The sequence below is a fragment of the Methylocystis rosea genome (genome assembly GCF_003855495.1).
Lineage (GTDB): Bacteria > Pseudomonadota > Alphaproteobacteria > Rhizobiales > Beijerinckiaceae > Methylocystis > Methylocystis rosea_A.
The window spans coordinates 2,319,321-2,375,912 of record NZ_CP034086.1 but is presented as its reverse complement, the minus strand read 5'-3'; the positions used below and the strand labels follow the sequence as shown (position 1 = coordinate 2,375,912).

Genomic DNA, 56,592 nt, shown 5'->3' with positions numbered 1-56,592 from the left:
GACGGTCGAGCCGCTCGCCGCGCGCGCCGCCTATTTCCTCGACCGCGCCGCGGCGCTCCATGGCGTCGTCTCGCTCTGCGCGTTGCTGCGTCTGCTGCCGGAGCGCGATCCGCATGAGGAATTGTTCGAAATGGCCGACGCCATTGCGGCGCAGTTTGGCGACATTCGCGCCGCCGAAGGCGCCGCGACGATGTTGGCGCGATTCGAGCTTGCGCTGCTCGGCGCGCTCGGCTTCGGGCTCGATCTCAACGCCTGCGCGCTGACCGGCGCGAAGGACGATCTCGCCTATGTGTCGCCGAAATCCGGCCGCGCGGTGAGCCGCGTCGCCGGCGCGCCATGGCGCGACAAACTCCTGCTCTATCCGGGCTTTCTTCAGCATGAGAGCATTGTCGCGGAGCAGGCCGATCTCATCGCCGCGTTCCGGTTGACCGGATATTTCCTAACGCGCGACGTGCTCAAGCCGCGCGGCGTCGCGCTGCCGGCGGCGCGCGAACTTTACGTCGGCGCTCTTTTGCGCGTGGCGTAAGGAAAAAAGAGCGGACGCGTCGGCGGATCGCTTAGTGGCGCTTGTCGCCGCAAATATAGCGCGATTCATGGCTGCTGACGCCGTAGCCCTGATCGATGTCGACGAGCACTTCGCGGCAGATCGCCTGCATGTCTTCGTCACCGTCGCGCGCCTGAGGCGCGCGGTCCCGCGCGGCGACCGTCGGACCGGAGACCGTCGATCTATCCAAGGCGAATGAGGCGGAGGTGACAAGCAGCGCCGAGATGAGCGCCAAAAACAGTTTCTTCATGGACGCCATGTTTTGAAAGCCGCGGAAAACCGGCGAAAATTCGACTGCGCCGATCCGCGCCATCGCTTCGCAGCCTTCTAAAGGACGAAACGCGGCGTCTGCAAGACATTATTTGTTACAATGCTGCACAAAACGCAGTCGATGCGTCGACAATGTCCTTTCACAGTTAAAGAGCCGCTGCGAAATCCTTCGCTTGCGCCGACGCCCTCGCGGCCATAGTACCGATCGCAAAGGCAGAATCGGGTTTTTGAAATGGCGCAAAAAGGCGGCGCGGGAACGGGAAAAGGCAAGGGCGCAAGCGATGTTAGCGTGATCGCGCCCGTCGATCTGCGCGAGGCGCTCGAGGAGCGCTATCTGCGTTACGCTCTTTCGACCATCACTGGCCGCGCGCTGCCCGACGCCCGCGACGGGCTCAAGCCCGTGCATCGCCGCATACTCTATGGAATGCATATTCTTCGCCTCGATCCCGGCGCGCCGTTCAAGAAATGCGCAAAGATCGTCGGCGACGTGATGGGCTCGTTCCACCCGCATGGCGATCAGGCGATCTATGACGCGCTGGTGCGCCTCGCGCAGGATTTCTCCTCCCGCTATCCGCTGGTCGACGGGCAGGGCAATTTCGGCAATGTGGACGGCGATTCGGCGGCCGCCTATCGCTACACCGAGGCGCGCATGACGGCGGTCGCGCGCTCTCTTCTGGAAGGCATCGACGAAGACGCGATCGACTTCATCCCCAACTATTCCGGCGAGGAGAAGGAGCCGGTGGTGCTGCCGTCGGCGCTGCCTAATCTGCTCGCCAATGGCGCGCAGGGGATCGCGGTCGGCATGGCGACGTCGATCCCGCCGCATAATCTCGCCGAGCTGTGCGACGCGGCGCTCTATCTCATCTCTCACCGCAAGGCGACCGCCGAACAGCTGCTGACCTTCGTGCAGGGCCCGGATTTTCCGACCGGCGGCATCATCGTCGACAAGCGCGACGAGATCATCGAGACCTATCGCACGGGACGCGGCTCGTTTCGTGTGCGCGCGCGCTGGATCAAAGAGGAGCTGCCGCGCGGCGGATGGGTCGTCGTCGTCACCGAAATTCCCTACGGCGTGCAGAAGTCTCGCCTTATCGAACGGCTCGCCGAACTCATCTCCGAGCGCAAACTGCCGCTCGTCGCCGATGTGCGCGATGAATCGGCGGAAGACGTGCGCATCGTTTTCGAGCCGCGCGCGCGCACCGTCGACCCGGCGCTGATGATGGAGACCCTGTTCAAGCTCTCCGAGCTCGAAACGCGTTTTCCAATGAACATGAATGTGCTCGTCGACGGCGTGACGCCGCGCGTCGTTTCGCTCGACGAGGCCTTAAGGCAATGGCTCGACCATCGCCGGACCGTGCTGCAGCGCCGCTCGCGCCACCGCCTCGCCGCGATCGTTCGGCGCATCGAGCAATTGGAAGGCATGGTCATCGTCTTCCTCAATCTCGATGAGGTGATCCGCATCATCCGCGAAGAGGACGACGCCAAGGGCGAATTGAAAAAGGCGTTCAAGCTGACCGATTTGCAGGTCGAATACATTCTCGACACGCGGCTGCGCGCTCTGCGCCGGCTCGAAGAAATGGAGCTGAAGAAGGAGCTGGGCGAACTTTCGGCCGAGCGCAAGGACATCGAGGCGCTGCTCGCCGATGAGGACAAGCAGTGGAAGACCATCGCCTGGCAGGTGCGCGAACTCAAAAAAATCTATGGTCCGCAGACGCCGAAGGGCAAGCGGCGCACGACATTTGAGGACGCACCCGAGGCGATTGATCTCGACCTCGCCGAGGCGATGATCGAGCGCGAACCGGTGACCATCGTCGTCTCGAAGAAGGGCTGGATTCGCGCGCTGAAGGGTCATGTGCAGGATCTCGCGACGCTGCAGTTCAAGGGCGACGATGAACTCGGCGCGTCCTTCTTCGCGCAGACGACGTCGAAAATCCTGGCGCTCGCGTCGAACGGCAAGGCCTATACGCTAGAGGCCTCGAAACTTCCCGGCGGGCGCGGACATGGCGAGCCGATCCGGCTCTTCGCCGAGATCGAGGAAGGCGCCGACGTCGTCGCCGTTCTGCCGCATGTCGCGGGCGCCGCGCTGCTGCTGGTGACGAATGACGGGCGCGGCTTCGTCGTGAGCGAGGACGATCTCTTGTCCTCGACGCGCAAGGGACGCGCGGCGCTCAACGTCGAGCCACCCTCGAAGTTGCACATCGTGACGCAGGCGGAGGGCGATCATGTCGCCATCATCGGCGAGAACCGCAAGCTGCTGGTGTTTCCCTTGACCGAAGCGCCGCGCATGGCGCGCGGCAAGGGCGTGCGCATGCAGCGCTACAAGGACGGCGGCGTCGCCGACGCGAAAGTTTTCGCGCTGAAGGACGGCCTGACATGGACCGACGCCTCGAACCGCGTCTTCACGATCGACAAGGCTGAACTCAAGGACTGGATCGGCCACCGCGCCGAAGCGGGAAGGTTGCCGCCGAGAGGGTTCCCGAGGAATAATCGGTTTGGGTAAGGCGACGATTCCATTCAATTGCCATTCATTCGGACCGAATTAGTGTTGGCGTCGCGTTCCGTTCTGCAAATCGACTTTTCAAGGCGGCCATGCAAAAAAAGCTTCTCCTAGCTGCGCCGCTCGTGGCGCTGGTTCTTTTTCTTTTCAACGACACAGCCCTCGCCGACCAAATTGAAGTCGCTTCGCGAGTCGAGGCGGTCACGTTGCATCTGGACGCTGCGCTGGTGCGGCGGATTGGAGAATTCTCCGTGCCCGCCGGAGATTCGACGCTCGTGTTGCGGAGCGTGTCGCCGAAACTGCTGCAACAATCGGTGCGCGTTAAAGGCGCCGGCGACAACGAGGCGATTATCGGCGCGGTGACCGTGCGTCCGTCGACCGGCACAGGCGTTGAAAGCGAGGCGGCGAAAAAACTTGCCAAGCTTCTCGACGAAAAGCAGATGCTCACCGACCAGATCGAGGCGTCCGAGACGAAAAAACGAGCGATTCAAAATTTTGCCAAGGCCTCCGCCGACGCCAAGGAGCCGCGGGCCGTGGATCTTCCCGCCGCCTGGGTAGCGGTCACGCCGGGGTTGGACGAAGCGGATGATCGCATCCGCGACCTGCGTCGTCAGCGACGGATGATCGATGGAGATATCGAAAAGGCACGCCAAGCCGTCCAGCTCGACCCACTCTCCACGCCGGGATACGACGTATTTGTCGAGATTACCGCGCATGGTCCGGCAAAGGGTAAGATCGCGCTCGAATATCTCGTCCACAACGCCAAATGGGCGCCCGTCTACGACGCACGTCTCAATTTCGAGATGACCCCAAAAGGGCGACTGACTCTGGTACGCCGCGCCGAAGCCGCTCAACGCGTCGGCGAAGTTTGGGAAAACATTCGACTGACGCTGAAGACAACCGAAGCTGTCGGCGCGGTTGCCGCGCCGCGCCTGTCGACGCTGGAGGCTTCTCCCGGATTCCCAGGAGAGGCGGATATGCCCTCGCGCAAACCCCCCGATGACCTCGTCAGGCTCGAATCGGAGAAGGACAGTTCGATCCGCTTCCAAGAAGCCTCGATGAACCACAGTCGCAGCGCTTTCGACGCCAGCTTCGAAGTGCCTGGTCTCGTCTCACTTCCGGCTAACGGTGCGACGAAGGTTTATCGCCTCGCACAGTTTGAGTCGGATGCGAACGTCTTTGTAAAATCGACGCCGGAGCACGACACCAGCGCCTATTTGCACGCTAAGTTCTCCAATACCGATTCAACCCCCCTGTTTTTTGGTCCCGTGCAACTGTACCGCGACGGTTCCTTCGTCGGCCGGGGGACTCTCAAACATGTACCGTCAAAGGAGACCGCCGAACTGGGTTTCGGCTCCGATGATTCAGTCTCGGTGAGGCGGATTGAGCAGCCGACGAAGTCTTTCACTCCGAAAAAGGAGAAAGCATTGGCCTGGGAGGAGCGACAGAGCGCTACGGAAATTAGAAACGGCCACGCCTTTCCGATACGCGTGAGGATCGAAGATCGGGTGCCGGTCTCGACCGACGCAGCGCTTAAAATCGAACAACAGCCAGACTCAACGCCGCCGACCGAGCGAAACGTCGACGATCGGCAGGGGGTCGTCGCTTGGGATTACAACCTCGCGCCCGGCGAAACACGCCGGATCTCCTTTGGATATCGCGCGACCTGGCCGCGCTGGAAAGGCGAGTTCCAATCCTGGGATCGGCGTTAGCGGGAACGCTTGCTATGCTCGCCCCCCATCCGGCGCTTCGCGGCGCCTTCCCCCGTTTCACGGGAGAAGGGAGAACGGCGCCGTCGCGGCTTACGACGAAGACTCACAAATCTTCACGACCCGCGCAACCTGCTCCCTCTCCCGCGCAAAGCGCGGGGGAGGGTTGGGGAGGGGCTTTTCCTGCAAGCGTTTCGCAGGAACCTCAATCCGTCTTCGAAAAATCCGGAATTTTGAATCCGAGCTTGCCCTGGCGCCAGAGCGTGAAGGCGACGCCGCCGGCCACAACGACGAAAACGCCAAACGCGATGTAGAGATAAATTTCCTCGTCGGTGACGAGGCCGACCGAGAACGGATGCCGGCCTTCAAAACTCTTCGCGCCGTCGTCGCTCGTCAGCTTCGCGTAGAGCACGTATTCGCCCGGCTCCCTAAAATTCTGGTCGAAATTCACCATGCCGTTGCGGAATTTCTGCACCGGCAGGCGGCCGACGATATCGGCTTCGGGGTCGGCGTCGCCGTTCGGCCCCTTGCCGCGCAGGATGCGGATATCCCAATTCATGTCGCGCAATTCATTGTCGGCGGCGTCGAGCACGATGACGCTGGGGCCCACGTCGGGCAGCGCGATGCACTCCCGGTCGACGTTCTTCTTGGGCTGCATGGCGACGAATTTCATCGACTTGCCGCCAGGTTCGTTGCCGCCAAGCTCGATCGGACATTCCGGATCGTAATAATGCCAACCGGCGGCTGTCGCGGCGCGTGGAGACAGCAACGACGCCGCGACAAAAACGAGCGCAAAGCTCAGGAGAATTTTGCTCAAGGTCAACTCCGCCTTCACATGCCGGCGTCGAGATAGGCCAGCATCTGATCCATGGCAAGCGCCGGCTCGGCGCAGCGCGCCTCGCCGACGATCCTGGCCGGCACGCCGGCGACGGTCTTGTTGGCGGGAACCGGGTCGAGCACGACGGAGCCCGCGGCGATCATGGCGCAGCGGCCGATCTCAATATTGCCGAGAACCTTCGCGCCGGCGCCGATCAGCACGCCGCGCCTGACCTTGGGATGGCGGTCGCCGCGCGCCTTGCCGGTGCCCCCTAACGTCACGCCATGCAGCATCGACACTTCGTCTTCGACGACGCTCGTCGCGCCGATGACGACGCCGGTCGCGTGATCGATGAAAACGCTCTTGCCGATGACGGCGGCGGGATGGATGTCGACTTGGAAGGTTTGCGAGGACAGGCTCTGCAGAATGAGGGCGAAGTCGCTGCGGCCGTTCTTCCACAGCCAATGCGCCAGACGATAGGTCTGCAGCGCATGGAAGCCTTTGAAATACAGCGCCGGCTCGATCAGCCTTGTGCAGGCGGGATCGCGCTCGAGCACGGCGAGCAGGTCGGCGCGGAACGCCTCGACCAAGCCCGGCTCGCGCGCGGCGCATTCTTCGAACGCCTGGCGGATGGCGATATAGGGCGCCTCCGGCCGATCGAGGCGCTGCGCCACGCGATGCGCGACGACGCCCAAGACGCCGTTCTGAGACAGGACCGCCGGATGCAGGAAGCCGCCGAGCTCCGGTTCGCGCCGCAGCACGTCCTCCGCCTCCGCGCGCAGCCGCGCGAACAGCGGGTCATTCTGGGCGAAGTCGATGATCTTCGCGCCAAGTTCGCGCGTTTCGGCGCCCATCCGCCCCTCCTTGGTCAGGCAATGATATAGCGGAGCGCCGGGACAATAGCACGGGCGCCCGCCCGCGAGCGTTAAGGCCGCGTATCCAGGAACTCCAGCACCGCCTGCTTATAGATCCTGTCGCCGACGGCCCGGTTGTGGTCGCGGCCGGGAATATCGACCACGCGAGCATTCGGGAAGAACTCGGCCAGCGGGAGCGGGTCGCCGGCGACGTCGTCGCGCGTGCCGACGCAAATCAACACCGGCGCGGTGATGCGCGCGAGCGACGCTGGCTCGACGGACTTGCGGGCGCCGCGCACGCAGGCGGCGAGGGCGGCGAGGTCGCTGCGGGTGGATTCGGCGAAGCCGCGGAAGATCTTGAGCGTCGAATCGTCAATGTCCTCGATGCGCTCGATCTCCATGGCTTCGGCGAGGCCACGCGGCAGTCCGGAGTTCTCGATGAGATTTTCGCCGATGCCGCCGAGGATCAAGGAGCGCACGCGCTCGGGCGCCGTCAGCGCCAGCACCGTGCCGATGCGTCCGCCGAGCGAATAGCCCATGACGTCGGCGCGCGGGATCGACAGATGGTCGAGAAGATGCACGATGTCGGCGGCCATCAGGTCGAGGCTATATTGCGCCGGATCGTGAAGCTTGGCGGAGCGACCATGGCCACGGTTGTCAAAGACAATGACGCGGCGGCCGTCTTCGGTCAGCGTCTTGATCCACTGCGTGAACAGCCAGTTCACGGCATGGGTCGAGGCGAAGCCATGCACGAGGACGATCGGTTCGCCGCGATCTTCCGTTAAAGGCTCGAAATCGACATAGGCTATCTCGACGCCATCCGACAGGAACGTTTCCATTATAAATCCCACTTAGGGCCTTTTATTTAAATGCTTACGCGGTCGACGCAAGGCCGCGGCAAGGCGAAAGTAAATGCGCTATTGCCATTCGCGTCGCTTGCCGGTAAACGAGCCGGCACGTCGCCTTAGCCCGTTTAACGCATCGGGGCTATGGCCAAACAGGCGCCCGTAGCTCAGCTGGATAGAGCACCAGACTACGAATCTGGGGGTCAGAGGTTCGAATCCTTTCGGGCGCGCCATCCTATCAAAGCTCACACGCCAAAAAGGCTGACGAGCTGCTAGCCCTTTCCCCGCGCGGGTCGCCCAAAGTCGCTTCGGATCCTCGTGACGGGATCGATGCACGACACAAACAGAGACGCGCCGCTTTTATGTCGCTCCCTTCCAAGCCTGCATTGAGGGCAAAGGAGGCGCCGGTCTGAGCCAATTTCAACGATTGCTCCCGCGCGTCTGGCCGCCGTCCTCATCGATTCGACGACGGCTCACCGCCACCGCTGGCCTTGTCTGAACCGTAGATAGGTCCATATTTTTCCGCAGGGTCGGCCGCCGTTTGGGCAAATTCGGCTCGGTGGAGACGCCACAATGATCGAAACATTGATAGGACTCATCTTTCTCGTCATCATCATCGGGGTTTTTTGGTGGGCCGCGACGACCTTGCTCCGTGTCATTCCCCTCGCGGAGCCATTTCGAACAGTTGTTCACGTGCTCGTCGTTTTGGTCGGGGCGTTCATCGTTCTTTATGTGGCGCAGATGTTCCTGGAGGCAGCCGGCATTAAAGTGCCATGGCCCAAGTTTGGCGAAGCGAATTCAATACGCTTGGTCATGCCAGCCTGAGTGATCCGTTCACACGAACGTGGACCCGTGCAGCTGCACCGATCGGGTGCTGCTGACGAGTCTTCAACGCGTGCGGCCATCGCTCTGAAAATTCCCCGCAACGAGCTTTCCTTGTCGGCGCAATTTTGAACTCCTCGAGCGCGCGCCTCGCGGTTTCTTCGTATCTCCAGAGCGGTTTGTGCCGGGAATACTCAGAGTGTTGACGACTTCTCGCAGCCGCGATGAGCGGCGTGCTTCCTGCGCTGCTGAAGGCTTAGGTTGCTCGTCAAGAATCCCGCGACATATTGGTCACGCAGTTCGCCCACTTCTTTTTTGTCGGGCTGAATCTCCCATATGATGTACGCGATGCGGCGAGATCATTGGGACCAACGCAGATATTTGGGCAAGCCAAAGCCGGAGCCATCGCACTGAAAAGGAATGCACATCATGGATACACAGACGCTCCTCATCATTATTATTGTTCTTCTCATCCTTGGCGGCGGTTGGTACGGCCGAGGGCGCTGGTTTTAATCGAGAGGCCGACACTTCGCATGTTTGAATAACGCGGCTCTTGGTTTAGGCGCGACTCTGTCTCCGGTCGCGCCACCTCGGCTCCGGTCCCCGTGGCGTTAGCTCAACCTTGACTTGCTTTCCGGTAAGCGTCCGGCGGGCAATACCCCTCCCGGGCGCGCCGCGTCTTGCCTCCTCAGAAGTAACCCACCCGCGACGATTGCGCCCGCGCGCGGGCGGCGCTATGAAGGCGCCGTCCATCCAAAGCGACTTACGTCGACTCGTATCGGCGACTGAGCGCGACAGGAGCGCAAACATGGTAGCGGTTACATTCCCCGACGAGGCGTCCCGTCAGTTCGAGGCTGGCGTTTCGGGCGTCGACATCGCCAAAAGCATCTCACCCTCTCTCGCCAAGCGCAGCGTCGCCATGACGCTCGACGGCGCGCTCGTCGACCTCGCAAGACCGATCGAGCGCGACGCTCGAATCGAATTCGTCACGCGCGAAGATCCGCGCGCGCTGGAACTCATCCGTCACGACGCCGCGCATGTGCTGGCGGAGGCGGTGCAGGAGCTCTATCCCGGCACGCAGGTGACGATCGGCCCGGTCATCGAGAACGGCTTCTATTACGATTTTTTCCGGGCGGAGCCGTTCACGCTCGAAGACCTGCCGGCGATCGAAAAGAAGATGCGCGAGATCGTCGCGCGCGACGCCAAGATCACGCGCGAAGTCTGGAACCGCGACGACGCCAAGCAGTGGTTTCTGACCAAGGGCGAGATTTTCAAGGGCGAACTCATCGACTCGATCAAGTCCGATGAGCCCTTGAGCGTCTATCGGCAGGGCCAGTGGCTCGACCTCTGTCGCGGCCCGCACATGCCCTCCGTGGGTAAGGTCGGCACGGCTTTCAAGCTGATGAAGGTCGCGGGCGCCTATTGGCGCGGCGATTCGACGAAGCCGATGCTGTCGCGCATCTATGGCACGGCCTGGACGACGCAGGAGGAGCTCGACGCCTATCTGCACCGGCTGGAGGAAGCCGAGCGGCGCGATCACCGCCGCCTGGGGCGCGAGATGGACCTCTTCCATTTTCAGGAGGAAGGCCCCGGCGCGATCTTCTGGCACCCGAAGGGCTGGGCGCTGTTCCAGAACGTCATCTCCTACATGCGCCGGCGCCTGAAGGCCGACTACCAGGAAGTCAACGCGCCGCTGCTCCTCGACAAGTCGCTGTGGGAGACTTCCGGCCACTGGGAATGGTTTCGCGAAAACATGTTCGTCTCAGCGCCCGCGCGCGAACAGACGGACGAAGATCGGCTGTACGCCATCAAGCCGATGAATTGTCCCGGCCATATCCAGATCTTCAAACATGGCCTGAAGTCTTATCGGGATCTGCCGCTGCGCATGGCCGAGTTCGGCGTCGTGCACCGCTATGAGCCGTCCGGCGCGCTGCATGGCCTGCTGCGCGTGCGCGCCTTCACGCAGGATGACGCGCATGTCTTCTGCACCGAAGCGCAGATGGCCGAAGAGTGCCTCAAGATCAACGATCTCATTCTCTCGACCTATGCCGATTTCGGCTTCGAGGAAGTGGTCGTGAAGCTTTCGACGCGTCCCGAAAAGCGCGTCGGCTCCGACGAGGCCTGGGACGAGGCTGAGGCGATCATGACGCGCGTATTGAGCGACATCGAAGCGGGCTCGGGAGGACGCATCAAGACGGGCATTAATCCGGGCGAGGGCGCGTTCTACGGCCCCAAGTTCGAATATACGTTGCGCGACGCGATCGGCCGCGAGTGGCAATGCGGCACGACGCAGGTCGACTTCAACCTGCCGTCGCGCTTCGGCGCCTATTACATCGGCCCGGACAGCGAGAAGAAGACGCCAGTGATGATCCATCGCGCGATCTTCGGCTCGCTCGAACGCTTCACCGGCATTCTGATCGAGCATTTCGCCGGACATCTGCCGCTGTGGCTGTCGCCGCTGCAGATCGTCATCTGCACGATCACGCAGGACGCCGACGACTACGCCTATGAGGTCGCCGCCGCGGCGCGAAAGCTCGGGCTCTCGGTCGAGGTCGACTCGCGCAACGAGAAGATCACCTACAAGGTGCGCGAACATTCGCTGGCGAAGGTTCCCGTGCTGCTCGTCGCCGGCAAGAAAGAGGCGGCCGAGCGCACGATCTCGATGCGCCGGCTGGGATCGCAGGCGCAGACGCAGCTTTCGCTCGAGGAGGCGTTAAAGCGGCTGGCGGAGGAAGCGACGCCGCCGGATATGCGGGGTTAAGCGCGCAAGGACGCCGGGGCGTATACCTCCCTTGCGGGGAGGTCGCTCGCCGAAGGCGAGCGGGTGGGGGTTATGGCCTTTTTTAAACCCCACCCGGTTCGCTTCGCGATAAAGTGGGCAGCCGCGCTGAACTCCATCTGCCCTCAGTTTCGCAGTGTATCAAATGCATTGGCGACTTCGGCATCCTTGCCGATGAGTTCGCGACAAACTCGGGGCGCGGCAAAACAAAAGCCCCGCCGCAAGGCGACGGGGCCAAATGTCAAAACAGAAGGCGAAGCTTTAAGCGCTCGCGGCCGCCTGCTTCTTCTCGATTTCGCGCTTGAGCGTTCGGGCGTTCTGCGACAGCTCTTCGGTCTTCGCCTTCGCGAGGAAGGCGTCAAGCCCGCCGCGATGCTCCACCGACCGCAGCGCCGCCGCGGAGATGCGCAGACGCACCGAACGCGCCAGCGCCTCTGAGGCGAGCGTCACATTGACGAGATTGGGCAGAAACCGAGTCTTCGTCTTCCGATTGGAATGGCTGACGAGATTGCCGGACTGCACGCCCTTTCCGGTCAGCTCGCAACGGCGGGACATAATGGTTCCTTTCGCTCTATTCTTCCATGCGTCGACCGCGGCGTCAGTCGCCCGCGATCGCCAGCAGAGGGTGAAAAAGACAGCGAGGCGCGACGCCGATTGCGCCGAGCCTCGATTGCGGGGCTTATAAAGGCAAAGCGCGGCCGCCGTCAACCAACAGCCGCCGCCATGGGGCCGCACGCTGCGGCGCACACGCCTCTAGACATCGGCTTCGTTCTGGGTTCTAAGCCTCCCACCGCTCCGGGCGAGGCCGAGGCGCGCGCCCGCGCGCCGTTCCTTTTGCCGGAATCATTGAGAGATCGAGGGGCTGGAGACTGTCTCCCGCCGCGCGTCGCCTATGGCCGCGTAAGACGCGAAAATCGAGGGAAAGGTTGGGGAGATTCAATGGCCAAAGCGATTCTGCACATGCTCAGCACGTTGAAGCATATGAGCCCCTTCGATGTGAACATGGCCCTCGACGCCGGCTATGACGCGGCGATTCCTTACACCAATGTCACGCTCGACGAAGTCACCGCGCTCGTGCAGGACGCGATGTTCTCGCGCGCGCCTTCGGCCGCGCTGCGCACCGGCATCTTTTTCGCCGGCCGCGACGCCGTGCTCGCGCTCGACATGATGGACACCGCAAAGAAAGCGCTGCTCAAGCCCTTCGAAGTGTCGCTCTTCGCCGATCCCTACGGCTCCTTCACCACCGCCGGCGCGATGGTCGCCTGCGTCGAAAAAATTCTGCGGGAGAAGAAGCAGCGCGAGCTCAAAGGCGCGAAAGTCGTCATCTACGGGGCGACGGGCGTTGTCGGCTATTCTGCCGCCGTGATCTCGGCGCTTGAAGGCGCAGAGGTCACCGTCGTCGGCTATAGCGGCCTCGAGCGCGTCGCCAAGCTCGCCGACGAAATGTGCAAGCGTTTCAACATCAAGGTGGCGCCTGCCGACGGCTCCTCTCCAGAACAAGTGCGGGAATTGCTGCGCCAGCATGAAATCGCGCTATGCGCGGCCCGCGCCGGCGTCCAGGTGCTGTCGAAGGAAGATCTCGCCGCGGCCAAGGATCTCTTGATCGCCGCCGACGTTAACGCCGTGCCGCCGCTTGGCGTTGAAGGCTGCGGTCTGCACGACAATGGCGTCGTGGTTTCGCCTCATGGCGCGCTGGGCATCGGCGCGCTGGCGATCGGCAACGTCAAATACGGCACGGAAGCTGGTCTCTTCAAGAAGATGGCGACGTCCGACGTGCCGCTTTGCCTCGACTTCCGTCACGCTTTCGCATTGGCCCGCGAACTCGTGTGACGTCTCGCGCGCTTGCCGGGCCCCGCGGCTTGGCAGGAACGCGCGAAAATGGTTGAGTCCGCGCCGCGAGCGTGGGCTCTTATCGCCGCGCGCCCCGCGTGCGGTTCGCTTAGGGCGCCTGTGAATCCGGCGCCAGAATTCTGGGAGAAAAACATGGCTTTGATCAACAAAATGCTGGTCGGCGAGTCGCTGGTCGGCGACGGCAATGAAGTTGCGCATATCGATCTGATCATGGGTCCGCGCGGCTCGGCGGCCGAGCTCGCCTTCGCCAATGCGCTCGTCAACAACAAGGACGGCTTCACGACGCTGCTCGCGGTCGTCGCGCCGAACCTGCTGTGCAAGCCCAACACGATCCTCTTCAACAAGGTGACGATCAAGGGCGCCAAGCAGGCCGTGCAGATGTTCGGCCCGGCGCAGCATGGCGTCGCCAAGGCGGTTGCGGATTCGGTCGCCGAGGGCGTGATCCCGGTCGACGAAGCCGACGACATCTTTATTGCGGTCGGCGTGTTCATTCATTGGGACGCTTCGGACGACAAGAAGATCCAGGACTATAATTATACCGCAACGAAGGAAGCGATCGCGCGCGCCGTCAAGGGCGAGCCGAAGGCTTCGGAAGTCGTCGCCAAGCGCAACGAAGCCAAGCACCCCTTCGCGCCGAACTGAACCGCGCAGCATCTTCGAAATTGAAGGGGAGCCGCGCGGCTCCCCTTTTTCTTTTTGGGAGAGGCGGATGGCGGCGGTCATCGGCTGGGATATTGGCGGCGCCCATGTCAAGGCGGCGCGCGCGGATGACGGGCGCCTCACGGCGGTTGTGCAGATCGCCTGCGCCCCCCACGAAAGCGTCGCCAGCCTGGAGCAGGCGCTACGCGCCGCGCGTTCGGCGCTCGGCGAGGCAGAGCGTCATCGTGTCACAATGACCGCGGAGCTCTCCGACGCCTTCGAAAGCAGGGCGCGCGGCGTCGTTACGATCGCCGCCATCGCCGCGCGTGAGATCGGCGTTCCTAACATTCTTTTTTACGCCGGCGAACACGGCTTCATCAGCCGCGACGAGGTCGGCGCCCATGTCGACGCCGTCGCTTCGGCCAATTGGCGCGCCTCGGCTGAATTCGTCGCGCGCCATTGCGCCGAGGCGCTGTTCATCGATATCGGATCGACGACGACCGACCTTACGCCGATTTGCGCCGGACGTGTCGCGGCGCGCGGGGCGAGCGACGCCGAGCGCCTCGCTTATGGCGAACTCGCCTATGCCGGATTTTCACGCGGCGCGCCTCAGGCCTATGCGGCGCGCGCGCCAATCGCCGGACGGTGGACGCCGCTCGTCAACGAGGCCTTCGCGTCGATGGCCGACGTAAGGCGCGTCCTCGGCGATCTTCCCGAAGGTGAAACCGAAGCCGACCTGTCGCCGACGGCGGACGGTCGCCCGAAGACCGTTTCGGCGTCCCGCGCGCGGCTGGCGCGTCTTGCCGGGCGTGACGCCGCCGAATTGAGCGATGCGCAATGGCGCGCCTTCGCGCTGTATCTTGCGCGCGCGCAATTGCGCGCCATCGAAGATCAGATGGCGCTGCTCGAATCGCGTGACGCGATTGCAGGAGCCGCGCCGATCATCGGCGCCGGCGTCGGCCGCAGACTCGCAGCGCGTCTGGCGCATGCGCAAGGCCGGACATTCATCGATTTCGCCGATCTGATCGCGGCGTCGCCGGATTTGGCCGAGAGGGCGGCGAATTGCGCGCCGGCTACGGCGCTCGCGCTGCTGGAAGTCCGGTAGCGCACAACGATCATTGGATCGCGAATGGCGCGATCACATCCATCGAGAAAAGGCCCTGCGTGCGCTTTGGACCGTTCGGCCCGAAGAAGGGCGCCGCATCATTCACCGCCGCCTCCCATCGAAATTCGGGTCTCAGGATCAATCCTGAGAAATATGGAAGCCCCGTCAGCTTTTGCGAAAAAGTGACTCCGGCGGTGATCGCAAGATAGCTCGTCCCTTGTCCCTGCGGCTGCACAATGACCGATGGAGCGGGAGAGCCGTGTTCGGAGTTGACGCTGTCGAAGTAGCCCGGATAGGCGGCGGCGAAGAAATTTTTGGCGTCGCGCCAAAATTCGACGCGCGCGCCAAGTTTGATCGAATCGTCGATCTTGTACGTCGCATATTGGGCGATCCCATATGCGTTGGCTCCGCGAGGATGTTGCGGGATGAGAGAAGTATTCAAACCGAAGCCGTTCGGAAGAGCGTTAAGCGCATCGAAATAGGATCCGAAAACCGATACGGGGTACCAGCCGCTCTCCCGAAAATAGCTGATGTCCGACGTGAAGCTCAGGTTTTCCGTGACATTCCAGGTCGCCGTCAAATTATTGAACATCCGCCAGGCGTTGTTGGGATTGCAGGCGCAAGCCGCAGGAACGCCGCCGATGACGCCATCCGGCCAACCCACCAACAAAGGGTCTTTCACATTCGGATTTTCTGGTCCGGAATGTGTAATCGCGAGGATCGAAAGGTCGCCATCGAGCAGGTTGAGACCAAAGCCGGCATGAATTGAGGGCGAATTATTATTGTCGCCGGGCCAGCCGATTGAGGTGTCCACACCGGAGACAATGCCGGCGTATAGATCGAGCCAGTCCGTTGCATGGACGATCGACATGATGCCGGTGTCGACGAAGGGTCCGAAATTCGAGCTGTAGGAGCGCGTATAAAAAACATTATCCTTCGACGTGAGCTTTTCGAAGCCATTATAGCTCATGAATTGTCCGATAGTGACGTCAACGCCGCCCTTGGTCAGAATTGGCAGGTGGACTTGGAGATTCGCCTCGACGATCGAAAGCTGCGTGCGATCGTGAATGAGATATTCGGTCTGGCCCAGGAACTGCGTGTAACGAGCGTCTGTGCCGAGCATTCCGATGAAGCCAAGCCCGAAGTCCAGGCCGGTCGCCTTCTGGTCGAGAGGACGCTCCACGTTCAGTATCGCTTGATTGAATTGCGGCCAGTTGGCGCGATCGGTTTCAAGATGACCGAAATTTATCTTGTTAAAGGGACGCGCGAAGTTGACGGCCACGCCTCCCGACAAGAAGCCGTCGATCGACAGGCTATCGAGCCAGCTTGGCGTCGACGCCGATGGCTTCGTCGCCCCGTCGTCGCAAATGGCCTGCGACGTCGAAAGAAAAATGATCGCCGCCATCGCGAAGACGTTTCGGTTCATCGCACGCTTCTTTCATGGGGCAAGCTTGCGAATCGCGAAAGAACAAAGGTGCGCTAACGCGACGCGCGCTTTTCCGCTCTCTCCTTATACGCGTCAATTTTTTCCATCACCATGTTCCAGGCTTCGCGCTCGGCCTCGCCGGCGGTTTTGTCGATGGCGATCTGCAGATAGGCGAGTTCGCTCTCGATCTTCTCGCGTGGCAGCATGTCGAGCCGCGTCGCGAGAATCGCCGCTTCCAGCACGGCGGCGCGCGCCCGGTTCATGCCGAGAAAGGCGCGATGCGATTCAATCCGCCTCACTCTGCAGAAGAAGCGCGGCCGCGATTCATGCTCCTCGACGCGTGCGACAATGAGTTCGGCGTGCGCCAGCGCGGCGGAAAGGCGCGGCGCCGGCCAGTCTTCGATGTCGGTGAGCGGCCAGTTGCGTTGGCCGACGACGAGTCCGGCAAAAATTCGGGCGTCGTCGGTAAAGCTCGCCGTCGCTTTGGGATTATGCGTGAGATTGAACAGGGTCGAGGAGGGACGAAACGGCGCGGCGATCCAGAAGCCGTGTTCCTCGATCAATCCGAGCGGCGCGATATGCGGTCGACCTTCCGGCGACAGCGTCGTGACGACGCATTCATGTATCAGGGGCATCTTTTGCAGGTCCTTCGCCCGCTTTGCGCATCGTGTGACCCATTTCCTTGAAGCGCGTCGCGTCCTCTTCGTTAATCTCCGTCGCGACGCCGAAGTCGAGCGGCTCGTCTTGACGATAGCGCTTGCCGAGCTTGTAGGCGATCTCGGCTTTCATCAATTCCGCGCCAAGGTAAAAAGCGTGGGCGCCGTCATGTTCGACGGCAAGATGCGGGAAGAGCGCCATCGCGTCGGCTGCGACATGGTGGAACCCTTTCGCGTAAATATGCACGCCGTCCTGCGTCACATCTATGCGGAAGTTAGCATCGCGCAGTTCGCGCGCAAGCGCGGCAATCTCCTCCGGCGTTGCAGCATAAGGTTTGCGGTCGTGGATCTGCAGCAGGGCGTCGCTATAGCCTTTTGGCAGAGCGCGGTCGGCGCGCGCCGCAAACATCAACCGCCTCGCGGCGTCGTGCTCCTGCAGCGTTCGCCGCGTATGGGGGGACACCTGCACCGTCAGCAGATGCCGGATGTCGAGCTCGGAGCATATGCCAAGCATCGCCGCGGTGACGCCGGCGGAGTCGGCGTCGGTCAGCTCCGTGAGATTGCCCGTTCCCATCATGATCTCGGCCTCAGGCTCGCGCGCGCGCAGTTCGACGTAGCGGGCGATCGAGGCGGCGAGGCCGAAATGAATCGGATCGAGGATCGGATCGAGAATGGCGCTGATTCCGCGCGCGCTCGCGCGGCGGGCGGCGCGCTGCAGCGAATCGAGATCGCCGTGCGGGCGCGGCGTCAGAATCGGAATCACGGGCGAATTGTCGGGAAGGATCGACAGCGTTGCTTCGTCCAAACTCAAGAGGTGATCGACGCCGGCCCTCGCCGCGCGTTCAAGCTCGGCGACATTGGCCGAGTCGACGCTCACCTTCAGGCCGTGGACCTTGAGCGCCGCGATCGTGTCCTCGAGATGATCGAAAGGCGTATCCGGCAGACAGCCGAGATCGATGACGTCGGCGCCGCCGGCGGCGAGTTCGCGCGCCTTGACCGAAATATCCGCGACGCTCATCTTTGACGCGTCGACGATCTCGGCGAAAATCTGCATGTCGTACCGCGAGAGATCCGGCGCCGCGCCGCCGCGCCCGAGATAGGCGGGAAGATCCGCGATCTCTTCCGGCCCGCGTTCAAAGGCGACGCCGAAATCCTCGGTCAGCACGGCGAGGTCGGCGCGACAGCGCCCCGGCAATATGACGCGGTCCGCTTGCACGGGTCGCGGCAGGCGCCGGTGAATGATCTCCTGTGTCATGAGCGCCGCGACCTTCACGCCAATGTCGTGGATACGCCATTCCTGCGCCGCTTCGCCGAAGCTCGCGACCATGCGCTCCAACCGCGGCAGTGCAAGATGGCCGGTGAGGAACAGCAGGCGCTCGCTCATGCGGAGCTTTCGTTAGGGTTGCGGCTCGACTTCGCGGCGGCGGCGCTCCACCGCCTCCTGCAGCGCCGCGAGACTCTCGACGACCTGCGTCGCTTCGAAGGATTTGAGCGCGTCGGTGTTCTGCAAATCGATGCGGCGCGGATAGACCATCACCATGCCCTTGGGCGCGCGCGTCTCGAGTTCGGGCGCGGTGTCGCAGGCGAAGACGATCGTCGGCACGCGGCATTTGCCGGCCTGCGCGAAGACATTCGTCGCGAGATTGTCCGAGATGCCGGCGACGCATTTCGCAACGGTGTTTGACGTCGCGGGCGCGAGAACCAGCGTGTGGTAAAAGTTGTAATAAAAATTCCCGACCGGCGCGGCGCTCGCGGTGGTGTCCTTAAAGATGCGAACCGTCTCTGGCAGATCGAGATCGTGCTTATACATGCGCACGACTTCCGCCGCCGCTTTGCTGACGAAAAGATCGACGTGATCGAGCGAACGGATCATCTCGAGACATTCGGTGAAGAAATGCCCAGATCCGGTGAGCGCCCAACCCCAGCGCGGCGTGACTACTTTCTTTTTGGTCATCAGGCGAACTTCCGCGTTGGAAAATTTGCGATGGCTGCGCCCGGCGGGACGCCATCGGCAAGAAGCGCGGCGGCGCGCGGGAGAGACGAGGGGCCGGCGATAAAGAGCGGCGTTCCATCGAGATAATCCGGAAGCGCCGAATCGACAACGCCCTTGCGCACAATCTCGGTGAGTAAGGCGCCATCGCCGACATCGACGCTCTTGATCAGCATCAGCGCGCAAGCGCCCATTTTTTTGGCAAGCCAGGCGGCGAGACTGTCGGAGGTAACGTCCCAGGAGGGCGCAATGTCATCTGCGGCGGCGACCATGGCGCTCGGCCGCCAAAGGGCGATTTGTCCTCGAGCGTGCGCCGCTGCGATTGCGCCACGAGAGGCCGCGAGCTCCAGCGAATCGTCACGATTCGCGAGCGCCAGCGCATATTGCTCCATCGCCAGAACCGCCATGGCGTGCGCGGTCTCATCGTCGTAGCGCATTGTCGGCTGCGCGGCGCGCACCGCGTCGGCGAAGGGTCCGCCGCCGGGAACGATCGTCAGCGGCCGCGGATAGCGCTTCAGCGCCGCAAGCCAATCGGCGAGCGCCGGGGAAGCATTCAGGCTTCCGCCGAGTTTGACGACGAGGGGCGCGTTACTTGACGGCATCGATGCGCATCGGCGCCGGCTGCAGGCGACGCGCGTCCTCATGGGCGCGCGCGCGGCGGATTTTCACGCCAACGGCGCCTGGCGCGACATCGAGCTTTTCGACCTGGACGGTGACGGCGCGCACGCGTTCATGCAGCAGCACGCTTTCGGCGAGGCGCTCGGCGATCGTTTCGACCAGCTCGATATGGCCGCCGGCGAGGATCATTTTGATCGCGTCCATGATCACGTCATAGGAGAAGATCGAGCGCATGTCGTCGGAGCCGTTGATGCGGGTTACATCCGCTTCGACGTTGAAACGCACGCGTTGCGTATGGCCGTGTTCATGGGCGTAGGCGCCGATCTCGACGGGCGCGACATAATCCTTGAGAAACACGCAATCGGTGTCGTTCGCGCCTGCAGGCTCGATATAGCCGCGGCCGAGGAACGACAAATGGGCGAAAAAATCGGCGTGCGCGCCTCGGGTCGATGGGATCAGATCGCGGATCAGCGTCGTGGCGCGGGCGTCGATGGCGGCGCGGCGCTCGCCATGCGCGCAGAGCGCGCCGCGAAAACCAAGCACGTCAGCGCCGGTGACAAGCAGGCGCGGCACGTCGGGAGACTCCAATGCGCCAGCGAGCCCGGAGGCGAGCCCGAGCGCGCGGCAGCGCGCGACGAATTCGGACAGCGCGCCGACGCTCATAAAGTCGAGCAGTCGGCCTTTTCCTTTATGCGCGGTATCCAGCATCGCGCCATGAAAGCCGGCGCCGGCCAACGGCTCGAGATTGTCGAACTCGGGGCCGAGATCGGCGAAGAGGACGGCGACGAGCTTTGTTTTTGCGGTCAGCGGCGCTAGCGCCTCGATGATCTCGACGGCGTCGGTGGTCGCCGGCAGGGCGAATTTCACATAATCGACGCCTGCCGCGACGACCTCTTCAAAGTCGCGCAGCGCATGCGCGACATCGTGCGGCAGCTCGACGACGGCGCTGACCGGCCGCCGGCCGTCGACGAAGGCGACAATGTCTGCGACGGCGTCGAGGGGGAGGGCGCCCAGCGCGCCGCGCGAGGGCGCCTTGCAGTCGATGATGTCGGCGCCGCGCGAGAGGGCGATCTCCGCCTCATCGCGGGAGAGAACGCTCGCCAACATCAGGGTCATGAGTTCTTAGCTCCAGTCGTTGCGCAACGCGCATCTGCGCGCTTGTGGAGCAAATTTTTCCCGAATCCAAGTGGGCTCGCGCGCCTACCCTCCTGCTCGCGCTGGGCGCCGCCGGACCATTGCGTCATTTTTTCCCAACCCCAAGCATGCGAACATGCTCCCCGAAACAGGAGAAATCCGTGAAAATCCTCATCGTTCTCACCTCGCACGACAGGCTCGGCGACACAGGCCGAAAGACAGGCTTCTGGCTGGAAGAGCTTGCTGCGCCCTATTACGTCTTTCTCGACGCCGGAGCCGAGATCACGCTTGCCTCGCCCAAGGGCGGTCAGCCGCCGTTGGATCCAAAGAGCAATGAACCCGAATTTCAGACAGATCTCACCCGCCGGTTTCAGGCGGACGAGGCGGCCAAGGCGCGCCTCGCGGACACGGCGCGGCTCGACAGCGTCCGTCAGGACGATTTCGACTCGGTCTTCTATCCCGGCGGCCATGGGCCAATGTGGGATCTCGCCGAGGACCCCGATTCGATCAGGCTGATCGAATCCTTCATCCGCGCCGGCAAACCCATCGCGCTCGTGTGCCACGCCCCGGGCGCTGCGTCATGTCGAAGGTCCCGACGGCCGGCCGCTGGTCGCGGACAAGACGGTGACCGGCTTCACCAATGGCGAGGAGGAGGCGGTTGGCCTCACCCACGTCGTTCCGTTCCTTGTCGAGGACGAGCTTCAGGCGAAGGGAGGGCGCTTCTCGAAGGCGGCGGACTGGGCCCCCTATGTCGTCCAGGACGGCCAGTTGATCACGGGCCAGAACCCGGCGTCCTCCGGTCCGGCGGCCCGCAAGCTTGTGGAGGCGCTTACAAAAGCGTGAGGCCCGGCTCTCTCGGCGATGTCGCGGCGCCGGCGAAACGGGCGGCGCGGCTCATTCCACCACCGAGCCGTTGGCCGCCAGCACCGAGGCGGCAAGATAGAGCGAGCCTGCGATGAGCACGCGCGGCGGCGCGTCGAAACTGCGCGTCGAAAGGAGCGCGAGCGCTTCCTCGACGCCGGACGCCGCCGCGCCGGGCATCCCCTCAGCCCTGGCGAGGTTCGCGACATCCTCGGGCGGCCAGCTCTTATGCTCGCCCTCGACCGGCACCGCGACAACCTCGCGGGCCAGTCCGACGAAATGCTTCAGCAGCGCGCGAATATCCTTGGTCGTCTGCGCGCCGCAGATCAGGGCCAGCGGGCGCGGCGCCTTGTCGTGGAACTCCGCCATCGCCTCGGCCAGAACGCGGCCGCCATCCTCATTATGGCCGCCGTCGAGCCACACCTCGGCGCCGGGCGGCGCGAGATCGACGATGCGCCCGCGTATGAGCCGCTGCAGTCGCGCCGGCCATTCGGCGCGCGTCAGCCCCGCTTCGATCGCCGCGGCCGGAATCTCCGGGGCGACGGCGCGCAGAGCGGCGATCGCGCCGGCGGCGTTTTCATGCTGGTGGCGTCCGGCGAGCCGCGGCAGCGGCAGATCGAGCAAGCCGCGCTCGTCCTCATAAACGAGGCGACCATTCTCGTTAGAGATGTGGAAGTCTCGACCGGCGACGATCGGCGACGCGCCGACGCGTCGCGCTTCTCGCTCCAGCGTTCGCGCCACGGGCTCCGACTGGAAGCCGATCACGGCCGGCGCGTCCTTCTTCAATATTCCGGCCTTCTCATAGGCGATCTTTTCGACCGTATCGCCAAGGAACTCGAGATGGTCGAGGGAGATCGAAGTGATGACGGCGCATTTGGGCTGCGAGATGACATTGGTCGCGTCGTAGCGCCCGCCGAGGCCCGTCTCGAGCAGCAGCCAGTCGGCCGGCGCTTCGGCGAAGAGCAAAAAGGCCGCCGCCGTCGTGATCTCGAAGAAGGTGATCGGCTGCCCAGCGTTCGCCTGTTCGCAGCGTTCGAGCGCCGCCTTCAGACGTTCGTCGTCGACAAGCGTTCCGCCGCCGTCGGCGCCAAGACGAATCCGCTCATTGAAGCGCAGCAGGTGAGGGGACGTGTAGACATGCACGCGCTTGCCGGCGGCTTCGAGCATGGCCCGCAAAAAGGCGATCGTCGAGCCTTTGCCGTTGGTGCCGGCGACGTGAATGATGGGCGGCAGTCTGAGCTCCGGTCGGCCGAGCGCGGCGAGCAGCCGCTCCGTGCGCCCCAGCGACAGATCAATCCTCTTGGGATGGAGCGTGAGGAGTCGCGACAGGATCGCGTCGTGCTGATCCATTGCGGCTGCGCCTCGCGATGTCAGGCGGCGGCGCGTCGCGGCGGCGACTTGGTCAGGAGACCGCACAGGCGGGCCAGCGTCTCGCGCAGCTCCTGACGCGGCACCACCATATCGACCATGCCGTGATCGCGCAGATATTCGGCGCGCTGGAAGCCTTCAGGAAGCTTCTCGCGGATCGTCTGCTCGATGACGCGGGCGCCGGCGAAGCCGATGATCGCGCCGGGCTCGGCGATCTGCACGTCCCCGAGCATGGCGTAGGACGCCGTCACGCCGCCGGTCGTCGGATTGGTCAACACGACGATATAGGGCAGGCGCGCCTCGCGCAGGCGCTGCACGGCGATGGTCGTGCGCGGCATCTGCATGAGCGAGAACATGCCCTCCTGCATGCGCGCGCCGCCAGACGCCGTGAAGATCACGAAAGGCGTGCGCTTGGCGAGGGCGTATTCGCAGCCGGCGATGATCGCTTCGCCGGCCGCCATGCCGAGCGAGCCGCCCATGAATTCGAAATCCTGAACGGCGACGGTGACCGGGGAACCTTCGAGATTGCCGAAGGCGACCGTCACGGCGTCCGCCATGCCGGTTTTGACCCGATATTCTTTCAGCTTGTCGACGTAACGCTTGATGTCGCGAAACTTGAGCGGATCCAGCGGCGCTTCGGGCGTCGGAATCAGCTCGCATTCGGCGTCGTCGAAAAGGCTGGCGAGCCGCGTCTCGACGGGACAGCGCATGTGGTAGCCCGAGCCGGGCACGACATAGAGATTGGCCTCGATGTCCTTATGGAAGACGAGCTGGCCGCTCTCGGGACATTTCACCCAGAGATTTTCGGGCGCTTCGCGCTTGATCAGCGCCTTGATCTTCGGCGGGACGACGTTCGAATACCAATTCATGACACGAGCCTCGTCAGCCAACTCATCACGCCGCCCTTAGGGCGGGCGTCGCGCACGCCTTCGGCGATGGACGCGACGAGCCCCGTCACAGCGCCAACGCTCGAAGGCCCGGCGCGGCCCTCCGCGTCGAGCGAGGCCTTAAGCGCTTGGACCAGCGCCGTGCCGACAACGACGCCATCGGCGTTACGGGCGAGCTCGGCGGCGTTTTCCGCATTTTTGACGCCGAATCCGACGGCGATCGGCAGCGCCGTGTGCCGCTTGATGCGCGCCACAGCCTGACTGACGCCAGCGTAGTCGGCAAGCGCCGCGCCGGTGATGCCGGTAAGCGACACATAGTAGACGAAGCCGCTGGTATTTTCGAGCACCTTGGGAAGCCGCTTATCGTCGGTCGTCGGCGTTGCGAGGCGGATGAAATTCAGCCCGGCCTCCCGCGCGGGGGTGCAGAGTTCCGAATCTTCCTCCGGCGGCAGGTCCACGACGATCAGGCCATCGACGCCGGCGTTCCGGGCGTCGCGCAGGAAGGCGTCGACGCCGTAAACATAAATCGGATTGTAGTAGCCCATCAGCACGATGGGGGTGGCGTCGTCTTCGGCGCGAAAGTCGGCGACGAGCTTTAAGGTCTTCTTGAGCGTGGTCCCCGCCTTGAGCGCGCGCAGGCCCGCCGCCTGGATCGCCGGTCCATCCGCCATCGGATCGGTGAAGGGCATGCCGACCTCGATGACGTCCGCGCCGGCGCCGGGCAGGCCGCGCAAGATGTCGAGCGACGTCGCGAGATCCGGGTCTCCCGCCATCACAAAGGTCACGAGGGCGGCGCGCCCTTCCTTTTTGAGGGCGGCGAAGCGATCATCGATGCGGGTGCGCATAAGCGACAGACGTCCTTCGTAAGGCGACGAAATCTTCAAAAAGCCCTCTCGACCGGGCGCCGCCGGACCTTTTCGGCTCTCAGGCGAGCCACGCGGGCCGCCGTTGCTTAGTGCCTGGGTCCCGTCCCGTCCACTGTTTTCGCGCGCGCTAAATCGTCACTTGCGCGCCCAGTTCGACGACGCGGTCGGACGGGATTGAGAAGAAGTCCGTGGCGTTGGCGGCCTGGCGGGTGAGCGCGACATAGAGCTTGTCCTGCCAGACGGGCATTTCGGAGGAGGGGCTTTCCTTGATCGAACGCCGCCCCAGGAAGAAGCTTGTGGTCATGATGTCGTATTTGAACCCGGCTTTGCGCATCGCGGCGAGCGCGGCCGGAACGCGAGGACTCTCCATGAAGCCGTAGTGGAGCGTCGCGCGGTAGAAATCGTCGCTGAGCTTATCGATTTCAAAGCGCTTGCCTGGCATGACCCGCGGCCGGTCTTCGGTCTTCACGCAGATCACCAGCACGCGCTCGTGCAGAACCTTGTTGTGCTTGAGATTGTGCATCAGCGCGGTCGGCGCGACAGCCGGATCGCTCGTCAGAAAGACCGCCGTGCCGGGCACGCGCGTCGGCTTCGACTTCTGCAGCATCGCGATGAGCTCCATCATTGGAATGGAGTCGCGATGGGTTTTCTCGGCGAGAAGACGCGTGCCGCGCGTCCAGGTCCACATGATGATCATGACGCAGCCGCCGAGCGCGAGCGGCACCCAGCCGCCATCTTTGACCTTCATCAGATTGGCGGTGAGAAAAGCGAATTCGACGACTAGGAAAGAGGCGGCGAAGAGGATCGCCGCGAACAGCGGCCAGCCCCATTTGCGCCAGGCGACGATGAACAGCAGCGACGTCGAAAGCACCATGGTGCCGGTGACAGCGATGCCATAGGCGGAGGCCAGCGCCGACGAGCTCTTGAAAGCGATGACCAGCAGCAGCACGCCGATGAGCAGCAGCCGGTTGATGCGGCCGATATAGATCTGGCCCTCCTGCGACGCCGACGTATGCGTGACTTCGAGACGCGGAATGAGGCCAAGCTGAATCGCTTGCCGCGCCAGCGAAAACGCTCCGGTGATCACCGCTTGCGCGGCGATTGTCGTCGCCAGCGTCGAAAGGACGACAAGCGGCAAAAGTCCCCAGTCCGGCGCGAGCAGGAAGAATGGGTTGCCGACGGCTTCGGGGCGCGACAACACGAGCGCGCCCTGACCAAGATAGTTGAGCAGCAGCGCCGGCAACACGAATCCGAGCCAAGCCGTACGGATCGGCCCGCGACCGAAATGACCCATGTCGGCGTAAAGCGCCTCGACGCCGGTGACCGCGAGGAAAACCGAGCCGAGGACGGCGAAGCCGAGCCAGCCGTGGGTCACGAGGAAGGCGATGCCTTGCCGCGGATCGAAACTGCGCAGCACCTGCGGCGCTTCGGGAATATGCATCGCGCCCAACACGCCAATGGTCAGAAAAAAGACGATCATGATCGGCCCAAAAAAAGCCGCCACACGCGCCGTTCCGTGACTTTGCACCCAGAATAGCGTGACGAGAATGAAGATGGTGATCGGCAGAACGAATTCGCTGAAGCGGTGAGTGACAAGCTCCAGGCCTTCAATCGCCGACATCACCGAGATCGCCGGCGTGATAATCGCCTCGCCGGCGAAGAGCGCCGCGCCGCCGACGCCGAGCATGAAAGCGACTTTGGTGCGACGCCCCATGGCGGTCTGGGCCAAGGCCATCAGCGAAAGGATGCCGCCTTCGCCGCGGTTGTCGGCGCGCATGACGAAGATGACGTATTTGATCGTCACCGTGAAAATCAGCGCAAAAATAAGCAGCGAGATGGCGCCGATGACGGACTCCTCCGTCAGCGCGTCATGCTCCACCTGATGGGCGAGCGACTCGCGCAGCGCGTACAGCGGGCTGGTGCCGATGTCGCCATAGACGACGCCGATCGATCCGATGATGAGGCCGGCGAGCCCGCCCTTGGCGCGCTCGTCTCCGAGTTGCGCATGAGCTTGCGTCCCATCGCCGCCGGAGGCGGGACCGGCGTCGGATCGCTGCATCATGGGAGGTTTCCTTTGAGAGGAGCGCGCCGCGCCTCTTGTCGACGGTCTCGGAAGAGGGCGCTCGCCCGGGGCGAGAACGAGGGCACCAAGTTCTCCTCTCCTTCGGCGTGGGTCCGCCGATGACGGTGCGGCGATATACGCGGTTTTGCGCGCAAAGAGAAGTCGAGGTTGCGGCGCAATATTGGCGCGCCAGACTTTACGCCCCCTGAAGGGGTTGGCGGTGGTCGGCCGTCTGGACACGGCCCGTCCTTTTCATAGCTAATCCCCGACGCCAGCTCTGTAGGAGGCCTCGTGACCCCGCCTGTGAACAACCAAGCCCGGTTCGCCCACGCGGCGCGCGCGCCCGCGCCAAGCGCCATCGCCACGGACGCGGAGGGACTTGAGGCGGGCATGACGACGCTGCCGGGCGGCGCGCCGGCCTATCTCGCGCGGCCACTGGCGGGGGCCAATTTCCCGATCATTCTCGTGGCGCAGGAAATCTTTGGCCTGCACGAACATATCCGCGACGTCGTCAGGCGTTTCGCGAAGCTTGGCTTTGTCGCCATCGCGCCCGACTTCATCATTCGCTACGGGGATCCGCAAGAAGCGCCAGACATAGAGGCCATTCGCGCCATCGTCGCCAAAGTCCCCGACGCCGAAACGATGGCGACGTTCGATCAGGCGCTCGCTTACGCCGCGGCGAGAGGCGGCGACGCCAAACGCGCGGCGATTACCGGATTTTGCTGGGGCGGCCGCATCGCCTGGCTCTATGCGGCGCACAATCCGCAACTCCTCGCCTGCATTCCCTGGTATGGGCGGCTTGATGGGCCGCATACGCCGGCGCAGCCACGCTGGCCAATCGACATCGCGGGGGAGCTGAAAACGCCGACGCTGGGGCTGTACGGCGGCGCCGACCCGAGCATTCCCGCCGAACTCATCGAGACCATGCGCGAGCGCCTGAAGACGGCGCAGGCGCCTGCCGAGATCATCGTCTATGCCGATGCGCCGCATGCGTTCTTCGCCGACTATCGCGACAGCTATCGGCCGGACGCCGCCAGCGACGCCTGGGAAAGGGCGCTGGCCTTCCTGCGCGCCAAGGGCGTCGGGTAACCGGGCTTACCGCGGGACGAGCGCGATAATCCGCGCCGGGCCGCCCGAGCCTTTTTCGATCTTCATCGGCAAGGCGACGAGGATCGCGCCCGTCGGCGGCAGCTCGTCGAGGTTGGTCAGGTTCTCGAGCCCGCCGATATTGGCGGCGCCGATGATCCGGTGCACCAAAAAATCTTGTGACGGTCCGTTGTCGACGCTCGCCGTGTCGACGCCGATGAGGTTCGGGCGGCGCTCTTTCGCGAGCCAGGCCGCCGCCTCCGGGCCAAAAGACGGAAAATGGAGGTGGGTCGCGTCGCCCGGCGTGTCGTCGCCAAGATAAGCCTTCTTGTCGGGCCAGCGTGCGCTCCATCCGGTGCGCAGCAGCACGATCGCTTTGTCGGGAATACGGCCATGCGCCGCCTCCCAGGCGGCGATGTCTTCGATCGTCAGCAAATAATCCGGGTTCGCCGCGGCCTTAGCGGCGACGTCAATGACGATCGCCGGGCCGACGAAGCGCTCGACTGGGATCTCGGCGTTTGTCCAGCGGCCCTCGGCGAAATGCATCGGCGCGTCGAGATGCGTGCCCCCATGCTCTGGCGAACAAAATTCGTTGGCGAAATAGAAGAACCCAGCCTTGGTCGGCCCCTTGTGCAGCACTCTGAGCTCGAAACCCGAGGGCGAAGTCGGCCAGTAGATGGTTTCGGCGTTGAAGGCGTGGCTGAGGTCGACGACTCTGCTCGACGCGAGATCGAGGCTCTGAGCTTGCGCCGGTTCGAGTCGGGCGGCGGAGAACGTCAGACAAAGCAACAGACCGCCTAACGCTGTTCGTTTTTTCATATCGGGACGCTCTCCAGAAACGCGCAAGCGCGCAGCGGATCAAAAATCGCTAGCGATTCCTTTGACTTCCCAGTCGCCGTAGCGCGCCGGGTCGGGTCCGTCGCGGCCGCCAACTTCTTGCGGCGGGGCGGGAGCTTGCGCGGCCTCGCGGCGACGCGCCTGCGCTTCGGCCAATGCGCGCTGCGCGGCGGGCGACGCCTGCGCGCGCCGCTCTGTCGAATTCGCTGTGTCTTCTGCCTTCGACACGGTCCGTTCCTGTGTGCATTCATCGCCCGCCGCCGCGCTATTGTGCTATGATTCGGTTCGGTCGCGGAGGGAGAAGCCGTTTGGCGAACAGCGACAGTAGATCAATTTCCGCCCGGACCAAATCGGCGCGTCAAGGGTCCCGCCAAGGTTTCGTGCCCGCCGAAGCGGTGCGGGAGGCCGAAGCCGCGAAGATTCCCGGGTTGCCGGCGCGCCTCGCCGCCGCCAACATCATCGGCGACATCGTGCAGGGCGGCCATCGTCTCGATGAGTGTTTCGCTCCGAACGCCGTGCCTTCCCGCCTCTCCGGGCTCGACGCCCGCGACGTGTCGCTTACGCGTTCGATCGTCACGGTCGCGGTGCGCCGGCTTGGCCTCATCCGTTACGTGCTTGCCGAACTCCTGGAAAAAGGGCTGCCGCGTCAGGCCGCGCGGCTTGAGTTCTCGCTGATCGCCGCGGCCGCGCAAATCCTGTTTCTCGACGCGGCCGATCACGCCGCCGTCGATCTCGCGGTACGGGCTGCGCGCCTTGAACCGAAAACCGCCGGCTTTAGCGGGCTGGTCAACGGCGTGTTGCGCAATCTCGCGCGACGACGAGAGGAATTCCTGGACGTCGCCGCAAGCGGCGAGCACGATGCGCCGCCGTGGCTGGCGCAGCGCTGGCGCAAGCATTACGGCGAAGACACGGGGCGCGCCATCGCGGCCATGCACATGCTCGAGCCGCCTCTCGACGTGTCAGTCAAAGACGATCCCGAAGGTTGGGCCGAGCGGCTCGACGGCCTCGTGCTGCCGACAGGCTCGGTGCGGCTGCGCAGCCACGCGCCGATCAGCGAACTTCCGGGCTATGAGGACGGCGAATGGTGGGTGCAGGACGCCGCCGCCGCTCTGCCGGCGCGCCTGCTCGCGCCGAGGCCGGATGAGCGCGTGCTCGACATGTGCGCCGCGCCTGGCGGCAAGACGGCGCAGATGGCGCTTGCCCGCGCGCAGGTGGTCGCTCTGGACCGTTCGGCGGAGCGCCTGAAACTGCTCGCCGCCAATCTCGCTCGGCTACAGCTGCACGCGGAAGTCGCGGTCGGCGACGCCGCCGCCTATCAGGCGCAGCCTTTCGACGCGATTTTGATTGATGCGCCATGTTCGGCGACGGGAACGATCCGGCGTCATCCCGACGTGTCCTGGACCAAGAAGCCGGGCGACATCGAAACGCTCGCGAGCTTGCAGACTAAGCTGCTCAATCGTGCGGCGCTCCTGACGCGGGCGGGCGGGCGCATCGTCTATTGTTCCTGCTCGCTGGAGCCTGAGGAAGGCGAACAGCAGATCGCCGCGTTTTTGCGCCGCAATCCCGATTTTCGCCGAATGCCGATTGATCCTGGCGAGGGCGTCCCGGAGGAGTTCATCAACCGAGACGGCGATCTGCGCACCTTGCCGCATTACTGGCCGAACGAAGATCCGCGCCTTGCCGGCATCGACGGATTCTTCGCCGCGCGACTGCTGCGGTCGGCCTAGCTCTAGGCCCGCGCCGCGACGAGGGGCGCGAATTCCTTCACCACCTGCTCATAGACGATCCGCTTGAACGGCACGATCAGCTCCGGCAGCGCCGAAAGCGTTTCCCAGCGCCAGGCGTCAAATTCAGGTTTGTGCGCGCCGTGGCCCGGCGCATGAATATCGATCTCGCTTTCGTCGCCGGTGAAGCGCAGCGCGAACCAGCGCTGGATTTGGCCGACATATTTGCCGCTCCAGCGGTTGTTGTTGTTTCTGGGGAGATCGTAGCAAAGCCAGTCGGGAGCCTCGGCGAGAAGGGCGACGCTCGAGACATTAGTCTCTTCGTGAAGCTCGCGCAGCGCCGCCTCATAGGGCGTCTCGCCCTCGTCGATGCCCCCTTGTGGCATCTGCCAGAGATAGGGTGGGCGGGTCTGGTCATGGGCGCCCTTGGCGCGCCGCCGCCCGATAAAGGCGAGGCCTTGCGCATTGAGCAACAAGACGCCGACGCAGGGCCGATACAATCCGCGTCCGCTCATCGCCGCACCTCGCGGCAAGGCCAATGTCGGCGCGCTCCATCGACTGCGTCTGTCATCCGCTCCCCAAGCGTTCGAATTTTGTCGTGGACATTTCTGACGCCTCGCGCGCCCGCCGTCGAGCCGCCAGAGAAAGAATCTGCTCAAACATTTTGATTCCCTGTCGAGCACATGATTCGATGCGAACGGGCAGCGCTTTAGACGCGACGCGTCAGCGCGCCGTCGGCCTCCATCAGCTCCAGCAGCATGCCTTCCCGCAGCCCCCGGTCGGCGATGCGCGTCCGCTGCGCCGGAAAAAGCGCGCGAATCGCCTCGAAAATCGCGCAGCCGGCAAGGACCAGATCGGCGCGTTGCGGTCCGATGCAGCCGTTGGCGACGCGCTCCTCGAAATCCATCTCCCGCAGCCGCAGGATGGCCCGGGTTGCGTCATCGTCGCTCATCCACAGGCCATCGACGCGCCAGCGGTCGTAGCGCTCGAGCCCCAGATGGACGCCGGCCAGGGTGGTGACCGTTCCCGAGGTGCCCAAAAGATGGAAGCGCGGACAGCGGCGCTCCGAGGCCATGCGCCGCGCGAAGGGGGCGAGAGTTTCGCGCACCTGCTGCGCCATGGCGGCGAATGTTTCTGCCGAGACGCTGCGGCCTCCGAAATGCTCCGCGAGCGTCACGACGCCGAGTTCGAGCGACGTCCAGGCGCGAAAAGCGTAAGCGCCATTTTCGCTGCGCCGTTCGCGCGTCAGCCACACGAGCTCGGTCGACCCGCCGCCGATGTCGAATAGCAGCACGCTCTCGGCGGCCGGATCAGCGAGCGATCCGCAGCCGCGGGCGGCGAACCGCGCCTCGGTTTCGCGGTCGATGATTTCGAGCTGCAGCCCGGTGCGTTCGCGGACGCGCTCGACAAATTCATCTCCGTTTGCCGCGCTGCGGCACGCCTGGGTCGCGACGAGCCGGGCGCGGGTGACGCCGCGCGCATCCATTTTTTCGCGGCAGATTTCGAGCGCGGCGATGGTGCGCTCGATCGCTTCCTCGCTGATCCGGCCAGCCTTGCCGAGGCCTTCCCCCAGCCGCACGATGCGCGAAAAGGCGTCGATAATGCGCAAAAAATCATTGTTGCGCCGGCGCGGCCTGTGCTCGGGCCGGGCGATCAGCAGCCGGCAGTTATTGGTGCCGAGGTCGAGCGCAGCATAGGTGTGGCGCGCGTCGAGCGCGCCACAAGCGACGCCGGAGTTGATCTGAAGCTCGGGCGCGGCCTGCGCCGACGCCGACGCCGTAGACGGTAGACCGGTTTCCCTCACTCGATCCCTTCCGCGAAGCGCTCCATCCCGCCTTGCGCCGCATCGACGGGAGCGGAGCGGCGAACATCGTAACGCCAGAAGGCTGGCGTAAATTTCTTTCATGCAGGATCGGCGCGCCGCCCGCAAGGGCGTTTCCTGAGGGCGTTTAGAGCGCCAGCGGCGAGCGTTGGCGGCCGGAAGGTTGACACTGTCGGCGGCGCTCTCTAAGTCACCAGCCGTTCGCGCGCGCTCTGCGCGGCGCCGTTGGGGGATAGTTCAACGGTAGAACAGCGGACTCTGACTCCGTTAATCTTGGTTCGAATCCAGGTCCCCCAGCCAAATTTCACGTCTCGCGACTTGCCCTCGCGCCTCTCCCGAACCGGCGGCGACCGTCGGATTTCTGGGTCTCAAAGGCGGGCGGAAGGTTGCGACTGCTTCGCCGGATCCCAAGCAATTCGATCGCACGACGCTCAGCAAGCGCGTCATTCGCGCGTTCCCGCATTGCGAAGAGCCTTCGGCGGATGGCCGACCTCAAGCCATCCGCAGCGCCACCGACGAGGTTGCGGCCATCCTTGCGGTCGCCGCGATGGGTTGCGGTGTGGATACGCCCCGGAAGGGAACCCTCGCTGAGCCCAGGGGTTGGATTCTGTAGGCGCCGCAGTCCCCGTGGAGCGAACAGGAGCAGGCAGATGTCGAAAGGACAAAGCAGTGGAACCGGGGCGAGGACGGAACTGATCGATGAAAAGGTGAGGAAGAACGACATCCTCAGTAATCGCGACAAGGCCCAAAGACGAACCGGACAGAGCTTGGACAGTAAAGGCGTTCAGGTCGATGAATATAAGGACAACCCGGCCAATCGCCGCCCATCGAGCGACGATAGGATTCAACCTGACGCCACGTCAGCCGCCGAGAAGCCGAAGGAGCCGTCGCCCGCGACCGACAGGCCAGAGCCGACGGATGATTCCGAACAAGTCGACCGGCCCGGTTTCGACTTGGGGGGATCGACGGGCGAGACGCAGGGAGGCAAAGGTCTGGGGCTCGGCCCCGACGCGCTGGAAACCCGAAAGGGGCGCTTGCCAAGATAGCGTCGGCGTGAGGTCGCGAGCCGAAGCTCGCGAACGTCGTAGAGAACGCGCCGGAAATCGGGCCCGGCGCGAGACAAATTGGCGGCAAATCATTTCAAGCAATTCGGACACAAGCTGATTTCTAGTAGGTTGTCTCGGCGGTACTGAACTCTGGGCAACATCTGCGCTGTCCTAAAACTGCGCCAGGCGTCGGGGCGTAAGGCGCTGCGTGCGCTCCCCGGAGCGCCCATGAGAGAGTTGTTCACTTGATAAGGGCCTGGAACGAGGCCTGGCCTCCGTCCGAGCGCGTCGCCACCATCTCCTCACTCGCAGCATTATCGGTATTGCGTTGACGCGGGAGTTTCCGCCGCTTGCAATTGCTGCGCAGAAATTTGCGAATCACCAATGAAATCGTTAGCAATCGCATGTGTGCGGTCGAGCAACAATGCAGGCGCTTAACTCGTAAAGGACATCTTATGGCTAGAGGAAAACCGGTGAAGGCGGCGAGCAGGAAGGTGACCAAGGCTGAACCTGCCGCCATTCGGCCGATCAAAGAGACATTTACAAAATCGGCTCTCATCAACCGGATTGCCGAGGAGAATGACATTCCTCGCAAGACCGCGGTGGGCGTCTACGCGACGCTGGAGAATGTGTTTCTCGGGTCAGTCCACCCGCGCGGCGTGGGCGAGTTCACCCTGCCGGGCCTTCTGAAGGCCACCCTGCGCAAGGTGCCGGCGCGCAAGGCGGGCACTTTGGTTCGCAATCCTGCGACGGGCGAGATGGTCAAAGCCGCAGCCAAGCCCGCAAGCGTGCGCGTCAAAATCCGGCCGCTCTCCAAACTGAAGTCGGCGGCGACGAAGTAAAGCGCCATCGAGGAAGTCGTCGCGCTAGGTTGGCGCGGCGCCGTTGGGGGATAGTTCAACGGTAGAACAGCGGACTCTGACTCCGTTAATCTTGGTTCGAATCCAGGTCCCCCAGCCACGCACGTCACGACGTCGCGAGATAAGTTGTCACAAACTCCTGCCCGTCGCCTCGGCGTCAACGACGGCCGCCGGGTCGCTCGCGCGCGAGCAGACCGCTGGTCTATTCTATTGCGCGGGCGATCTCGCGGCGCGCGGAACGAAGCGGCCGTTATTGGCGCGCAAGCCACGCCAGAGCTCTTCGGTGTAGGGCAGGACCGCGAACAGCAAGGCTGCGACGAGAGCGCTGACGATATAGGCCAGGGGCAGTGGAGGAGCTTTCAGCGCGATGTCAAAGCGCGGCGATTCATCGCCAAATCCAAAGAGGGCCAGAAATTGCGCCCAGTGGCGCGCCGCGACCAACAGCAGGCCCATCAGCGGCATCATTTCGAGGTAGCTGTGCACGTGTTGCTCGATGGGGGTGATCTCGCGCAAATTCACCGCATAGCTCAAATCCCAAAGCGTCGTCGCCTCGTGAGCGAAGAACATCACGATCATGAAGGCGAGCACGAGCGCGTTGATGTCTAGCAGAACCGCCGCGAGGAACGGGCCCGCGACTTCGGCGAAGAGCAGGAGATGAAGAACGGATTCCTTCGCGCCGGAGGTTGTTGCGATGTTTGTCGCGCGATGACACAGCCAATCGGCGAACCCCGCCATCAGCCAGACCGGCACGACAAAATACATCAGCACCAGTAATGTCGGATCCTGTTCCATCCGCACCGGCTCTTAAAGCTTATGTTCTTGCAACGGTCCGTAAGCGGGGCCGTTGAGCGCTTCGCCGTCCGGCGCGAATTGAGATCCGTGACAGGGGCAGTCCCAACATCGCTCGAAGGCGTTCCAGTGCACGAGACAGCCAAGGTGAGAACAAACGGCTGAACGCAGGAACAGCGTGCCTTCGTCGTCACGAAAGGCGGCGACCTTGCTCAAGCCGCTGCGCACGATCGCGCCTTCGCCGGGCTTGAGCTGATCCCATGAATCGATCTCGCCGGGCGTAACATATTCGGCGAAGTTCTTCGGCGTGGTGAGATTCTCGCTCACATATTCGCCCACGGCGTTGAGCGGCGAGCGCGCGGGATCATAGGCCTCGGCCCAGCGGCTGGCGCCGGTCAGGATCATGTCCTTGATGATCAGGCCGGCGAGCGCGCCATGAGTCATCCCTTGCCCCGAATCGCCGGTCGCCACGAAAACGCGCTCGCTCCCAGGGTCGCGGCCAATGAACGCCATGCCGTCGATGGGTTCGAGAACCTGTCCGGACCAGCGGCTAAGCTCCTTGCCGAGCGACGGCAAACGCGCGCGCATCCAATCCTCCAGAGCCGCGAAGCGATCAGGAGCATCATTTGCTTCGCCCGAGCGATGATCCTCGCCGCCGACGATCAAAACGTCGACATTGTCCTCGCCAGCACGTAGTGATACGGATCGAGCGTATCCCAATACAATGCGTCCGGAAGCGCGCCGGCGGGCAACTCGAACGCCATGGCGTAGGTTCGGTAAGGCGCTTGCTTGGTGTGAATGGCGAAGCGGTCGCTAATCGGCGCATTCGTGGCGACCACCGCGAAATCCGCGTGGACCGTACGGCCGTCGGCCGTCACGACTTTTACGCCGCCATCGTCCTCCGCCACCTCAACCACCGCGGCGTCGGCATAGAAGCGTCCCCCGGCGTCGACGATCGCGCGCGCAAGGCCGTGAAGATATTTGAGCGGATGCACGCGCGCCTGATCGGGATAGCGAAGCGCCGGCGTGGCGTCATGTCCGGTAAGGGGAACGCCTGTCTGCTTGAAGACCGGAAGCCCCGCCTTCTGCGTCGCTTCGAACTCGCGCTCAAGCCATTCGACGTCTTCTGTTCTTGCCGCAAAGAGATAACCGTCGACCCGTTGGAAGTCGCAGTCGATTTTGAGTTTTTGTTGCAGGTTTTCAATGCGATCGATTGCCGCCTGCTGGCTTTCGCGCCAGGCGCTTGCGTTGTTGATCCCGCGCAATCGGATGAGCTCATCAAAACCGTCGTCGCTTGCTGACGCGAGATGCGCGGTCGTGCGCGCCGTCATTCCTTTGCCGATCGGTCCTCGATCGAGAATAATGACCTTCTTGCCGCTGCTCGCGAGTTCATACGCCGCGGACATACCCGCGACGCCAGAACCGACAACGACGACATCAGCGCGTTCGTCGTTCAAAAGAGAGCTAACGCCTTCGAGAACAGGCTCGTCCGTCCAAAAGGATCGACTTTTTTCAAAAGAGACATTCATCGGGATTTCTCTGCGCGATCGGGTTTCCGGGCGGCAATCGACGGCCCAGGCGAGAGTAGAACGAACGCGCCTGCTCGGTGTTCCACAGCTTGATGGAAGCTTCGAGCATAAGTCGGGCTACGGCCGTTACGCTCGAGCCCTCCATTCCTCGAAGTGGTTCCGAGTAATTTGCGAAAGCTCAAGCGTGCGGCCGATCGCTGCTTCCGCGTCTGGCGTGAAAGCACGCTCAGCAAAAAAGCATTCGCCCAAATGAATCAGGAACGAAGTCTCTTTCCGCAAGTTCACTGATACCGACGGCGGCCGATGCGGCCGCCACGCTTCCCACGACCTTGAACCGTGAACCTAGGAGCAGTCATGTTCACGCATAATAAGAAACTTCAATATACGGTCCGGGTATCCGAGCCTAATCCGGTCCTCGCGAGTCTGATGCTTGAACAGTTCGGCGGTCCACAAGGAGAACTCGCGGCGGCGATGCGATACTTCACGCAGGCGATCGCCGAAGACGATCCGGGCCGGCGCGACATGCTTTTTGACATCGCCACCGAAGAACTCAGCCATCTTGAGATCATCGGCAGCATCGTGTCCATGCTGAACAAGGGCGCCAAGGGTCAGCTCGCGGAGGCGACGCAGTCCGAGGCTGAGTTGTATCGCTCGGTCACTCAAGGGGGCGATAGCCACACGCAGGCGATCTTGTATGGCGGGGGCGCGGGCCTGACCAATTCTTCGGGCGTTCCCTGGACCGCTGCGTATATCGACACGATCGGCGAGCCGACGGCGGACCTGCGGTCTAACATCGCCGCGGAAGCGCGCGCCAAGATCGTGTACGAGCGGCTCATCAACGTCACCGACGACGCCGGCATAAAAGAGGCGCTCGGCTTCCTCATGACGCGTGAGATCGCCCACCAGATCTCATTCGAGAAGGCGCTCTACGCTATTCAACCCAACTTCCCGCCCGGCAAGATGCCTAGCATGCCGCAGTTCTCGCATCTCTATGTGAACACATCGCAGGGGCCGACCGATCATAAGGGTCCCTGGAACACGGGCGAGAATTGGCAGCGCATGGACGATGTGCTCGGAGGCATTCCGCTTGACGGCGGAGACGGCGCGGCGAGCGTTGATCTGGGATCATCACAAAGCGAGGACCTCGCCAATTACGCTGCGCGAACGAAATCGAATCCCGGTTCTGATCCGGTGACGGGGGCGGATCTGGGCAGCAGCGGCGGCGCCCAAGCGCGACATTCGCCTGCGGAATGATCAAGGATTGGACGCCGGCGGCGGCAGCCGGCGTCCAACACTTCGACAGCAAACGGCTGAGGCATCTGCAATGACCACCATGGTGATGAAGGAAACGCGCTCTTCGAAGCTGGCCAACTTTCTCGGCTGGTTTTCGATTGCGTTAGGACTCGCCGAACTCTTCGCGCCGCGCCGCGTTGGCAGTATGGTAGGCGTCGATGGAAGCCTCGTGCAGGCCTATGGTCTTCGCGAATTTCTTGGCGGCGTCGGCATTCTTGCCGCACGCCAGAAAGCGCCGTGGCTTTGGGCGCGCGTCGCCGGCGATGTGCTGGATATGGTGACCCTCGCGCCGGGCCTATACAGCATCCGTCGGAACCGCCAGTTGGCGAGCGGGCTCGCGGTCATCGCCGTCGCCGCGATCGGGCTGCTTGATATATACAGCGCGGCTCAGGCGCAGGGTCAGCGGTAGGCGGGGCCATCGAGCCGCAAGTATCGCGCGGCGCATAGGCTTGGGCCCCCGACGACGATGATCGAAACGCACGACGTCCAGAGGCGATTGCGCTCGATCTTCAGCGCCAGTGCAGTTATGTTTGAGGCGCTGGGAAACGGGGCCGCGTCGCGTTCATCGGACTTGGCGTTCAGGGGTCGGAGGCTTCGCGGACGATGCATTACGATGCGCTCCTGGCTGCCCTTGTCGCAGGAGTCGTCACTCTCCTCGCATTTCTTTTTTGGCCAGCGGTCGCGGATCAGCTCCCGGAAGTGGCTCAGGCGGCGATCGTCTATCTTTTAGTGCTGCTCGTCGGCGCCTGGATCTTCAACTCATGGCGTCGGACACGGCGCAAATAACGGGTTGATAGAGTGAATTATCAACGGTGGGGGCGCCGAACATCGCTTTCCACTTGACAGCGGTCAATAAACCTACTCTTAACGGCTCGCCATTTAGATCGCGATCTTTCTCAGGCGAACAGGGTTCATGCGCTTTCTTAAAAAACTCCCCAGCTTTGCCGCGCCGCTTGTCGGCGTCACGGTCGCGCTCGCCCTGTGTGTCGTCGTCTTCGCTTTGTCGTTGGCAGGGATTGATCCCAGCCTCGATTAAAACGGGCCAAAACGTCGGCCGTTATTCGATAGCGGTTTCGACGGCGTCTGCTTCGTCCACTTCCTCCAGCACCTCGTCAACGTTGTCTTCTTCCTCATCGGCCGTTGACTCTTCTTCGTCATCAGCCGTTGACAACAGAACATCATCGACAACCGGTTCAATGACCGGAGCGACTGGCGTAGGCCTAGCGAAACTTGCCGAATAGGGTCGCCTTGCGGCCGAACGCAAGACCTCCACGACTTGAAAAGCCGCGGCGCACTTTGGGCAAACGATCGGCGAGCGGTTGAGATCGTAAAACGCCGTTGCACAAGTTAGGCATCGGCGTTTCACGCCAAGTTCAGCTTTGGCCATTGAGATATCCCTTCGAAGTGGACTGCGTGCGCTGGCGCGGCAGGATGTAATATTGATCGCCCTTATAGGGCGACTTGGCGCCAAACGGCTCTCGATGCCAGTTCATTGGCTACGCAGTGTTAGCACGGCGCAGAGCATCGGCCGTAATATTTCGCGATGGCGCCGCGAATATCGCAGAAAACAGCCTTTAATATTTGGGGAATGGGTCACCTAAATACAAGGCGGAGCCGGTGCGCTGTGAGGCTGCCGGCATCAATGGAGAGGACAGGTTAAAACAAATCAGAACGTGCACGTGGGCGAAAGCCGCCGCTTCAAACAGCGGCGGCCAAGGAGAAGACGATGCGAGTTTGCGATCCTCGCACCGTCAGCGCCACTCACGCGACCTGTTAGCGCGAGCGCATGAAGCTCAGCAATGTGGCGCTCAGGCTACCGCCCGTGAACACGATCGTCGCGCCAAGCGCAAGCAACGCGACAAGGTTGAGCGTCAGATCATTCGCCGTGCCGGCGATGGCGAGAATCCCCAGCACGATCACGGCCAAACCCGAGAGCGCCTGAATGCCTGCCGAGCCAAAGGCCATTTCGCTTGCGAGAATTTCGCTGCCGCCGGCGCCCATTTGATCTCTGCTCCTCAGCGACTCCTGGCTGAGCACATGCAGTTGCCACACGGCGTTGCTGCTCAGAACCAGAGCCGACCCAAACGCGATCGCAGCGATCGGCGTCAGCGTTGCAGGCTCAATGCCGAGCAGCGAAAGCACGCCAAGAACGATGCCGGCCACGCCGACGAGGAAGACGACGGACAGGCTGCTGCCGCCGAATCCCTCGACGTTCGTGGCTCTCGAGCCTGCTGGAAAGATAATCTGGGCGTATTCCGACAGCATCGTTCCGCCTTGAACCAACAAGGCGACGCCAAAGACGATCGTTGCGATCGACGCCATCATCGGCGCATTCACGCCCGATAATCCAACGATGGCGATAACGACGGTGGCCAGACCGCCGATGGCGTCGATCAGGCCCCCATACGCCGCCGTTTCACGAAATGCCGACTCCCGAGAAGTAATGGACATGACAGTGCCTCCAGATTTGCGATATGCCACACGAGCAAGAGCCGCGCGCGATTCCACATAGCGTTAGATTCACGCAGTCAAGAACGACGTCGCGTTAACGAACGGCGCAGACCGCAAGCCAAGCCGCAGTGCGTGCAAGGTTGGTTCAATATGCACGTCGCGAAGTTGAGTGCATAAAGCTGAGAAGAATGGCGTTCAGGCTGCCCCCCTTGAGAACGAGCGCAGAACCGAGAATGAGCAGCGCCACGAGGTTGAACGTGAGGTCGTTCCTTGCGCCGGACACGGCAAGAACGCCGAGCACAACTGCGGCGAAGCCGCCAAAGATCTGAATGCCGGCGGAATCAAAAAGCATTTGGTTTGCGAGAATGTCTCCCGAAGACTCCTCGCCCTTGGCTGACGCGCGTCTGACGGCATTGAGACGCCACACAGAGACGCTGCTCAAGACAAGCGCGCTCCCGAACACAATCGACGCGATTGGCGTCAGCAGCGCGGCGTTGAAGTCCAGCAGAGAAAGCACGCCTAGAGCGATGCCGCCCGCGCCAAACAGAACAAGCGCCGAACGGCTGCTGACGTTGAAACCTTTAATCGGAGAGTTGGCGCCGAGTGGAACAGAAAATCTGGCATAACCAGACATCATGCCGTTGCCCTGGATCAACAGCGTGACGCCGAACAGAATTGTCGCGATCACGGCCATAATCGGCGCGTAGAAACCGATGAGTCCAAGAATAGCGAGGATGACGGTTGCAACGCCGCCAACATCATTGCTCAAGCCGCCCTGCCTAGCGCGCGCGGGGAAAGCCAAGTCACCGACCGTTATCGACATGTTCGTCTCCCAACTTCAACGCCCCCAAAAGATAAGATCCTAATTAGCGGCCATTTGGCGCCGGCAAGATCAATCAGCGAACGCCCAAACCTTCGCCTTGAGCGTGAACGCCCGCGTGGCCCACGCGGCAGTCTGGAAGCGCTAAAAAAGGAAAGAGGGGGTGCGCGCTATTGGAGCGGGCAAAGCTCGAGATTTAAAGTCGGAGCCGAGCTATCAGCGATAGCGACGCACGCTGCACAGCAAGGACGCGGCGGCACGCCAAATGGTCGCCCAAGCTCAAGAGCGCGCGCGCCGCGTGGGCCTTGATCCGTCAAAAATTTTAGACTGTCCGCCGACGCGAGATCGCGCTGACAGGACAGCGCGACGCGCGTCAGTCGAGAGCCTTACCGCCGGCCTCTTCGCAAGCGGCGACGGAGTCCTTGAAGACCCAGCCCTGGCCCTTGCAAGAATTCATACCCTTGCACCCATTTTTGGGTGAGTGACAGTCGGCCTTGCCTTTACAGCTATTGGCGCCGAGACAATGCACTTTGCCGGTCGAGGCCGCCATCGCGGGCGGCGCCGCGCCGGCCAGGATAATAGAAATGGCAGCGACCGCGAGCGTCGCTCCCTTGCTTCCATCTGTTTTCATTTTTTTCGTCTCATCTCTGTCCGCATCGCACCAAGTTGCCACCATGGTTTACCAGTCGCGGGTGGTAAAGCAAAAAATGCCCCAACGACTTGGCGACAGTATTGGAGCGATGAGAAGGGCGCCCACACAGCCGCTCTCCGTATACGCGTCAGGATGCTTTGAAAGACTGTGCTCTTCCACGCGTAGCGGAATCTGGTCGTTCGCCTATAGAAGAGGACGTGACCAGGGCGTTCGAGGGCGGATCGTCCGCCGGGAAGTCGATCGCGCCTTGTCGCAGCGAGCCCGGGAGCCGATTTTGTTGACAAGATTGCCCGAAATCGGTCCGATCAAACGCGATCTGAGTGCGAATGAGCCTCTGGACCGAGTCTTTTGCAATGTCCGATAGGACGGTCGAAACCGACGTTGGAAAGGAAGTCGCGTCGCCGTCGCGCGTCCTGCGTCGACGCGAATTCACTCGCCAGGTCTTCCTTCAGATTCATCGAACGATTGGGCTTTTCGCCGGGGCGGTGTTCGTTTTTGTCGGGCTCAGCGGCAGCATTCTCGCCTTTCGCGAGGACATCGACGAATGGCTGAACGCTTCAATCATGCGCGTTGAAATCCCGGCGCCGCCCGTTTCCCGCCCGCTCAATGAAATTCTCGCAGCCGCTATCACGGCGATGCCCGCCGAGGGCAAGGCCGAGAGAGTCACAATGCCGCGCCATTCCGCATCGGCGGCGGCGATCACATACATGGTCGAGACCGACGACCTCGACACCGATGTCTACGAGATGTTCGTCGATCCTTACACCGCGAAAGTCAAAGGCCAGCGCCTCCATCTGCATGGAGACAAGACGCTGTCACAGCCCCTTGTCCCAATCATCATGGCCTTTCATTGGACCCTGCTGCTTGGATTCAACAACGCCTATGTACTCGGTTCGATAGCCATACTTATTCTTATCTCTATCCTTGTCGGTCTTTATCTGTGGTGGCCGCGCAATGGCGATTGGCGGCGGGGTCTTAAAATCAAATGGGGAGCAAGCCCAGAGAGAGTCGTTTACGACGCGCATAGAAGCGTCGGCGCTTACGTCAGCGTTTTCTTGTTGGTTACGCTGTTCACCGGAGTCGCCATGATTTTCAAACCGGCGACGCGTTCCGTGGCTGGGCTTTTTTCACAGGTGCGCGCAGATCCGGATTATGGAAAATCGACGCCAATTCCAGGCCGGCCGCCGATCGGCGTCGACGAAGCCGTTGCAATCGCCGATAAAATCTTCTCCGATGGAAGACTTCACTGGATTCTCCTGCCGAGCACGCCAAGCGGCGTCTATGTCGTCGGCAAGCAGTCGAGAGACGAGCCCAACAGAACCACAACGTTTCGGAATGTCGGCGTCGATCAGTACAGCGGACAAGTTCTGTATGTGCAAGATCGCAATGCGTTCACCGCAGGGGAGAGGCTCCTCGAATGGCTCTTCCCGCTGCATACCGGCGAGGCTTTCGGCGCGATCGGCCGATCGATCGTTCTGGTGGTCGGGCTGACGCCCTTTGTCCTTTACGTCACGGGCTTTTTGCGATGGCGACAAAAGCGCCGTGCGCGAAGGCGCGCGACAGGCTGACAAATCCGTTCTGTTCGTTCCGAATTTGCGGGTCATCGCCCCACGAAGATAGGCATTTCGATCGTGTCCTCTGCGTTCTTCGCCTCGCCGAACGCAAGCTTGAGGAGATATTTTCCCTTGTGAGCGACCGTTGCGTCCAAAGTTACAAAGCCGCTTGAATGCGTATGAGATGGCAATGCGTTGATCTGTTTAAGGCCCCCTTCAGCATCATATTGATAGAAGGAAAGCGCGACGGATTCGTTTCTCGCTTCCTTTTCCATGAGCGTGACGGAAAAAATGACCTTGCCCGTTCCGGGCACGCGATCGCAGAACTCGTAATACTTGCTCAAATCGTTGGTAGGCCCTCCGGCGCTCTCTTCGGAATCCGGCAGGAAGTAGGTCGTGAGATGCACGGAGTAGAAGTCGCTCACCCCTAGACATTCCGATATGGTGCGATCGCCCGCCTTCACGGCAGGCTGAAGGACACGCGCCTTCCAGAAATCATTCAAACGCTGGTTGAAAGCCGGACCCCAGAATGAGTAGGAAAACATCGCGATATTGACGCCGGCGATCAGAACGATGCCCGCGAATAGCAACAAGTTCAGGCGAACAGTCGGACGCATCGTTTGTTGTTCCTTGTCCTTTGCGCGTTGCGACATCCTCTACGGACGCACCTCGAACTCCCAAGCGCCGCTGACGAGATGGCCGTCAGCCGAAAGCGCCCGGTAGCGCACAGTGTATTTGCCGGGATTCAACCGATTCACGCTCACCGACACATGGCTCGGATCGGCGCTATCAATCGCCGCGTCGCGCTTGTCGACCCTTTCGCCCGATGCGCTCACAACCGCCAATGCGGCGAAGGCGTCGCGAATGCCGGCGTCGTACCACACTTCCACTTTTCCGATGTCTTCAGCGCCGACGCCGCCTTGCGCGGGGGAGGTGCGGACAACGATCGCATGCGCCAGAATGATCGGCGGGCGCTGCGGCTCTGGCGGCGGGCGCGACGGGCCGGTGAGCACCATCGCCGGAGCAGCGCTCAGTTGTTGATTGGGACCTGGGGAGTTAAAGACAGTTCGGTACGCTGCGGCGGGTTGAGGCGTCGCGCCGACTGACAGGATCGCCCCAGCAAGCGACAGCAGGCGCACATGCCGGTTGAGCGTCGTCCAGAAATCGCCTTTTCGACGGGAGAATCTTGCCTGTCCGCTCTTCGTCATGGGGCGAAGTCCGATTTAATCATCATTTCTAGCCCGCTCGCGCACAAAGACTGCGTCGGGCCACGAGACGCCGATTGCTCATCTTGTCACAGACTTGAGCGGCGACGCCATTCCGCCGCGGCGCCAAAAAATCGTATCGCATCACAGCGCGAGAACGCGTTTTCCTCCTAAGAACGCCGTCCGACTTGAGCTTGCCCTTCTCCCTCGATATGCATCTTTTTAGAAAAGTGCATACGCCGCCGGCGCGCGGCGCGTCAAGGGAGTCCGCCCGATGATGTGGTTGCTGAACGGCGCGGTCGTTGTCGCTGTGGCGTTTTTCGCGAGTGCGCCGGCGGCGCACGCCCATACGGCGAATATTTCCAGCAGCCGTATCGTGCCGGAAGGGCACGGTCTTTATCGCGTCGAGGTCGGCTTTCTGGGAACTGACATCGAGCGCATGTTCGCCGAAAACAAACCGAAGAGCGACGAGGTCGATCTCACCGAGCCGGGCGTGATCGAGGGCATGATCGGCAAGTTCATTCGGCAGCGCGTCGATCTGCAGAATGCGGAAGGTCAGACCTGCGCGAGCACGGTCGTTTCTGTCGGCGATGATCCGACCAATCCTAATGACTCAAAAGTCGTGCTGCGGATGGACTGCAGCGCGGTTCAAGGGCAGGTTTTATACAATCCGTTCAGACTTCTTGATGCGCAGGGGCCGCGTGCGAAACATCTCGTCAGCATCGGGGAAAAAAAAAGCGATGAATCCAGTCTGACCGAGGCGCAGCGCATGGGCCGCGAGCCGGCGCCCGGGCAGGTGATGATCTATCCCGGCGATGCGATGGTTGATCTCTCCAAGCCGTTGCTGACGCCTTGGGAGCTTGCGCCGAAATTCTTGTCGGCCGGCGTCGAGCACATCGTGACGGGCTATGATCATCTGTGCTTCCTGATCGCCGTGATGCTATGGGCGACGCGCATCTGGCCTGTCGTCAAGATCGTAACGGCTTTCACCATCTCACATTCGATCACCCTGTCGCTTGCGGCGCTTGAACTCGTCAATTTGCCGAGCAGTTGGGTCGAGATCGCCATCGCGCTCTCGATCATCTATGTGGCGGTCGAGAATTTCTTTACGCGCAGGGTCGACGGGCGCTGGCGCGACACCTTCGCGTTCGGCTTCATCCATGGCTTTGGTTTCGCGAGCGGCCTGATCGAACTCGGCGTTCCTCAGCGGGCCATTGTGCCGGCGTTGGCGAGCTTTAATATCGGCGTCGAAGTCGGGCAGATCGGCGTCGTGCTCGTCGTTCTCCCTTTACTCCTCCTGATCGATAAGAACTTCACTCACGGTCAGCGCAGCCCGTTCCTCGTTCAGGTCTGCTCAGCGATCATCGCCTGTTTTGGCGCTTATTGGTTCTTTGTGCGTATTGCCGAGCTGGGCTAGGAATTATCGGCGGAGCGCGATCTTCCGTGCGGCCGGCGACGCGGCTCATTCATTCGCTCCTAAAGATGCTGCGGCGTAGTCATATGCCGGGCTTTCGTCCCTTGAACGCTGTTTTTAAAAGCGAACCGCCCTCCAGGGCGAACTGGCTCATGCGGCTTGGAAAAGCTTGTTTGGCGCGCACTGCAAAAATTTAAAGACTCGGGAGCGACCGCCGAGAGTCAATTCACGCCGATGGACTTTCATTTCTTTAATGTTTAGTTCAAGCGCCGGGCTGGGGCGTTAGGCGGAGCGATAGGCAAGTCCAGCGGACCGCCGGCGTTGGCGAGCCCTTTCCCGGCGAAAGCCGCAGGGTGAGGCGGCTCTTCGGAAATCTGGTTTTATTGGAGGAAATCTTATGAGGAAGCTGATAATTGCGCTTGCCGCGGCGGGAGCGCTCGCGCCTTCGCTGTCCAACGCGCAGGTCAAGATCGACATGACCCGCATCACCTGCGGTGAATTGTTGGCGATGCCGGCCGACGATCAAGCAGACTTCGGGGCGTTTATGGGTGGGTGGTTCGCGCAGAAAAGCGGCCGAACCTTCATCGACGTGAACTTATTCCGGAAAAATTCCGCCAGCGTCAAGAGCTGGTGCGCTTCCAATCCGAATGAGTCGGTCATGGCGGGTCTGCAGCGCGCTTTCGAGCAGAAGTAAAAGGAACGGGGAACCACATGAATCGCAAACTTATTTTCGCCGGCGCTCTCGCCGCGGCCGCCTTCGCCGTTCCGGCCAACGCGCAGGTCACGATCGAAATGTCGGAAATCACCTGCAAGCAGTTTGCCGGGTACGACGCAGACACTCAGGACTTCGTCGCCAACTGGATGAGGGGCTATTTCAGCTCCAAGAACAACATCACCGTAATCGAATCGCGCTACGTGAAACGCAATACGGATAAGATCACGCGTTATTGCAAGAAGAAGCCGAATTCTTCGCTCATGGATGCGATCCAGAAGAACGCCCGCTGACCCGAATGAAGCGCACGGCCAGGGAGTCGGCCGTGCGCTTTGCCAATTTCTTTTTGAATTTCATTATTTACAGCTCCAACGCGGCAGTCTGCCGTCGTCCGACTTTCTCAGCTGCGGGAACGTGATGCGCCGGCGCGCCGGAACCGACGCCGATCTCTAGGGTTAAGGTAGGGGCCTGCACGCCGCTGCTGTCTCGAGCTTGAGCGTGCATTCGCGATGGTTCACGCGCGACACGCGGCGAAGAGACGGAGGACGCCTTCGATGAACGACGCTCCTACGCCATCCGATCCAGCGCCTACGCTGTCTGTGGTCCACCGCGGCGACTCTCGGGCTGCCAGACCATTTCCCGCTACGGCGCGCCGCGTTCTTGTGAATCGCGCCTGATGCTTCCGAGCGCGACGGAACTCGATCGGCTCACTGCGCCTGGCGCCTTTCTATGGGCCACCGGCGTTGAAGACACGTTCATCACCGATCCGCATCCAAGAACCGGACGCATGCTCGACGAATATGAGCTGACAGACCATTACCGGCGGTGGAAAGAGGATATCGCGCTGATGGCGCAATTGGGGGTTCCCTGCGCGCGCTATGGCGTGCCCTGGCATCGGGTGCAACCGGCGCCGGGGACCTGGGATTTCAGCTTCGTCGACGCCGCGCTGGAGCGCATGCTCGAACTTAACATCGATCCTATCGTTGACCTCGTGCATTACGGTTTGCCGCATTGGATGGAGCGCGCCTTCCTCAACGCGGATTATCCAAGGCGCGTGGCGGAATACGCCGCCCGCCTTGCTGAACGCTTCCGTGGAAGGATCAGGTGGTACACGCCGCTGAACGAGCCTCGGATCACCGCGTGGTATTGCGGACGTTTGGGCTGGTGGCCGCCGTACGGGCGCAGCTGGTCGAGTTTCGTTGCGGTGATGCTGTCCATCTGTCGCGGAATCGTCGAAACGACCCGTGCGCTACAGGACGTCGACCCCGAAATCGTCGCGTTTCACGTCGACGCCACCGATGTTTTCGAGTCGAGCGACCCCGCCTTGGCTGAGGAGGCAGAGCGGCGTCAAAGGATCGTGTTTCTTGCGCTCGATCTCATCAGCGGGCGCGTCGATCCGCGCCATCCGCTGTGGACCTGGCTTCTGACCCAGGGGGCGGCGGAACCGGCGCTGAACGCCTTTCGTGAACGCCCGCTTGAGCTCTCCGTCATTGGGGTGAATCTTTACCCGATGTTCACGCTCAAGCGGATGTCGCGGGACCGTTTCGGGCGACTGCGCGTTCGAATGCCCTACGCGTCGGGCGCGCTCGTGATGAAGATCGGCGAGATGTATTTCGAACGTTACGGCGCGCCGATCATGATCTCGGAAACCGCGACCAAGGGTTCGGTGAGACAGCGACAGGCCTGGCTCACTGACTCCGTCGAGGCGATGAAGACGCTGCGCGCGAACGGCGTACCGATTGTGGGCTATACGTGGTGGCCGATGTTCGCGCTCGTGACATGGGCCTATCGACAGGGGCTGCGACCGCTCCACGATCATCTTTTGCAAATGGGGCTTTGGGATCTCAATCCTGATCCATCGGGGCGGCTGGAACGTATCGAGACGCCCCTTGTCGACGCCTATCGTCGACTGACGTCCGGCGGCGCGGCTGCGGTGGGTCCGCTCGCGCCAGCGCCTCGGCTGCCGTAGCGCAGCCTCCACGAGCGAACCGGGAGTAAAGGCATGTTTCAGAGTTTCTTTCTTGCGGGTTTCGAGGGGTCGACAGGCTTCAACCGGCACGGCGAGTGGTTCGATCAGGTCGTCGCGACAGGTCACGACGCCAATGTCGACGCGGACTATGCCGACATCGCGCGACTGGGCTTGCATGCCGCGCGTGAGACCGTTCGTTGGCCGCTCGTCGATTGTCGCGGTCGATACGATTTCTCCTCGCTCGAACCCTTCATCGAGGCCGCAAACCGCCACGGCGTAGGGGTGATATGGGATCTCTTTCACTATGGTTTCCCTCAGGACGTCGACCTTTGGTCCGAGGCGTTCCCCCGGCGTTTCGCAGACTACTGCTATGCGGTGGCGCGCTTCGTGGCCGCGCGCATGGATGGTCCCTGCGTCTTCACGCCGATCAATGAGCCTTCCTTCATGGCCTATGCCGGCGGCGAGAAGGCGCTGTTCGCGCCGTACGGGTCGGGACGAGGCTGGGAGTTGAAGGTCGTTCTCGCGCGTGGCGCAATCGCTGGAATCAATGCGATACGCGCCGCCTGTCCCGATGCGCGCTTCGTCAGTGTCGATCCCTTGTGCCGAGTCGTCTGTCCCGAGGACAGGCCGGATCTTGCTCCTCAGGCGCATGATTTCAATAACAGGCTCGTGTTTCAAAGCTGGGACATGTTGTGCGGCAGGCTTCTGCCCGAACTCGGCGGCAGTCCTGAACATTTGGACGTGGTGGGAATCAATTATTACTGGACCAATCAGTGGGAGTTGAACGACACGCCGAACGCTGACGGAAACGTGCCGCCGCTTCACGACGATGATCCGCGCCGAGCGCCGCTATCGGATCTCGTTCTCTCTGTCTGGCAGCGTTACGGCCGCGAGGTCATGATCACGGAGACCAGTCACGTCGGGGACAATCGTGGACCGTGGCTGTGCGAAGTTGTCAGCGCCTGCCACGCGCTCTTGCTTCAGAACGTGCCCTTGCGCGGGGCGTGCCTATATCCGATTCTGGGAATGCCCGAGTGGCATGATCGCGATCTTTGGACGCCCATGGGTTTGTGGGATCCGCTCTGTCACCGCGACCCCGGCGCAGGCCGGCTTCTGTGCGAACCGATGGCGGAGGCGCTTCAAGGCGCAGCGCCGCTCGAAGCGCTTCATCAGGCGCAGCAGGAGGCTGAATCCCGCCGCGCCTCGCAGTTCAATCTTGCGAGGCGCAAGCGCTACGCGGCGCGTTGACGAGATCCTAATCCCCGCAAATCGTCACTCCGCCGCTTCAGCACGTCTCCGCGCTTTTGAAAAAGCGCCGCCTGAAGAGATGAGCGCGTCGTGCGCGCCGCGTTCGACGATTTGTCCTTTGCTCATGACGAAGATGCAATCACAATCGACGACCGACTCCAGACGGTGGGTCACGAGAATAATCGTGCGTGATCCTTTCAGTCGGTGCAGCGTTTCTATCAGCCGACGCTCCTGCTCGGGATCGAGCGCGCTCGTTGGTTCGTCGAGGATGAGGAACGGCGCGTCGGATAGCAGCGCGCGCGCGATGGCGATTCGCTGACGCTGACCGCCGGAGAGATTGGCGCCGCCCTCGGCGAGCACGGTTTCATAGCCATCAGGCAGAGGGTGAATGAATTCTGCGGCGCCCGCGTCTTCTGCGGCTCGTTCGATGTCCGCTCGCGTTGCGTTCTGCCGGCCATAGGCGAGATTTTCTGCGATGGTCGCCGGCAGCACGAGGCTGTCTTGTGCGACGAGCGCGAAATGCGCTCTTAGCGCCTCGAGCCGTAGGTTCCTGAAGTCGACGCCGTCCAAGCGTAGCGCCCCGCTCGTCGGATCGTAGAACCGAAGCATGAGACTCAAGAGCGTGCTCTTGCCGGCGCCGCTCGCTCCGACGAAGGCCACCATCTCGCGCGGCCGTATCGTCGCCGATACGTCGGTGAGAATTTGCTTGCCGCTCCCGTAGTCAAAACTTACGCGCTCGAGCGTCAGAGTTCGCGGCTTACTGGATATCCAACGCGCCGCCGGCGTATCGACAACGGCTTCCGGTTCGTCGAGCACATGAAAAACCCGTCGCGAAGCGGCCTCGAAGATGCGCACTTTGGCGAAGAACTCGCTGAGCCATTTCAGCGGGTCCCAAAGCTTGCGCAAGTAGTCGATGAAAATCAGCAGCGTTCCGACGGTCATTCCGTCGGCGACGGGCACGAGAAACTGGTCTCGGTAAACGAGCCAGCCTCCATAGCCGAGGATGATCGCTCCGCCCACGGACAGGATGCCGTCGCGCGCGAGAGGATAGAGCTGTTCCTGCCAATTTAAACTCAGCAGCGCCTCGACGCTTCTGCCGACCGCGCCGGAGAAGCGTCTGAATTCGAAAGCCTCGCGACGGAACGCCTGCGCCAAAGGTATACGCGCCATCGCCTGCTGAATATGCGCGGTCAGATCGGCGTCGATCTGCTTGGAATCAAGCGCGCGTTTGTGGATTCTGACGCCAAATCGCCAGTTGCTCCATATCATCAAGGGGGCGACGGTAAATGCCGCCAGCGTTAAACTGACGTTTCGAGAGAAAAGAATAATGGTCATCACGGTGAGCGTTACGGCCGCAACCGAAGTTCCAATCACGACGTCGACGATGCCCCACGGGCCGAAGGCGTCTGTCGTCAGACGATAGATCGAGTCGCCCTGCGGTCGGCTGCGGTGATACGTGAGGCCAAGATTTTGAAGCTTGGTGAAGAGATCAAACCGCACCCGCGTCGTGCCGCGATAATTGAGGTAATAGTTGATCATCATGCGGCCCATCCAGGCCGCATATCCGACGAGTTGCAGTCCAAGTCCGATCGCGACCAGACCCGCAATCTGCCCCGGCTTGTCCTTCGGCAATACGGCAAGGAAGTAGCTGTGTATCCAGTTGCCTTTCGGCTCGCTGGAAAGCACGGAGTCGACAAGCACCGCCAGCGGCCAAGCCTCCAGGAGGCCCACGCTGACGGAGACCGCTATCATCGCGACAAGCGCGGCGATCCTCACCCGGTCTTGTAGGAAGTATGTCAGCGCCCGGCGATAAACCGCGACGTCTGTCATGTCTTGCGCAGAATGCATGGCGCTATAACGCGCCAGCTCGCCTAAAGGTCTTCCCAGCCCACGGGTTCGAGCTTGGAGATCGCAGGCGCCGGACCGGCGCTTCGCGCCGCCGCCTCGATCAGGCCGCCAAGCAAAGCCGCGGCGGTTGGATCTTCTCCCGGAGGATCACGGAACAGTTTGAACGTCGCGATCACGATGCGGCCTGTGCCGTAGTTGCGTCCGACCGCAATCGCAGCCGGACGATGGATCCACCCGACAACCAGTGCGGCGTGAACCCGCGCCTGAAAATCAAGGAGATTACAGCCGGAGATGATATGCGTCGGGATCACACGATCAAACGCCTGGTCGAGCAGAGGCCCGCCGGGAATCGCGGCGAACGGACCCTGCCGTCGAAGCCAGGCGAAGGAGGACGCCCAGTCGCCTCGCCAGAGCGTGCCGTCGCGCGCCACCACCTTGACGTTCTGCCAATGCGGAAAGAATGGCGTGAGCGAGCCTGGCGTTTCGGTCAAGAGAACGGCTCGCCCGCCGGCGCGCACATAGGCCGCCAGCGCCGCGGAAGCTTGCGTCTCGACGACGACGTCCGCCGTCTCGGCCCCTTCGGCCAACCTATAGCCAAGCGCCTGCAACCGGTCCCGAATGTCGCCGTGCGACGACCATAGCGAAAGCTCCGGCGGTCGCGGCCTTGCATGCACGGCAACGTCGATTTCATTGCTCGCGAGAAGTCGTCCGTCGAGAGAACGCAAGCGCAGGGTGAGACGGCGCAGGCAGGAGTGCTCCACCACCGGAAGGGTCACCGAAATCACGCCGAGATCGACCACAGCGCCGGGCTCGATGGAGGGGATTTCCAACGTCATCGGCTCGGCGAGCGATATGTCGAGAGCCGACGGCTCCAGCGGATTTGGCCCGCCATGCGCCACGCAGAGCGAGAGGCGAACGGCGTCGCCCGACCAATAGGCGGGACGATCGAGTGTGGGCAGAATAACCGTATCGGCATTGATCGAGTGAAACAGATTGTGAAAAACGCGCGGATTCGAACGCATGTCCAGAAGGCCGTTCGCCTCCCAGTGACAATCGGTCAGCTCGGTGATGACGTAGCCCGCGATCTGCGGCCTCCGGCGCATGGCTTCGATCTGGTATTTCAGCGCCCGAAACTGTTGCCACTGGGTCGCTTCGACGAAGCTTTCGAACGTCCCGAATACGCGATCGAGACTCCAGTCTTGAAATCGGTTGCGAACGCCATGCGCATACATGACGCCTTCGCTCCAGTCGTGGCCGGTCTCGAACCACCAGGCTTCGGCGCCGGCCGCGTCTCTCAACTTCTCAGGGTCAGGCAGCCCCCAATTGCCAAATTCCGAGCATAGCAGCGGCTCCTGTCCCGTGATGACCGCGTCGCCCTCGGGGCTGAAGAGCCATTCGGCCCTTCCCGCGAGTTCCTCGACAAACTGATCCCAGTCCTCCCGACTATCGGGAATGGCGGCATAGAAATGGAAATCCGCGAGATCGGTCTGCACGTGAAAGCTTGGCGCCAAGGGCGAATTGTCGACGACAAGCCGCGACGGATCGTAGGACTTGAGCCACAGGTACAGCTTCTTCAGCCATGCGCGGTGATAGGGGTCATGGACAAGGTCGACGCCCCAGTTCTCGTTGATCAGCGTCCAGCAAAAGATCGAAGGATGGTTGCCGTCGCGATCGATCAGGCCCTTCAGCGTGAGCTCCTTGCGCTCTCGCGAGAGTTCGGTCGAATCCCCGGCGTTCGGCAATTCCGCCCAAATCAGCAGGCCAAGGCGATCGGCAACCTCATAGTAACGCGGATCCGGCACCTTAATGTGACAGCGCAGCGCGTTCAGCCCGAGTTGCTTCGCCTTGTTAAATCTATCCTCGAGAAATTCGACTGAGGGCAGAGTGCAGATCGTGTCGGGATAATAGTCCTGGTCGAGAGCGGCGCGCAGATAGAACGGCTTGCCGTTGAGATACAATTTCCCGTCTCGGGTTTCGACGCTGCGAAAGCCGAATGTCGTTTCGATTTGGTCGACGACGACGTCTTTGCGCCTCATCGAGACTTGCAGACGATAGAGATAGGGGGTGTCAGGCGACCAGCAGCGAGGCGCAGGCACAAAGGAATACAGCAGGGCGTTTTCAACGCCGGCCGCCAGTTTGGCGCATGACTGCGCGACGGCGTTTTCCTCTGCGTCGACGACCGTAATCGTCACGTCGGCGGCGTCCGTGAGCGGGCTCTCGAAGCGCACTTGCGCCGAAATCTCTCCGCTCGCCTGCGATGAACGCACGCGCACCGTGGTTACGTGGTCCGCGATCCGCTTTTCGAGATACACGGACTGCCATATTCCAGAGAGGGGGCCGTACCAGCTCTGCTTGCCGAAGGGCATTTCGGCGAAAGGCGTCGTGGGGAATTCGAACGGGTCGTCGGTGGGGCTTTCCACCTTCACCTTAATCTCGGCTTTTCCGTTGACGATCCGGTCTGTGATGTCGAAATGAAACGGCAGGAAGCCGCCCACATGGCTGCCCACGAATGCGCCGTTCACAAACACATGGGTAACGTGAAAAACGGCGCCGAAGTGCAGGAACACCCGCTCCTCCAGCCATTCTTCAGGTATCTCCACCTCTCGGCGATAGACCGCGACGCCGCCGCGCATGCGCAGATCGGCGAATTGGGCTTGCCAAGGGCTTGGGACAAGAATCGTCCTGCTCTCGGCCGGCTTGGCGCCATAGCCGAGATATTTGAAGTCCCACGACCCGTCTAGGGATATGCGCGCTGCGCTCACCTAACCTCACCTCGACCAAAAGCGCCGGCGCCGAGCATCGACGCGTTGGTCGGTATAACAATGAGCGATCCACAGTCGATTTTCTACATAGCGACCGTCAAAACGCCAGTATTTTTATTTGCGACTCAAGCTTAGCCGGATCGCGCAGCGCAACAGAGTTTCCTCATCGCGATCGCGACTCGACTATTCAGCGGCGACTGAGGCCGTCGCGAAGGCCGCGCTGTTGCGCGCTGGGATCTCCTTGTTGATCCGTCGGAACGTCGCGAGCGCCTGGCCGACCACCTGATCCATATTGTAGTAGCGATAGGTTGCTAACCGCCCGACAAACCAAACATTTTGCTGCGCGATCGCAAGCTTCTCATAGCGCTTGTAGACTTCCGCATTTTCCGGGCGCGGCACGGGATAATAGGGATCGCCTTCATCGCTCGGGAATTCATAGGTCAGGCTTGTTTTGGGATGTTCCTGACCCGTGAGATGCTTATATTCGGTCACCCGCGTATAGGCTTCAGTTTGTGGATAATTGACGACCGCCACAGGCTGATGCTGCTGCTTGTCGAGCGTGACATGTTCGAAGCGCAGGGATCGATAGGGCAGCTTGCCGAAGCGGAAATTGAAATATTCGTCGATTGGCCCGGTGAAGATCAGCCGTTTATAGAAGACTTCGTTGCGCACTTCCTCAAAGTCGGTCTGCAGCATGACGTTGATGTTGGGGTGGTCCACCATCCGTTCGAACATGCGCGTGTAGCCGTGAAGCGGCATGAATTGGTATTCATCGCCAAAATAGCGGTCGTCGCGATTGAGGCGCGTAGGCACCCGCGCCGTTACGGACTTGTCCAGCTGCGACGGCTCTACGCCCCACTGCTTTTTGGTGTAGCCGCGAAAGAATTTCTCGTAGAGTTCTCGCCCCACGGTGCTGACGACGACGTCCTCAGACGTTTTGATCTCTTCACAATGTTCGGCGCGGCTTGCGAACCACTGCGCAAGTTGCTCGGAATCTAGGGAGAGGCCGTAGAGGCGATTCACCGTGTCCAAGTTGATCGGAATAGGCACGAGCATGCCGTCCACATTCGCGAGCACGCGGTGCTCGTACGGACGCCAACGCGTGAACTGCGAAAGATGCTCGAAGACGGCTTCGGAGTTCGTGTGAAAGATATGCGGGCCGTACTGATGCATGAGCACGCCGGCCTCGTCGTAGCGATCATAGGCGTTGCCGCCAATGTGCGGTCGACGATCGATAAGAAGGACGCGCTCGTCACGCTGCGACGCAAGCCGCTCGGCCAGCACGCTTCCCGCGAAGCCTGCCCCGACGATAAGCCAGTCAAACAAGTTGCCCCTCCCGCGCTGATTTGGTCTCGGCGCCGACGCTCGCGATGTGCAGCATCATCCTCGCCCAGGTCTTGTCCCACGACATTTCCGCCAGATGCGCATCGACTGCGCTGAGCCAGTGCGCCTTCGGCCGCGCCAGCAACAGATCAATCTTGGCGACGAACTCTTCCGCGCTCGACGCGATTTCCACGTGCCCGGCCGCGCCGTAGGGGTTAACGACATCGGCGATGGCCGTTGAAACCACTGGCACGCCTGCAGCGAGAAACTCCGGGGTCTTCGTCGGGCTGATAAAACGCGTCGCTTCATTCAACGCGAATGGCATGATTCCGACGTCCCATCCGGATAGGTAGTTCGGAAGCTCCTGGTACTGCTTGCAGCCCAGCCAATGAATATTTTCGGCGCGCGGCAGAGATTCGGGGCTGATCTTCGCGGTAGGGCCGATCATCACCAATTGCCATTGCGGCCGCAGCGCCGAGATGCCGGCGACGATATCCATATTCATGCGTTCATCGATCACGCCAAAGAACCCGATGCGGGGATGCGGAATCTCCCTTTGATCAAGAGGGTCAACACTGCGCTCTCGCGCGCTTTTGAAGTGGGCGGTGTCGACGCTGCTCGGAAAAACGTGAATGTTGTCGTGTCGCTTACGTTTGGATTCGTACAGGCTCTGTCCGCCGACGAACATGAGTTCGCTCTTGGCCATCAACTCTCGTTCGAGGTCGAGAATGCCTTGCGGCGCTCCAGCAAACGCGGAAAGCTCATCCATATTGTCATAGACGCGCAGGTTGGGAGTCAGATGGCGCGTAAACTGAAGCGCCATGGGCGTATAGTACCAGCTAACCCATCGCGAAGGCCGCACATCAGCGAGCAATTCGTTTACGACTCGATGTTGCGCGTTTGTGATTTCGTCTGGTGAGAGGCCTTCTGGAAGAACAGGCGTCACGACAACGACGCCGCAGGCTTCGTCCCTCTGGATTTTTACGCCTACGTCATCTTGAGAAAAGATGGGCTCTTCAACGTAGAAGACGCTGAGATTTCTAGCTGCT

Annotated in this window: 51 protein-coding genes, 3 tRNA genes and 2 pseudogenes (2 of these 56 running past the window's edge); 25 read left to right on the top strand and 31 right to left on the bottom strand. The window is 62.1% G+C overall.

Going from position 1 to position 56,592, the window contains the following annotated elements:
- Positions 1–526, top strand: partial view of a DNA repair protein RecO gene (gene recO / locus EHO51_RS11500; protein WP_124739014.1) — the 3' portion only. It extends 206 nt beyond the left edge of the window; only the last 526 of its 732 coding nucleotides appear in the window; its start codon lies off the left edge, out of view; the stop codon is at positions 524–526.
- Positions 527–557: 31 nt separating this feature from the next.
- Here recO and EHO51_RS11495 read toward each other — a convergent pair whose 3' ends face one another.
- A complete protein-coding gene (locus EHO51_RS11495) occupies positions 558–794 on the bottom strand; it encodes a hypothetical protein (RefSeq protein ID WP_245434565.1) in 237 nt (78 codons plus the stop codon).
- Between the two features lie 252 nt (positions 795–1,046).
- Here EHO51_RS11495 and parC point away from each other — a divergent pair, with 252 nt between their 5' ends.
- Complete coding sequence (gene parC, locus EHO51_RS11490) at positions 1,047–3,314, top strand: DNA topoisomerase IV subunit A (RefSeq protein WP_124739012.1); 2,268 nt, start codon at positions 1,047–1,049, stop codon at positions 3,312–3,314.
- Between the two features lie 89 nt (positions 3,315–3,403).
- Positions 3,404–5,023, top strand: a complete 1,620-nt coding sequence (locus EHO51_RS11485; protein ID WP_124739011.1) for a DUF4139 domain-containing protein — start codon at positions 3,404–3,406, stop codon at positions 5,021–5,023.
- A 202-nt stretch (positions 5,024–5,225) separates the two neighbouring features.
- Here the strand turns inward: EHO51_RS11485 and EHO51_RS11480 are convergent, their stop codons facing one another.
- The 3 genes from EHO51_RS11480 to EHO51_RS11470 form a co-directional block, all read right to left on the bottom strand.
- Positions 5,226–5,837 (bottom strand): hypothetical protein, encoded by a 612-nt coding sequence (locus EHO51_RS11480; RefSeq protein WP_245434564.1) that lies wholly within the window; start codon positions 5,835–5,837, stop codon positions 5,226–5,228.
- 14 nt (positions 5,838–5,851) lie between these two features.
- Entirely contained in the window at positions 5,852–6,691 is an 840-nt protein-coding gene (gene cysE, locus EHO51_RS11475; protein ID WP_124739009.1) for a serine O-acetyltransferase, read from the bottom strand.
- A 71-nt stretch (positions 6,692–6,762) separates the two neighbouring features.
- A complete protein-coding gene (locus tag EHO51_RS11470) occupies positions 6,763–7,530 on the bottom strand; it encodes an alpha/beta fold hydrolase (RefSeq protein ID WP_124739008.1) in 768 nt (255 codons plus the stop codon).
- 162 nt (positions 7,531–7,692) lie between these two features.
- Between EHO51_RS11470 and EHO51_RS11465 the strand changes: the two genes are divergently transcribed.
- The 3 genes from EHO51_RS11465 (at position 7,693) to thrS (ending at position 11,119) form a co-directional block, all read left to right on the top strand.
- A tRNA-Arg gene (locus EHO51_RS11465) sits at positions 7,693–7,769 on the top strand.
- Between the two features lie 340 nt (positions 7,770–8,109).
- Entirely contained in the window at positions 8,110–8,361 is a 252-nt protein-coding gene (locus tag EHO51_RS11460; RefSeq protein ID WP_124739007.1) for a hypothetical protein, read from the top strand.
- A gap of 805 nt (positions 8,362–9,166) precedes the next feature.
- Positions 9,167–11,119, top strand: a complete 1,953-nt coding sequence (gene thrS, locus EHO51_RS11455; protein ID WP_124739006.1) for a threonine--tRNA ligase — start codon at positions 9,167–9,169, stop codon at positions 11,117–11,119.
- A gap of 279 nt (positions 11,120–11,398) precedes the next feature.
- On the opposite strand, the gene rpmB is transcribed toward thrS, so the two are convergent.
- Complete coding sequence (rpmB, locus tag EHO51_RS11450) at positions 11,399–11,692, bottom strand: 50S ribosomal protein L28 (protein ID WP_029651098.1); 294 nt, start codon at positions 11,690–11,692, stop codon at positions 11,399–11,401.
- A gap of 384 nt (positions 11,693–12,076) precedes the next feature.
- On the opposite strand from rpmB, the gene EHO51_RS11445 reads away from it, so the two are divergent.
- From EHO51_RS11445 to EHO51_RS11435, 3 genes are all read left to right on the top strand, one after another.
- On the top strand, positions 12,077–12,967 hold the full coding sequence (locus EHO51_RS11445) for an NAD(P)-dependent methylenetetrahydromethanopterin dehydrogenase (RefSeq protein ID WP_124739005.1): 891 nt from the start codon (positions 12,077–12,079) through the stop codon (positions 12,965–12,967).
- 153 nt (positions 12,968–13,120) lie between these two features.
- On the top strand, positions 13,121–13,630 hold the full coding sequence (fae, locus tag EHO51_RS11440) for a formaldehyde-activating enzyme (RefSeq protein ID WP_018406101.1): 510 nt from the start codon (positions 13,121–13,123) through the stop codon (positions 13,628–13,630).
- Positions 13,631–13,697: 67 nt separating this feature from the next.
- On the top strand, positions 13,698–14,732 hold the full coding sequence (locus EHO51_RS11435; RefSeq protein WP_124739004.1) for a hydantoinase/oxoprolinase family protein: 1,035 nt from the start codon (positions 13,698–13,700) through the stop codon (positions 14,730–14,732).
- A gap of 10 nt (positions 14,733–14,742) precedes the next feature.
- Here EHO51_RS11435 and EHO51_RS11430 read toward each other — a convergent pair whose 3' ends face one another.
- Genes EHO51_RS11430 through EHO51_RS11405 form a run of 6 tightly spaced genes read right to left on the bottom strand, consistent with a single transcriptional unit; the run spans position 14,743 to position 20,538 of the window.
- Positions 14,743–16,158 (bottom strand): outer membrane beta-barrel protein, encoded by a 1,416-nt coding sequence (locus EHO51_RS11430; RefSeq protein WP_124739003.1) that lies wholly within the window; start codon positions 16,156–16,158, stop codon positions 14,743–14,745.
- 53 nt (positions 16,159–16,211) lie between these two features.
- A complete protein-coding gene (locus EHO51_RS11425) occupies positions 16,212–16,793 on the bottom strand; it encodes a DUF447 domain-containing protein (RefSeq protein ID WP_109026598.1) in 582 nt (193 codons plus the stop codon).
- On the bottom strand, positions 16,777–18,198 hold the full coding sequence (locus EHO51_RS11420; RefSeq protein WP_124739002.1) for a DUF6513 domain-containing protein: 1,422 nt from the start codon (positions 18,196–18,198) through the stop codon (positions 16,777–16,779). Before EHO51_RS11420 ends, EHO51_RS11425 begins: the two co-directional genes overlap by 17 nt.
- 12 nt (positions 18,199–18,210) lie before the next feature.
- Entirely contained in the window at positions 18,211–18,768 is a 558-nt protein-coding gene (locus EHO51_RS11415; RefSeq protein ID WP_018409685.1) for a flavoprotein, read from the bottom strand.
- Positions 18,768–19,406: a uridylate kinase gene (locus tag EHO51_RS11410; RefSeq protein ID WP_124739001.1), complete on the bottom strand. Its 639-nt coding sequence runs from the start codon at positions 19,404–19,406 to the stop codon at positions 18,768–18,770. Before EHO51_RS11410 ends, EHO51_RS11415 begins: the two co-directional genes overlap by 1 nt.
- The gene (locus EHO51_RS11405; protein ID WP_124739000.1) at positions 19,393–20,538 is read right to left on the bottom strand and encodes a (5-formylfuran-3-yl)methyl phosphate synthase; all 1,146 of its coding nucleotides are present in this window, start codon (positions 20,536–20,538) and stop codon (positions 19,393–19,395) included. Before EHO51_RS11405 ends, EHO51_RS11410 begins: the two co-directional genes overlap by 14 nt.
- Before the next feature lie 179 nt (positions 20,539–20,717).
- Between EHO51_RS11405 and EHO51_RS11400 the strand changes: the two are divergent.
- A pseudogene (locus tag EHO51_RS11400) lies at positions 20,718–21,399 on the top strand (type 1 glutamine amidotransferase domain-containing protein).
- 51 nt (positions 21,400–21,450) lie between these two features.
- Here EHO51_RS11400 and EHO51_RS11395 read toward each other — a convergent pair.
- The 4 genes from EHO51_RS11395 to EHO51_RS11380 all read right to left on the bottom strand — a co-directional run bounded on the left by EHO51_RS11395 (position 21,451) and on the right by EHO51_RS11380 (position 26,600).
- Entirely contained in the window at positions 21,451–22,767 is a 1,317-nt protein-coding gene (locus EHO51_RS11395; protein WP_124738999.1) for a bifunctional folylpolyglutamate synthase/dihydrofolate synthase, read from the bottom strand.
- A gap of 20 nt (positions 22,768–22,787) precedes the next feature.
- Positions 22,788–23,654 (bottom strand): acetyl-CoA carboxylase, carboxyltransferase subunit beta, encoded by an 867-nt coding sequence (gene accD / locus EHO51_RS11390; protein WP_124738998.1) that lies wholly within the window; start codon positions 23,652–23,654, stop codon positions 22,788–22,790.
- Positions 23,651–24,517 carry a tryptophan synthase subunit alpha gene (gene trpA, locus EHO51_RS11385; RefSeq protein ID WP_124740129.1) on the bottom strand — a complete coding sequence of 289 codons (867 nt, stop codon included), beginning with the start codon at positions 24,515–24,517 and terminating at the stop codon, positions 23,651–23,653. The genes accD and trpA overlap by 4 nt, the downstream gene beginning before the upstream one ends.
- A gap of 148 nt (positions 24,518–24,665) precedes the next feature.
- The gene (locus EHO51_RS11380; RefSeq protein ID WP_124738997.1) at positions 24,666–26,600 is read right to left on the bottom strand and encodes a potassium transporter Kup; all 1,935 of its coding nucleotides are present in this window, start codon (positions 26,598–26,600) and stop codon (positions 24,666–24,668) included.
- A gap of 291 nt (positions 26,601–26,891) precedes the next feature.
- Between EHO51_RS11380 and EHO51_RS11375 the strand changes: the two genes are divergently transcribed.
- Entirely contained in the window at positions 26,892–27,689 is a 798-nt protein-coding gene (locus EHO51_RS11375; RefSeq protein WP_124738996.1) for a dienelactone hydrolase family protein, read from the top strand.
- Between the two features lie 6 nt (positions 27,690–27,695).
- Here EHO51_RS11375 and EHO51_RS11370 read toward each other — a convergent pair whose 3' ends face one another.
- Together EHO51_RS11370 and EHO51_RS11365 are read right to left on the bottom strand one after the other, a co-directional pair.
- The gene (locus EHO51_RS11370; protein ID WP_124738995.1) at positions 27,696–28,505 is read right to left on the bottom strand and encodes a cyclase family protein; all 810 of its coding nucleotides are present in this window, start codon (positions 28,503–28,505) and stop codon (positions 27,696–27,698) included.
- Positions 28,506–28,544: 39 nt separating this feature from the next.
- Positions 28,545–28,751, bottom strand: coding sequence for a DUF1674 domain-containing protein (locus EHO51_RS11365; protein WP_124738994.1), 207 nt, complete (start codon positions 28,749–28,751; stop codon positions 28,545–28,547).
- Positions 28,752–28,831: 80 nt separating this feature from the next.
- Here EHO51_RS11365 and EHO51_RS11360 point away from each other — a divergent pair, with 80 nt between their 5' ends.
- Positions 28,832–30,250 carry an RsmB/NOP family class I SAM-dependent RNA methyltransferase gene (locus EHO51_RS11360; protein WP_245434563.1) on the top strand — a complete coding sequence of 473 codons (1,419 nt, stop codon included), beginning with the start codon at positions 28,832–28,834 and terminating at the stop codon, positions 30,248–30,250.
- Between the two features lie 2 nt (positions 30,251–30,252).
- On the opposite strand, the gene EHO51_RS11355 is transcribed toward EHO51_RS11360, so the two are convergent.
- Both EHO51_RS11355 and EHO51_RS11350 read right to left on the bottom strand, forming a co-directional pair.
- The gene (locus EHO51_RS11355; protein ID WP_164479387.1) at positions 30,253–30,762 is read right to left on the bottom strand and encodes an RNA pyrophosphohydrolase; all 510 of its coding nucleotides are present in this window, start codon (positions 30,760–30,762) and stop codon (positions 30,253–30,255) included.
- 194 nt (positions 30,763–30,956) lie between these two features.
- Positions 30,957–32,051 (bottom strand): Ppx/GppA phosphatase family protein, encoded by a 1,095-nt coding sequence (locus EHO51_RS11350; RefSeq protein WP_124738992.1) that lies wholly within the window; start codon positions 32,049–32,051, stop codon positions 30,957–30,959.
- Between the two features lie 244 nt (positions 32,052–32,295).
- On the opposite strand from EHO51_RS11350, the gene EHO51_RS11345 reads away from it, so the two are divergent.
- From EHO51_RS11345 to EHO51_RS11330, 4 genes are all read left to right on the top strand, one after another.
- Positions 32,296–32,369 (top strand) — tRNA-Gln (locus tag EHO51_RS11345).
- 350 nt (positions 32,370–32,719) lie between these two features.
- Positions 32,720–33,115: a hypothetical protein gene (locus EHO51_RS11340; protein ID WP_124738991.1), complete on the top strand. Its 396-nt coding sequence runs from the start codon at positions 32,720–32,722 to the stop codon at positions 33,113–33,115.
- A 350-nt stretch (positions 33,116–33,465) separates the two neighbouring features.
- Entirely contained in the window at positions 33,466–33,957 is a 492-nt protein-coding gene (locus EHO51_RS11335; protein WP_245434562.1) for an HU family DNA-binding protein, read from the top strand.
- Positions 33,958–34,001: 44 nt separating this feature from the next.
- Positions 34,002–34,075, top strand: a tRNA-Gln gene (locus EHO51_RS11330).
- Between the two features lie 107 nt (positions 34,076–34,182).
- Here the strand turns inward: EHO51_RS11330 and EHO51_RS11325 are convergent.
- Positions 34,183–34,767, bottom strand: coding sequence for a diguanylate cyclase (locus tag EHO51_RS11325; protein WP_124738990.1), 585 nt, complete (start codon positions 34,765–34,767; stop codon positions 34,183–34,185).
- Positions 34,768–34,782: 15 nt separating this feature from the next.
- A pseudogene (locus tag EHO51_RS11320) lies at positions 34,783–36,164 on the bottom strand (NAD(P)/FAD-dependent oxidoreductase); the annotation flags it as partial.
- A gap of 483 nt (positions 36,165–36,647) precedes the next feature.
- Here EHO51_RS11320 and EHO51_RS11315 point away from each other — a divergent pair.
- The 3 genes from EHO51_RS11315 (at position 36,648) to EHO51_RS11305 (ending at position 38,372) form a co-directional block, all read left to right on the top strand.
- Positions 36,648–37,547: a manganese catalase family protein gene (locus EHO51_RS11315; protein WP_124738989.1), complete on the top strand. Its 900-nt coding sequence runs from the start codon at positions 36,648–36,650 to the stop codon at positions 37,545–37,547.
- A gap of 70 nt (positions 37,548–37,617) precedes the next feature.
- On the top strand, positions 37,618–37,995 hold the full coding sequence (locus tag EHO51_RS11310) for a hypothetical protein (protein WP_245434561.1): 378 nt from the start codon (positions 37,618–37,620) through the stop codon (positions 37,993–37,995).
- A gap of 194 nt (positions 37,996–38,189) precedes the next feature.
- A complete protein-coding gene (locus EHO51_RS11305) occupies positions 38,190–38,372 on the top strand; it encodes a hypothetical protein (protein WP_124738988.1) in 183 nt (60 codons plus the stop codon).
- A gap of 271 nt (positions 38,373–38,643) precedes the next feature.
- Here the strand turns inward: EHO51_RS11305 and EHO51_RS11300 are convergent, their stop codons facing one another.
- The 4 genes from EHO51_RS11300 to bufA2 all read right to left on the bottom strand — a co-directional run bounded on the left by EHO51_RS11300 (position 38,644) and on the right by bufA2 (position 41,488).
- Positions 38,644–38,973 carry a TIGR02300 family protein gene (locus tag EHO51_RS11300; protein WP_124738987.1) on the bottom strand — a complete coding sequence of 110 codons (330 nt, stop codon included), beginning with the start codon at positions 38,971–38,973 and terminating at the stop codon, positions 38,644–38,646.
- Between the two features lie 386 nt (positions 38,974–39,359).
- Positions 39,360–40,037, bottom strand: coding sequence for a hypothetical protein (locus EHO51_RS11295; protein ID WP_124738986.1), 678 nt, complete (start codon positions 40,035–40,037; stop codon positions 39,360–39,362).
- 145 nt (positions 40,038–40,182) lie between these two features.
- Positions 40,183–40,806 (bottom strand): hypothetical protein, encoded by a 624-nt coding sequence (locus EHO51_RS11290; RefSeq protein WP_348629937.1) that lies wholly within the window; start codon positions 40,804–40,806, stop codon positions 40,183–40,185.
- Positions 40,807–41,230: 424 nt separating this feature from the next.
- Positions 41,231–41,488, bottom strand: coding sequence for a BufA2 family periplasmic bufferin-type metallophore (gene bufA2, locus EHO51_RS11285; RefSeq protein ID WP_124740126.1), 258 nt, complete (start codon positions 41,486–41,488; stop codon positions 41,231–41,233).
- 374 nt (positions 41,489–41,862) lie between these two features.
- On the opposite strand from bufA2, the gene EHO51_RS11280 reads away from it, so the two are divergent.
- The gene (locus tag EHO51_RS11280) at positions 41,863–43,077 is read left to right on the top strand and encodes a PepSY-associated TM helix domain-containing protein (RefSeq protein WP_124738984.1); all 1,215 of its coding nucleotides are present in this window, start codon (positions 41,863–41,865) and stop codon (positions 43,075–43,077) included.
- A 32-nt stretch (positions 43,078–43,109) separates the two neighbouring features.
- On the opposite strand, the gene EHO51_RS11275 is transcribed toward EHO51_RS11280, so the two are convergent.
- Together EHO51_RS11275 and EHO51_RS11270 are read right to left on the bottom strand one after the other, a co-directional pair.
- Complete coding sequence (locus EHO51_RS11275) at positions 43,110–43,679, bottom strand: hypothetical protein (RefSeq protein ID WP_124738983.1); 570 nt, start codon at positions 43,677–43,679, stop codon at positions 43,110–43,112.
- 39 nt (positions 43,680–43,718) lie between these two features.
- Positions 43,719–44,270, bottom strand: coding sequence for a copper resistance CopC family protein (locus tag EHO51_RS11270; protein WP_245434560.1), 552 nt, complete (start codon positions 44,268–44,270; stop codon positions 43,719–43,721).
- 271 nt (positions 44,271–44,541) lie between these two features.
- Here EHO51_RS11270 and EHO51_RS11265 point away from each other — a divergent pair, with 271 nt between their 5' ends.
- The 5 genes from EHO51_RS11265 to EHO51_RS11245 all read left to right on the top strand — a co-directional run bounded on the left by EHO51_RS11265 (position 44,542) and on the right by EHO51_RS11245 (position 49,610).
- Positions 44,542–45,684: a HupE/UreJ family protein gene (locus EHO51_RS11265; protein ID WP_124738982.1), complete on the top strand. Its 1,143-nt coding sequence runs from the start codon at positions 44,542–44,544 to the stop codon at positions 45,682–45,684.
- A 394-nt stretch (positions 45,685–46,078) separates the two neighbouring features.
- Positions 46,079–46,375: an HdeA/HdeB family chaperone gene (locus EHO51_RS11260; RefSeq protein WP_018409212.1), complete on the top strand. Its 297-nt coding sequence runs from the start codon at positions 46,079–46,081 to the stop codon at positions 46,373–46,375.
- Positions 46,376–46,392: 17 nt separating this feature from the next.
- A complete protein-coding gene (locus EHO51_RS11255; RefSeq protein WP_018409211.1) occupies positions 46,393–46,686 on the top strand; it encodes an HdeA/HdeB family chaperone in 294 nt (97 codons plus the stop codon).
- A gap of 383 nt (positions 46,687–47,069) precedes the next feature.
- Complete coding sequence (locus tag EHO51_RS11250) at positions 47,070–48,362, top strand: family 1 glycosylhydrolase (RefSeq protein WP_124738981.1); 1,293 nt, start codon at positions 47,070–47,072, stop codon at positions 48,360–48,362.
- Positions 48,363–48,395: 33 nt separating this feature from the next.
- A complete protein-coding gene (locus EHO51_RS11245; protein ID WP_124738980.1) occupies positions 48,396–49,610 on the top strand; it encodes a glycoside hydrolase in 1,215 nt (404 codons plus the stop codon).
- Between the two features lie 24 nt (positions 49,611–49,634).
- On the opposite strand, the gene EHO51_RS11240 is transcribed toward EHO51_RS11245, so the two are convergent.
- The 4 genes from EHO51_RS11240 to EHO51_RS11225 form a co-directional block, all read right to left on the bottom strand.
- On the bottom strand, positions 49,635–51,440 hold the full coding sequence (locus EHO51_RS11240; protein ID WP_245434559.1) for an ABC transporter ATP-binding protein: 1,806 nt from the start codon (positions 51,438–51,440) through the stop codon (positions 49,635–49,637).
- Between the two features lie 41 nt (positions 51,441–51,481).
- A complete protein-coding gene (locus tag EHO51_RS11235) occupies positions 51,482–54,220 on the bottom strand; it encodes a glycoside hydrolase family 2 protein (protein WP_124738978.1) in 2,739 nt (912 codons plus the stop codon).
- A gap of 183 nt (positions 54,221–54,403) precedes the next feature.
- On the bottom strand, positions 54,404–55,546 hold the full coding sequence (gene glf, locus EHO51_RS11230) for a UDP-galactopyranose mutase (RefSeq protein WP_124738977.1): 1,143 nt from the start codon (positions 55,544–55,546) through the stop codon (positions 54,404–54,406).
- Positions 55,539–56,592, bottom strand: partial view of a glycosyltransferase gene (locus tag EHO51_RS11225; RefSeq protein ID WP_245434558.1) — the 3' portion only. It continues 152 nt past the right edge of the window; the window shows 1,054 of its 1,206 coding nt (coding positions 153–1,206); the start codon falls outside the window, past its right edge; it ends in the stop codon at positions 55,539–55,541. Before EHO51_RS11225 ends, glf begins: the two co-directional genes overlap by 8 nt.

Bases quoted from the DNA above. Each gene is read 5' to 3' on its own strand.
- EHO51_RS11495 (WP_245434565.1), bottom strand. From the start codon at position 794: ATGAAGAAACTGTTTTTGGCGCTCATCTCGGCGCTGCTTGTCACCTCC.
- parC (WP_124739012.1), top strand. From the start codon at position 1,047: ATGGCGCAAAAAGGCGGCGCGGGAACGGGAAAAGGCAAGGGCGCAAGC.
- EHO51_RS11485 (WP_124739011.1), top strand. From the start codon at position 3,404: ATGCAAAAAAAGCTTCTCCTAGCTGCGCCGCTCGTGGCGCTGGTTCTT.
- cysE (WP_124739009.1), bottom strand. From the start codon at position 6,691: ATGGGCGCCGAAACGCGCGAACTTGGCGCGAAGATCATCGACTTCGCC.
- EHO51_RS11470 (WP_124739008.1), bottom strand. From the start codon at position 7,530: ATGGAAACGTTCCTGTCGGATGGCGTCGAGATAGCCTATGTCGATTTC.
- EHO51_RS11460 (WP_124739007.1), top strand. From the start codon at position 8,110: ATGATCGAAACATTGATAGGACTCATCTTTCTCGTCATCATCATCGGG.
- thrS (WP_124739006.1), top strand. From the start codon at position 9,167: ATGGTAGCGGTTACATTCCCCGACGAGGCGTCCCGTCAGTTCGAGGCT.
- rpmB (WP_029651098.1), bottom strand. From the start codon at position 11,692: ATGTCCCGCCGTTGCGAGCTGACCGGAAAGGGCGTGCAGTCCGGCAAT.
- EHO51_RS11445 (WP_124739005.1), top strand. From the start codon at position 12,077: ATGGCCAAAGCGATTCTGCACATGCTCAGCACGTTGAAGCATATGAGC.
- fae (WP_018406101.1), top strand. From the start codon at position 13,121: ATGGCTTTGATCAACAAAATGCTGGTCGGCGAGTCGCTGGTCGGCGAC.
- EHO51_RS11435 (WP_124739004.1), top strand. From the start codon at position 13,698: ATGGCGGCGGTCATCGGCTGGGATATTGGCGGCGCCCATGTCAAGGCG.
- EHO51_RS11430 (WP_124739003.1), bottom strand. From the start codon at position 16,158: ATGAACCGAAACGTCTTCGCGATGGCGGCGATCATTTTTCTTTCGACG.
- EHO51_RS11425 (WP_109026598.1), bottom strand. From the start codon at position 16,793: ATGCCCCTGATACATGAATGCGTCGTCACGACGCTGTCGCCGGAAGGT.
- EHO51_RS11420 (WP_124739002.1), bottom strand. From the start codon at position 18,198: ATGAGCGAGCGCCTGCTGTTCCTCACCGGCCATCTTGCACTGCCGCGG.
- EHO51_RS11415 (WP_018409685.1), bottom strand. From the start codon at position 18,768: ATGACCAAAAAGAAAGTAGTCACGCCGCGCTGGGGTTGGGCGCTCACC.
- EHO51_RS11410 (WP_124739001.1), bottom strand. From the start codon at position 19,406: ATGCCGTCAAGTAACGCGCCCCTCGTCGTCAAACTCGGCGGAAGCCTG.
- EHO51_RS11405 (WP_124739000.1), bottom strand. From the start codon at position 20,538: ATGACCCTGATGTTGGCGAGCGTTCTCTCCCGCGATGAGGCGGAGATC.
- EHO51_RS11395 (WP_124738999.1), bottom strand. From the start codon at position 22,767: ATGGATCAGCACGACGCGATCCTGTCGCGACTCCTCACGCTCCATCCC.
- accD (WP_124738998.1), bottom strand. From the start codon at position 23,654: ATGAATTGGTATTCGAACGTCGTCCCGCCGAAGATCAAGGCGCTGATC.
- trpA (WP_124740129.1), bottom strand. From the start codon at position 24,517: ATGCGCACCCGCATCGATGATCGCTTCGCCGCCCTCAAAAAGGAAGGG.
- EHO51_RS11380 (WP_124738997.1), bottom strand. From the start codon at position 26,600: ATGATGCAGCGATCCGACGCCGGTCCCGCCTCCGGCGGCGATGGGACG.
- EHO51_RS11370 (WP_124738995.1), bottom strand. From the start codon at position 28,505: ATGAAAAAACGAACAGCGTTAGGCGGTCTGTTGCTTTGTCTGACGTTC.
- EHO51_RS11355 (WP_164479387.1), bottom strand. From the start codon at position 30,762: ATGAGCGGACGCGGATTGTATCGGCCCTGCGTCGGCGTCTTGTTGCTC.
- EHO51_RS11340 (WP_124738991.1), top strand. From the start codon at position 32,720: ATGTCGAAAGGACAAAGCAGTGGAACCGGGGCGAGGACGGAACTGATC.
- EHO51_RS11325 (WP_124738990.1), bottom strand. From the start codon at position 34,767: ATGGAACAGGATCCGACATTACTGGTGCTGATGTATTTTGTCGTGCCG.
- EHO51_RS11315 (WP_124738989.1), top strand. From the start codon at position 36,648: ATGTTCACGCATAATAAGAAACTTCAATATACGGTCCGGGTATCCGAG.
- EHO51_RS11310 (WP_245434561.1), top strand. From the start codon at position 37,618: ATGACCACCATGGTGATGAAGGAAACGCGCTCTTCGAAGCTGGCCAAC.
- EHO51_RS11305 (WP_124738988.1), top strand. From the start codon at position 38,190: ATGCATTACGATGCGCTCCTGGCTGCCCTTGTCGCAGGAGTCGTCACT.
- EHO51_RS11300 (WP_124738987.1), bottom strand. From the start codon at position 38,973: ATGGCCAAAGCTGAACTTGGCGTGAAACGCCGATGCCTAACTTGTGCA.
- EHO51_RS11295 (WP_124738986.1), bottom strand. From the start codon at position 40,037: ATGTCCATTACTTCTCGGGAGTCGGCATTTCGTGAAACGGCGGCGTAT.
- bufA2 (WP_124740126.1), bottom strand. From the start codon at position 41,488: ATGAAAACAGATGGAAGCAAGGGAGCGACGCTCGCGGTCGCTGCCATT.
- EHO51_RS11280 (WP_124738984.1), top strand. From the start codon at position 41,863: ATGTCCGATAGGACGGTCGAAACCGACGTTGGAAAGGAAGTCGCGTCG.
- EHO51_RS11275 (WP_124738983.1), bottom strand. From the start codon at position 43,679: ATGCGTCCGACTGTTCGCCTGAACTTGTTGCTATTCGCGGGCATCGTT.
- EHO51_RS11270 (WP_245434560.1), bottom strand. From the start codon at position 44,270: ATGACGAAGAGCGGACAGGCAAGATTCTCCCGTCGAAAAGGCGATTTC.
- EHO51_RS11265 (WP_124738982.1), top strand. From the start codon at position 44,542: ATGATGTGGTTGCTGAACGGCGCGGTCGTTGTCGCTGTGGCGTTTTTC.
- EHO51_RS11260 (WP_018409212.1), top strand. From the start codon at position 46,079: ATGAGGAAGCTGATAATTGCGCTTGCCGCGGCGGGAGCGCTCGCGCCT.
- EHO51_RS11255 (WP_018409211.1), top strand. From the start codon at position 46,393: ATGAATCGCAAACTTATTTTCGCCGGCGCTCTCGCCGCGGCCGCCTTC.
- EHO51_RS11250 (WP_124738981.1), top strand. From the start codon at position 47,070: ATGCTTCCGAGCGCGACGGAACTCGATCGGCTCACTGCGCCTGGCGCC.
- EHO51_RS11245 (WP_124738980.1), top strand. From the start codon at position 48,396: ATGTTTCAGAGTTTCTTTCTTGCGGGTTTCGAGGGGTCGACAGGCTTC.
- EHO51_RS11240 (WP_245434559.1), bottom strand. From the start codon at position 51,440: ATGACAGACGTCGCGGTTTATCGCCGGGCGCTGACATACTTCCTACAA.